This is a genomic window from Niallia taxi, assembly GCF_004005475.1.
Classification (GTDB): domain Bacteria; phylum Bacillota; class Bacilli; order Bacillales; family Cytobacillaceae; genus Niallia; species Niallia taxi.
Map to the genome: position 1 here is coordinate 57,672 of NZ_RZTZ01000002.1, position 57,671 is coordinate 115,342.

52 protein-coding genes and 1 other annotated feature (2 of these 53 cut by a window edge) are annotated in these 57,671 nt (G+C 38.7%); of the genes, 42 read left to right on the forward strand and 10 right to left on the reverse strand.

The window, feature by feature from the left end:
• Together pulA and EM808_RS05195 are read left to right on the forward strand one after the other, a co-directional pair.
• Positions 1 to 1,686, forward strand: the 3' portion of a protein-coding gene (gene pulA, locus EM808_RS05190) for a type I pullulanase (RefSeq protein WP_127736929.1). 468 nt of this gene lie to the left of the window's left edge; only the last 1,686 of its 2,154 coding nucleotides appear in the window; its start codon lies beyond the left edge, outside the window; it ends in the stop codon at positions 1,684 to 1,686.
• A 384-nt stretch (positions 1,687 to 2,070) separates the two neighbouring features.
• Positions 2,071 to 2,844: a phosphotransferase family protein gene (locus EM808_RS05195; protein ID WP_127737889.1), complete on the forward strand. Its 774-nt coding sequence runs from the start codon at positions 2,071 to 2,073 to the stop codon at positions 2,842 to 2,844.
• A 4-nt stretch (positions 2,845 to 2,848) separates the two neighbouring features.
• Here EM808_RS05195 and EM808_RS05200 read toward each other — a convergent pair whose 3' ends face one another.
• The gene (locus EM808_RS05200) at positions 2,849 to 3,130 is read right to left on the reverse strand and encodes a YtzH-like family protein (RefSeq protein ID WP_127736932.1); all 282 of its coding nucleotides are present in this window, start codon (positions 3,128 to 3,130) and stop codon (positions 2,849 to 2,851) included.
• Positions 3,131 to 3,382: 252 nt separating this feature from the next.
• Here EM808_RS05200 and trmB point away from each other — a divergent pair, with 252 nt between their 5' ends.
• Both trmB and EM808_RS05210 read left to right on the forward strand, forming a co-directional pair.
• Positions 3,383 to 4,024 (forward strand): tRNA (guanosine(46)-N7)-methyltransferase TrmB, encoded by a 642-nt coding sequence (trmB, locus tag EM808_RS05205; protein WP_127736935.1) that lies wholly within the window; start codon positions 3,383 to 3,385, stop codon positions 4,022 to 4,024.
• 114 nt (positions 4,025 to 4,138) lie between these two features.
• On the forward strand, positions 4,139 to 4,975 hold the full coding sequence (locus EM808_RS05210; protein ID WP_127736938.1) for a YtnP family quorum-quenching lactonase: 837 nt from the start codon (positions 4,139 to 4,141) through the stop codon (positions 4,973 to 4,975).
• A 41-nt stretch (positions 4,976 to 5,016) separates the two neighbouring features.
• Here the strand turns inward: EM808_RS05210 and EM808_RS05215 are convergent, their stop codons facing one another.
• On the reverse strand, positions 5,017 to 5,328 hold the full coding sequence (locus EM808_RS05215; protein ID WP_127736941.1) for a PepSY domain-containing protein: 312 nt from the start codon (positions 5,326 to 5,328) through the stop codon (positions 5,017 to 5,019).
• 198 nt (positions 5,329 to 5,526) lie between these two features.
• Between EM808_RS05215 and EM808_RS05220 the strand changes: the two genes are divergently transcribed.
• The 6 genes from EM808_RS05220 (at position 5,527) to murC (ending at position 14,608) form a co-directional block, all read left to right on the forward strand.
• Positions 5,527 to 6,600, forward strand: coding sequence for a M42 family metallopeptidase (locus EM808_RS05220; protein ID WP_127736944.1), 1,074 nt, complete (start codon positions 5,527 to 5,529; stop codon positions 6,598 to 6,600).
• Positions 6,601 to 6,683: 83 nt separating this feature from the next.
• Complete coding sequence (locus EM808_RS05225; protein ID WP_127736947.1) at positions 6,684 to 7,205, forward strand: DUF84 family protein; 522 nt, start codon at positions 6,684 to 6,686, stop codon at positions 7,203 to 7,205.
• 83 nt (positions 7,206 to 7,288) lie between these two features.
• Positions 7,289 to 7,603, forward strand: a complete 315-nt coding sequence (locus EM808_RS05230; protein ID WP_127736950.1) for a thioredoxin family protein — start codon at positions 7,289 to 7,291, stop codon at positions 7,601 to 7,603.
• A 158-nt stretch (positions 7,604 to 7,761) separates the two neighbouring features.
• Positions 7,762 to 8,562 (forward strand): DUF1444 domain-containing protein, encoded by an 801-nt coding sequence (locus tag EM808_RS05235; protein WP_127737890.1) that lies wholly within the window; start codon positions 7,762 to 7,764, stop codon positions 8,560 to 8,562.
• 322 nt (positions 8,563 to 8,884) lie between these two features.
• Complete coding sequence (locus EM808_RS29630) at positions 8,885 to 13,027, forward strand: DNA translocase FtsK (protein ID WP_328590368.1); 4,143 nt, start codon at positions 8,885 to 8,887, stop codon at positions 13,025 to 13,027.
• A gap of 282 nt (positions 13,028 to 13,309) precedes the next feature.
• Positions 13,310 to 14,608 carry a UDP-N-acetylmuramate--L-alanine ligase gene (murC, locus tag EM808_RS05245; protein ID WP_127736953.1) on the forward strand — a complete coding sequence of 433 codons (1,299 nt, stop codon included), beginning with the start codon at positions 13,310 to 13,312 and terminating at the stop codon, positions 14,606 to 14,608.
• Between the two features lie 43 nt (positions 14,609 to 14,651).
• Here the strand turns inward: murC and EM808_RS05250 are convergent, their stop codons facing one another.
• Positions 14,652 to 15,767: an aminopeptidase gene (locus tag EM808_RS05250; RefSeq protein WP_127736956.1), complete on the reverse strand. Its 1,116-nt coding sequence runs from the start codon at positions 15,765 to 15,767 to the stop codon at positions 14,652 to 14,654.
• Positions 15,768 to 16,049: 282 nt separating this feature from the next.
• On the opposite strand from EM808_RS05250, the gene EM808_RS05255 reads away from it, so the two are divergent.
• From EM808_RS05255 to ytxJ, 3 genes are all read left to right on the forward strand, one after another.
• Entirely contained in the window at positions 16,050 to 16,499 is a 450-nt protein-coding gene (locus EM808_RS05255; protein WP_127736959.1) for a DUF948 domain-containing protein, read from the forward strand.
• Positions 16,500 to 16,516: 17 nt separating this feature from the next.
• On the forward strand, positions 16,517 to 16,975 hold the full coding sequence (locus EM808_RS05260; protein WP_235856570.1) for a YtxH domain-containing protein: 459 nt from the start codon (positions 16,517 to 16,519) through the stop codon (positions 16,973 to 16,975).
• Positions 16,976 to 17,036: 61 nt separating this feature from the next.
• Positions 17,037 to 17,363, forward strand: coding sequence for a bacillithiol system redox-active protein YtxJ (gene ytxJ, locus EM808_RS05265; RefSeq protein WP_127736962.1), 327 nt, complete (start codon positions 17,037 to 17,039; stop codon positions 17,361 to 17,363).
• A gap of 44 nt (positions 17,364 to 17,407) precedes the next feature.
• Here the strand turns inward: ytxJ and pilM are convergent, their stop codons facing one another.
• Positions 17,408 to 19,564 (reverse strand): cell division protein FtsA, encoded by a 2,157-nt coding sequence (gene pilM, locus EM808_RS05270; RefSeq protein WP_127736965.1) that lies wholly within the window; start codon positions 19,562 to 19,564, stop codon positions 17,408 to 17,410.
• 262 nt (positions 19,565 to 19,826) lie between these two features.
• Here pilM and EM808_RS05275 point away from each other — a divergent pair, with 262 nt between their 5' ends.
• The 3 genes from EM808_RS05275 to EM808_RS05285 all read left to right on the forward strand — a co-directional run bounded on the left by EM808_RS05275 (position 19,827) and on the right by EM808_RS05285 (position 24,406).
• Positions 19,827 to 20,903 carry a bifunctional 3-deoxy-7-phosphoheptulonate synthase/chorismate mutase gene (locus tag EM808_RS05275; protein WP_127736968.1) on the forward strand — a complete coding sequence of 359 codons (1,077 nt, stop codon included), beginning with the start codon at positions 19,827 to 19,829 and terminating at the stop codon, positions 20,901 to 20,903.
• A 363-nt stretch (positions 20,904 to 21,266) separates the two neighbouring features.
• Entirely contained in the window at positions 21,267 to 22,265 is a 999-nt protein-coding gene (gene ccpA, locus EM808_RS05280) for a catabolite control protein A (protein ID WP_127736971.1), read from the forward strand.
• A gap of 167 nt (positions 22,266 to 22,432) precedes the next feature.
• Positions 22,433 to 24,406, forward strand: coding sequence for a SpoIID/LytB domain-containing protein (locus EM808_RS05285; RefSeq protein WP_164849581.1), 1,974 nt, complete (start codon positions 22,433 to 22,435; stop codon positions 24,404 to 24,406).
• A 43-nt stretch (positions 24,407 to 24,449) separates the two neighbouring features.
• Here EM808_RS05285 and EM808_RS05290 read toward each other — a convergent pair whose 3' ends face one another.
• Positions 24,450 to 27,353: a transglycosylase domain-containing protein gene (locus tag EM808_RS05290; RefSeq protein ID WP_127736977.1), complete on the reverse strand. Its 2,904-nt coding sequence runs from the start codon at positions 27,351 to 27,353 to the stop codon at positions 24,450 to 24,452.
• Positions 27,354 to 27,502: 149 nt separating this feature from the next.
• Positions 27,503 to 27,725: a binding site (T-box leader), on the forward strand.
• 91 nt (positions 27,726 to 27,816) lie between these two features.
• Here EM808_RS05290 and tyrS point away from each other — a divergent pair.
• From tyrS to EM808_RS05315, 5 genes are all read left to right on the forward strand, one after another.
• Entirely contained in the window at positions 27,817 to 29,073 is a 1,257-nt protein-coding gene (tyrS, locus tag EM808_RS05295; protein ID WP_127737893.1) for a tyrosine--tRNA ligase, read from the forward strand.
• Positions 29,074 to 29,218: 145 nt separating this feature from the next.
• A complete protein-coding gene (locus tag EM808_RS05300; protein ID WP_127736979.1) occupies positions 29,219 to 29,848 on the forward strand; it encodes a LysE family transporter in 630 nt (209 codons plus the stop codon).
• A gap of 114 nt (positions 29,849 to 29,962) precedes the next feature.
• Complete coding sequence (locus EM808_RS05305) at positions 29,963 to 30,139, forward strand: YozQ family protein (protein ID WP_127736981.1); 177 nt, start codon at positions 29,963 to 29,965, stop codon at positions 30,137 to 30,139.
• Positions 30,140 to 30,417: 278 nt separating this feature from the next.
• Positions 30,418 to 30,597: an aspartyl-phosphate phosphatase Spo0E family protein gene (locus EM808_RS05310; RefSeq protein WP_127736983.1), complete on the forward strand. Its 180-nt coding sequence runs from the start codon at positions 30,418 to 30,420 to the stop codon at positions 30,595 to 30,597.
• Positions 30,598 to 30,623: 26 nt separating this feature from the next.
• Positions 30,624 to 30,902, forward strand: a complete 279-nt coding sequence (locus EM808_RS05315; protein WP_127736985.1) for a hypothetical protein — start codon at positions 30,624 to 30,626, stop codon at positions 30,900 to 30,902.
• Positions 30,903 to 31,615: 713 nt separating this feature from the next.
• Here the strand turns inward: EM808_RS05315 and rpsD are convergent.
• Positions 31,616 to 32,218 carry a 30S ribosomal protein S4 gene (rpsD, locus tag EM808_RS05320; RefSeq protein ID WP_127736987.1) on the reverse strand — a complete coding sequence of 201 codons (603 nt, stop codon included), beginning with the start codon at positions 32,216 to 32,218 and terminating at the stop codon, positions 31,616 to 31,618.
• 539 nt (positions 32,219 to 32,757) lie between these two features.
• Between rpsD and EM808_RS05325 the strand changes: the two genes are divergently transcribed.
• On the forward strand, positions 32,758 to 34,638 hold the full coding sequence (locus EM808_RS05325) for a sensor domain-containing diguanylate cyclase (protein WP_127736989.1): 1,881 nt from the start codon (positions 32,758 to 32,760) through the stop codon (positions 34,636 to 34,638).
• 67 nt (positions 34,639 to 34,705) lie between these two features.
• On the opposite strand, the gene EM808_RS05330 is transcribed toward EM808_RS05325, so the two are convergent.
• Complete coding sequence (locus tag EM808_RS05330; RefSeq protein ID WP_127736991.1) at positions 34,706 to 35,191, reverse strand: GAF domain-containing protein; 486 nt, start codon at positions 35,189 to 35,191, stop codon at positions 34,706 to 34,708.
• 214 nt (positions 35,192 to 35,405) lie between these two features.
• On the opposite strand from EM808_RS05330, the gene refZ reads away from it, so the two are divergent.
• Positions 35,406 to 36,029 carry a forespore capture DNA-binding protein RefZ gene (refZ, locus tag EM808_RS05335; protein WP_127736993.1) on the forward strand — a complete coding sequence of 208 codons (624 nt, stop codon included), beginning with the start codon at positions 35,406 to 35,408 and terminating at the stop codon, positions 36,027 to 36,029.
• On the opposite strand, the gene hisJ is transcribed toward refZ, so the two are convergent.
• Positions 36,012 to 36,815 (reverse strand): histidinol-phosphatase HisJ, encoded by an 804-nt coding sequence (hisJ, locus tag EM808_RS05340; protein WP_127736995.1) that lies wholly within the window; start codon positions 36,813 to 36,815, stop codon positions 36,012 to 36,014. The two genes, refZ and hisJ, sit on opposite strands and share 18 nt — an antisense overlap.
• 334 nt (positions 36,816 to 37,149) lie before the next feature.
• Between hisJ and ezrA the strand changes: the two genes are divergently transcribed.
• From ezrA to argH, 18 genes are all read left to right on the forward strand, one after another.
• Positions 37,150 to 38,856 carry a septation ring formation regulator EzrA gene (ezrA, locus tag EM808_RS05345; RefSeq protein WP_127736997.1) on the forward strand — a complete coding sequence of 569 codons (1,707 nt, stop codon included), beginning with the start codon at positions 37,150 to 37,152 and terminating at the stop codon, positions 38,854 to 38,856.
• Between the two features lie 141 nt (positions 38,857 to 38,997).
• Positions 38,998 to 40,140 (forward strand): cysteine desulfurase family protein, encoded by a 1,143-nt coding sequence (locus EM808_RS05350; protein WP_127736999.1) that lies wholly within the window; start codon positions 38,998 to 39,000, stop codon positions 40,138 to 40,140.
• Complete coding sequence (thiI, locus tag EM808_RS05355) at positions 40,137 to 41,342, forward strand: tRNA uracil 4-sulfurtransferase ThiI (protein ID WP_127737001.1); 1,206 nt, start codon at positions 40,137 to 40,139, stop codon at positions 41,340 to 41,342. Before EM808_RS05350 ends, thiI begins: the two co-directional genes overlap by 4 nt.
• 114 nt (positions 41,343 to 41,456) lie before the next feature.
• Positions 41,457 to 41,660, forward strand: a complete 204-nt coding sequence (locus EM808_RS05360) for an alpha/beta-type small acid-soluble spore protein (protein WP_127737003.1) — start codon at positions 41,457 to 41,459, stop codon at positions 41,658 to 41,660.
• 147 nt (positions 41,661 to 41,807) lie between these two features.
• Positions 41,808 to 43,385 carry an acyl-CoA synthetase MbcS gene (mbcS, locus tag EM808_RS05365; RefSeq protein WP_127737005.1) on the forward strand — a complete coding sequence of 526 codons (1,578 nt, stop codon included), beginning with the start codon at positions 41,808 to 41,810 and terminating at the stop codon, positions 43,383 to 43,385.
• A 134-nt stretch (positions 43,386 to 43,519) separates the two neighbouring features.
• Complete coding sequence (locus EM808_RS05370) at positions 43,520 to 45,121, forward strand: amidohydrolase (RefSeq protein ID WP_127737007.1); 1,602 nt, start codon at positions 43,520 to 43,522, stop codon at positions 45,119 to 45,121.
• Positions 45,122 to 45,242: 121 nt separating this feature from the next.
• Complete coding sequence (rarD, locus tag EM808_RS05375; RefSeq protein WP_127737894.1) at positions 45,243 to 46,172, forward strand: EamA family transporter RarD; 930 nt, start codon at positions 45,243 to 45,245, stop codon at positions 46,170 to 46,172.
• 110 nt (positions 46,173 to 46,282) lie between these two features.
• The gene (sppA, locus tag EM808_RS05380; protein ID WP_127737009.1) at positions 46,283 to 47,296 is read left to right on the forward strand and encodes a signal peptide peptidase SppA; all 1,014 of its coding nucleotides are present in this window, start codon (positions 46,283 to 46,285) and stop codon (positions 47,294 to 47,296) included.
• An 18-nt stretch (positions 47,297 to 47,314) separates the two neighbouring features.
• Entirely contained in the window at positions 47,315 to 47,806 is a 492-nt protein-coding gene (locus EM808_RS05385) for an RDD family protein (protein WP_127737895.1), read from the forward strand.
• A 90-nt stretch (positions 47,807 to 47,896) separates the two neighbouring features.
• Entirely contained in the window at positions 47,897 to 48,592 is a 696-nt protein-coding gene (locus tag EM808_RS05390) for a DUF2953 domain-containing protein (protein ID WP_235856584.1), read from the forward strand.
• Positions 48,593 to 48,621: 29 nt separating this feature from the next.
• Positions 48,622 to 49,080, forward strand: coding sequence for a GerW family sporulation protein (gene ytfJ, locus EM808_RS05395; protein ID WP_127737011.1), 459 nt, complete (start codon positions 48,622 to 48,624; stop codon positions 49,078 to 49,080).
• A 155-nt stretch (positions 49,081 to 49,235) separates the two neighbouring features.
• Complete coding sequence (gene tpx / locus EM808_RS05400) at positions 49,236 to 49,736, forward strand: thiol peroxidase (protein WP_127737013.1); 501 nt, start codon at positions 49,236 to 49,238, stop codon at positions 49,734 to 49,736.
• Positions 49,737 to 49,845: 109 nt separating this feature from the next.
• Positions 49,846 to 50,832: a class I SAM-dependent methyltransferase gene (locus tag EM808_RS05405; RefSeq protein WP_127737015.1), complete on the forward strand. Its 987-nt coding sequence runs from the start codon at positions 49,846 to 49,848 to the stop codon at positions 50,830 to 50,832.
• A 307-nt stretch (positions 50,833 to 51,139) separates the two neighbouring features.
• Entirely contained in the window at positions 51,140 to 52,330 is a 1,191-nt protein-coding gene (locus EM808_RS05410) for an acetate kinase (protein WP_127737017.1), read from the forward strand.
• A 130-nt stretch (positions 52,331 to 52,460) separates the two neighbouring features.
• Positions 52,461 to 53,300, forward strand: coding sequence for an EcsC family protein (locus EM808_RS05415; protein ID WP_127737019.1), 840 nt, complete (start codon positions 52,461 to 52,463; stop codon positions 53,298 to 53,300).
• Positions 53,301 to 53,314: 14 nt separating this feature from the next.
• On the forward strand, positions 53,315 to 53,812 hold the full coding sequence (locus EM808_RS05420; RefSeq protein WP_127737021.1) for a MogA/MoaB family molybdenum cofactor biosynthesis protein: 498 nt from the start codon (positions 53,315 to 53,317) through the stop codon (positions 53,810 to 53,812).
• 294 nt (positions 53,813 to 54,106) lie between these two features.
• Complete coding sequence (locus tag EM808_RS05425; protein ID WP_127737023.1) at positions 54,107 to 55,315, forward strand: argininosuccinate synthase; 1,209 nt, start codon at positions 54,107 to 54,109, stop codon at positions 55,313 to 55,315.
• The gene (argH, locus tag EM808_RS05430) at positions 55,312 to 56,700 is read left to right on the forward strand and encodes an argininosuccinate lyase (protein WP_127737025.1); all 1,389 of its coding nucleotides are present in this window, start codon (positions 55,312 to 55,314) and stop codon (positions 56,698 to 56,700) included. Before EM808_RS05425 ends, argH begins: the two co-directional genes overlap by 4 nt.
• Before the next feature lie 35 nt (positions 56,701 to 56,735).
• Here the strand turns inward: argH and EM808_RS05435 are convergent, their stop codons facing one another.
• Positions 56,736 to 57,179: a universal stress protein gene (locus tag EM808_RS05435; protein WP_127737027.1), complete on the reverse strand. Its 444-nt coding sequence runs from the start codon at positions 57,177 to 57,179 to the stop codon at positions 56,736 to 56,738.
• A gap of 113 nt (positions 57,180 to 57,292) precedes the next feature.
• On the opposite strand from EM808_RS05435, the gene EM808_RS29470 reads away from it, so the two are divergent.
• Complete coding sequence (locus tag EM808_RS29470; RefSeq protein ID WP_259347124.1) at positions 57,293 to 57,427, forward strand: hypothetical protein; 135 nt, start codon at positions 57,293 to 57,295, stop codon at positions 57,425 to 57,427.
• Positions 57,428 to 57,483: 56 nt separating this feature from the next.
• Here the strand turns inward: EM808_RS29470 and EM808_RS05440 are convergent, their stop codons facing one another.
• Positions 57,484 to 57,671: the final stretch of a M24 family metallopeptidase gene (locus EM808_RS05440; RefSeq protein ID WP_127737028.1), read on the reverse strand. It continues 910 nt past the right edge of the window; the window shows 188 of its 1,098 coding nt (coding positions 911-1,098); its start codon lies off the right edge, out of view; it ends in the stop codon at positions 57,484 to 57,486.

Here is a 57,671-nt window from a genome sequence, read left to right on the forward strand (position 1 = left end):
GAACAAAATGTAGATGGTTTTCACTACACATATTTAGTTCTTATTAATTTGGAATGGAGAGAGGCGGTTGACCCATATGCGGTTGCTGTGAGCGTCAACGGTGAAAAAGGCGTCATTGTTGATTTAGGGAAGACAAAAACAGTGAAGCCCATCCTTCCTGACCTGCCTTCTCCTGTTGATAGCATCATTTATGAAACACATATCCGCGACTTTACGATACATCCAAACAGCGGTGCTGATAAGAAGGGAACATATCAAGGGGCTGCTCAGCTTGGTACGAAAACAAGCACAGGTGAAAGTACAGGGCTTTCCTATGTGAAGGAGCTGGGAGTAACACATCTCGAGTTATTACCTGTCCATGACTTTGAGGAAGTTGACGAGCTAAACGTCTTTAAAAGATATAACTGGGGGTATAATCCTTCCCATTTCAATGTGCCAGAAGGCAGCTATTCAACTGATCCGACAAATCCATATGCGAGGATTATGGAATTGAAGCAGCTTATCCATGCTGTCCAAGAGCAAGGGATAAGAGTTATTATGGATGTCGTCTACAATCATGTGTACAAAAAAGAAGATTCTCCATTTGAGAAAATCCTCCCAGGATACTTTTTTCGCTATGATGGCAACGGGATGCCTGCCAATGGCACAGGTGTTGGCAATGATATTGCGTCAGAACGCTTAATGGTTCGGAGATATATTCATGATTCGGTTCGGTTTTGGCTAGACGAATATCAGGTGGATGGATTCCGCTTCGATTTAATGGGAATATTGGATGTTGTGACAATGCGAGGTGTTCGTGAAATTTGCGATAATACGGACAAAGATATCCTTGTATTTGGAGAGGGATGGAATTTACAAACGCCGCTTCCAGATGAAGAAAAGGCGATTATTAGCAACCAAGAAAAGCTGCCGCGGATTGGGCAATTCAATGATCAGTTTCGTGACCAAATGAAAGGAAGCACATTTGACTTGAAAAACAGTGGATTTGCTTTAGGGAATGGTAGCATGCCAAATGTGCAAGATCTGTTAACAGGCAGCATTGGCTTAACGGATGATAAGGCTGGAATGTTTATGGAGCCAATTCAGACGATAAATTATGTGGAATCACATGATAACTATACACTCTGGGATAAAATCGAAGCGTGCTTTCCAGATATAGAGGATGCTCATAAACGTAAAAAGCATGTGCTTGCTACTGCACTTGTTTTACTCAGTCAGGGGGTTCCATTCCTGCATAGCGGTCAGGAGTTCTTCCGAACGAAATATGGTGTGGAAAATAGCTACAAATCACCTGATGAAATTAACAGGCTTGATTGGGACAGAAGAGATGCATTCCTTGACAATGTCCAATTTATAAAAGATTTAATTCAACTGCGAAAATCTTTGGCTGCACTCCGTTTGCAAAGTGCAGACCTAATAAGAAAACATGCAAGCATTAAGTTTCATTCTCCTTTATTTGTTGAATATACTTTAAGTGAAGTCGGCAGTTATGGAGACTGGGAAACTTTGCACATCCTCATTAATGCAGACATTGAGCATCAGAAAATAGATCTTCCAGAAGGTGAATGGAAGCTGCTCTTAATGAAAGATAAAGTATATCTGCATGATTTTCCAGATGTAGAAGAAAATGTAGATATTTATCACACTAGCATAACAATTATTGGTAAGAAAAAAGCTGCAGGCTGAACAGCCTGCAAGTAAATTTTTGAAAAATAATATTATATTGCAGATACACTTGACTAAAAAACCAAATAAGAGATAATATTTAATGTGATAGCTATTGTTGTCAGTTCCTGATTGTAATAGCTCTCTTTTTTTATAACAAAACATTATTTAAGATACATTGTTTTTTTATAAGCATAGTATTATTTTTGTACTATGTCCTTTTCTGTTTATTATGGCAATTTATATGATGATTAATATTCCATTTATCGCGTAAAAACGCTAAGAATAATAGTTAGAACGAATCAATCTGTTTGTTCATCCTACAAAAAATAGGGATACAAAAAGTTCAAACAAGAATGACTCATCCTAAAATCATGGAGCAATATATATAGTAGGTGAACAATGTTGGAACATTTATTAGGACAAGATTGGGAAATAACCCCTGCAGGCGGGGAAACAGGAGAAGCTTTTTTCGCTCAAAACAATGGCCAGAAGCTATTTTTGAAGAGAAACTCTTCTCCGTTTTTAGCCGTTTTGTCTGCAGAAGGAATTGTCCCAAAACTTGTTTGGACAAAAAGATTTGAGAATGGGGATGTATTTACTGCACAGCAGTGGCTTATCGGCAGAGAGTTCAGCCAATCTGATATGACAGATGACAGGGTTGTTATGCTGCTGAAAAAGATTCATACATCTAAACCATTATTGGAAATGCTGAAAAGGCTTGGGAAAACAACACTGATGCCGAATATGATTCTTGCAGTCATTAAAGCAGAATTGGATGAAGAGCTGACTAGTAACGAAACAATTACGAAGTCTATTGCCTTTTTAGAAGAAAATATTCCATTTATAAAGAGCGAAGAAGAAGTTGTGTGTCACTGTGATGTTAATCATAACAACTGGCTGCTTTCAGAAGACAACCAGTTGTATTTAATCGATTGGGATGGTGCGATGATTGCAGATCCAGCAATCGATTTAGGAATGCTTCTTCACTGGTATATCCCAAAATCAGAATGGACAGAATGGCTTGAAAAGTATGGGTTTGAACTGACAGACAGCCTCATGCTTCGCATGAAGTGGTATGTGGTTGCCCAAACCCTTAATTCTATCCAATGGTATAAAAAGAAATCCCGTTATCATGAGATGGAAAAGTGGATACAGTTCCTAAATGACTTGGATTAATTATTTAGCCTGAAAAGCCATTAATGCCGTCAACCCATTGGGACAGCTGCTCTTGAGAGGACTCAATGTGATTGTTTAAATTGCTTGTGTGAATCCCTCTCTGGCTGTACTGGCTTATTTCCTCCAGAATAGGAAGAATATTTTGGTCAATATTGCCGTTGACCTTTAAGGAAGTCACAAGACGTTCAAGTTGTTCACATTCAGACACAGAACCACAGCAGTCTTCTTGATGGTTGCTTAAAATGTCCGTTAATAAACCTAATTGGTGTTCATGTGTAAGTGGCATCTAGTTGCACCCTTTCTTTTAGGTTTCTTTAAAAATAAGATTTTTGGGTCAAATACCAGTAAAGGAATTCACTAATAGGTTGTGAATTCTTTTTTTTCTTTATACTTTATTTGCATTTGAAAAATTACCCTGTCTAATTTGTTATAATTGGGGCAAGTTTGCAAAAAGAAAAGAGTATTGCATGATAGCCTTAAGAATGTTATTGTTTGATGGATATATGTAAAGGATATATGTTAAGAAGGAGTGTCACCAATGCGATTAAGACATAAACCATGGGCGAAGGACAAGCTGCTAGCATATCCTCAATATGCTGTCCAGCATCCTGAAGAGTGGAAAGGAAAATGGGATCAAGCGTTCAGCGGTAAAGGACCCATTCATATAGAAGTAGGTACAGGTAAAGGCAGATTTATTACAGAAATGGCGAAAGCAAATCCGCATATTAACTACATCGGAATTGAATTGCAAGAAAGTGTTATTGTTGCAGCATTAGACAGGGTAATTGAAGCAGAAGTCCCAAATTTAAAGCTAATGAATTTGGATGCATCAAAGCTGACTGACTATTTCCTAAAAGGGGAAGTTGAGCGCGTCTATTTGAATTTTTCTGATCCATGGCCAAAAACAAGACATGAAAAGAGAAGGCTTACGTTCAAGACCTTCCTAAAATCCTATGAGGAAGTGCTTATCCCAAATGGTGAAATTCACTTCAAAACAGATAATCAAGGCTTGTTTGAATACTCGCTGCGAAGCTTTTCTGAGTATGGAATGCTGCTGAAATTTGTCAGCCTTGACCTTCATAATAGTGATTATGAAGGAAATATTATGACAGAGTATGAAGAGAAGTTTTCCTCACGCGGAAGCAGAATTTTCCGTAGTGAAACACAATTTAAATCATGATTTAAAAGAGACTATGCCAAGGGCTAGTCTCTTTTTTTGATGCTATATTCTTATACTTCTTAGTAAAATCGAATATAATTTTAATTAACGACAATTCTTAGGAGGTATGCTTGCATGAACAGTTTAAAAATAGGGGAAATTACGTTGACATGGTTAAATGGCGGCAATACTAAAATGGATGGCGGAGCCATATTTGGGGTTGTGCCAAAGCCGTTATGGTCAAAAAAATATGAGTCCAATGAGCTAAACCAAGTTAATCTGCCAAGTGACCCGATATTTTTTGAATATGCTGGAAAGCGAATTCTTGTTGATGCAGGAATCGGAAATGGCAAATTGACTGAAAAACAAAAGCGTAATTATGGTGTGGATGAAGAATCCTCACTAGAAGAAAATCTACGCAAACTCGGAGTTTCTCCTCAGGATATTGATTATGTGCTGATGACACATTTGCATTTCGATCATGCTAGCGGACTGTCCAAGCTAGAAGCTGGCGAGCTTGTATCCATATTCCCAAATGCAGAAATTATTACGTCAAATCAAGAATGGACAGAAATGAAGAATCCGAATATACGCTCGCGCAATACATATTGGGAACAAAACTGGAGACCAATTGAAAGCCAAGTGAAAACCTTTGAACAAAAGTGGAGTATGGGTCCAATTAAGCTTGTTCACACGGGAGGACATAGTAACGGACACTCTATTCTTATCATAGAAGATGGTGGAGATATTGCTATTCATCTGGCGGATTTGCTGCCAACTCATGCACATCATAATGTGCTGTGGGTGACAGCATACGATGATTACCCAATGACATCTATTGAAGAAAAACAGAAATGGATTAACTGGGGGATTGAAAACGATGCTTGGTTCACATTTTATCATGATGCAGTCTATCGTGGTGTAAAATGGAACGCTAAAGGCGAAATAAAGGAAGCAGTGAAACGGGATTAAAATATCCATTGCTAGTATCTTTAGCAATGGACTATGTATAATTAGATTTCATAAATATCGAGCAGATCACCTGTCTTGCTATCTGCCAGAAATTCATAGGATTGATTTATTCCCTCATTCAGTCTTGTGATGCCCCCGCGATAAATCAGGTGTGTGGAATTTGCTGTTTCATATGGTTCCTTTTGCATATTAATCCAGCTGCCCGAAATTGGTCCTTGCTCTTTAAATGCAGCTTTAACCAATTTAAGAACACGGTCACTGGAGATGGAATAGTTTCTTGAAATTATTTCCTTTGTTGCATAGCTTGTTGCAAAACCTACTGCCGCTCCTGCCAATAACGTTTTCCAGTTCATATCTTTGCTCCTTTCTAATCTGTTTATTATTATAGCCAAAATAGCAGAGATAAGTGAAATAAAACAAAAAAACGCCATAATTTCACGATTGAACAATAAAGAAGAATATTGCAATTGTTATGTATATTGGTAGCGATAATATTAATATTTCGATAAAATAAATAAATACATAATTTTTAAAAAAAGAGGAGCATTACAATGAACGAGCAAACAATGGATTTATTCCGTACATTGACAGAATTACGAGGTATTGCAGGAAATGAGCATGAAGTAAGAAACTTTATGCGCACAGAGCTTGAAAAATACAGTGATGAAATAGTCCAAGACAATCTTGGCAGTATTTTTGGTGTGAAAAAGGGTACAGGAGAAGGGCCAAAGGTAATGGTTGCTGGACATATGGACGAAGTTGGTTTTATGGTAACTTCTATTACAGAAAACGGGATGATTCGTTTTCAGCCAATTGGAGGCTGGTGGAGTCAAGTGCTGCTTGCCCAACGAGTGCAAGTGATGACAGATAATGGTCCGATAATCGGGGTAATTGCTTCCATTCCTCCACATTTGCTTGATGACGCACAACGTAGCAAACCGATGGATATCAAAAACATGCTTATTGATATTGGTGCTGATGATAAAGCAGATGCTGTGTCAATCGGCATCAAGCCAGGACAGCCAATTGTTCCGATTTGCCCATTTACTCCAATGGCAAATAAAAAGAAGATTATGGCGAAGGCGTGGGATAACCGCTATGGATGTGGGCTTGCTATTGAGCTGCTGAAGGAGCTTCAAGGGGAACAGCTGCCTAATACCTTATATTCTGGTGCGACAGTACAAGAAGAGGTTGGACTGCGCGGAGCACAAACGGCAGCCAATATGATTCAGCCTGACATATTTTATGCATTGGACGCAAGCCCTGCTAATGATACTTCTGGTGACAAAAATCAATTTGGCCAATTAGGAAAAGGTGCTTTGCTTCGTATATATGATCGTACAATGGTGACACATAGAGGAATGAGAGAATTTATCCTTGATACGGCGGAGAGCAATAATATTGCTTATCAGTACTTCATCTCACCAGGCGGAACAGATGCAGGGCGAGTGCATACTTCAAACGAGGGTGTGCCAAGTGCTGTCATCGGTATTTGCTCCAGATATATTCATACTAGCGCATCTATCATTCATGTAGATGACTATGCAGCAGCAAAAGAGCTTGTTGTGAAGCTTGTGAAAGCAACAGATAAAACGATGGTGGATTCCATTAAAGCAAATGTGTAATAGATAACCAAAGAGACAGATTTCACTGTCTCTTTTTCCATTGGAAAATGGGAAGAAAAGGGAAGCAGATAGGAGTGTCTAACATGATTATATGTATTGGAACAAAAAATCCGGCAAAGGCAGGAGCGGTAAAGGAAGGCTTCAGCTCAATGCCGGATGTGGAATTTTTGGAGCTTGATGTTTCATCAGGTGTAAGTGCTCAGCCATTTTCTGATGAAGAAACGATAACTGGTGCAATTAACCGCGCCAAAAATGCTTTAGCTGCAGGAAAAGGAGATATCGGTATCGGTCTTGAAGGTGGCGTAAAGCAAACGGAGCATGGCCTGCTTATTTGTAACTGGGGAGCTCTTGTCCTTAGGTGTGGACGTACATATATTGGCGCAGGCGCAAGCATTCCTTTACCTGCAGATGTGGCTGATGCACTGCTTGCTGGAGAAGAGCTAGGTCCTGTTATGGATCGTTATGCAAACAAAAAGAATGTCCGTCATAATGAGGGGGCGATAGGCGTTTTCACAAATGGCAAAATAACGAGGCAAAAAATGTTCGCACATGTCATGGAGTCGTTAGTTGGCCAATATGAATATGAATTAAAGACAAGTCAATAATAAGAAGCGAGCATAAAAGTAGTGATACTGCAGATATTTTGTTAGTATCAAATAATAAATGTAAGCGATTGGGGGATTTAACAATGAGAGATTTACAGTCACAAGAGGAGTTTAACGAGTTAAAAAATAGCAGTAATAAGCATGTGTTTTTATTTTCTGCTAATTGGTGCGGAGATTGCCGGTTTATAGAGCCGTTTATGCCAGAAGTAGAACAGAAATACAGCGAGTATACTTTTATCCACATTGATCGTGATAAATTCATTGATACATGCATCGAATTAGATGTGTTTGGTATTCCAAGCTTTGTTGCCTTTGAAGGTGGTAAGGAACTTGGCCGCTTTGTCAGCAAAGACCGTAAAACACAAGAAGAAATCGAGAACTTTATTGAATCATTGTGATGGAAGAAGAAAATGCATGAAGCAGCGTGTCTCTGTTGAACGCTGCTTTTTTTTGTAGGCAGAATTCCAGATTCTTTGAAAAGACAGTCAACTGCTATTATAATAGGAAAAGCAATTATTATTACCCACTCTAAAAGGGGGAAACAGCGTTAATGAAGATGGACAGCAAAAAAATGAAGAACCTCTTACAGGACAGGCTTAAAGCTGAGGGAAGAGTGTTTACGTTTGATTCTAAAAAGGATCAACTTCGTATAGAAAGCAAGGATACTGGCAAAGGGGTGACAATTTCCTTACCAGGAATTATCGCGAAATGGGAGCTAGAAAAGGAAAAAGCTGTAGATGAAGTCGTTTATTACATTGAGAATGGCTTAACTGCATTGGTAGAAGACCCAGCCCTTGAAGGGAAAGAAAAAAATATTTATCCTGTTATTCGCTCTACCTCATTTCCGTTGCAAACTAATGAAGAAATACCATTTGTAGTGGATGAACATACAGCAGAAACAAGAATTTATTATGCATTAGATATGGGAAATACTTACCGTCTCATAGATGAAAAAATCATGCAAAAGGAAAACTGGGAGCATAGCCGAATTAAGGAAGTGGCTCTCTTTAATGCTCGTTCTTTACAGACGAGTCTTAAAACAGATCAGGTTGCAGGCAACACATTTTATTTCTTGAATACGAATGACGGATATGATGCAAGCCGTATTCTTAACGATTCCTTCCTGAAGGAAATGAGTGAGACAGTTAAGGGGACTATGGCTGTTGCTGTACCGCATCAAGATGTGTTAATTATTGCTGATATAGAAAATGAGACAGGCTATGACGTTTTGGCGCAAATGACAATGAGCTTCTTTGCGAGCGGCAGGGTTCCAATTACCGCACTGTCCTTCCTTTATGAAGATGGCAGTCTAGAACCTGTGTTTATTTTAGGGAAAAACAAGAAAAAAGAGCAGTAAATTCTTCATGCTTGTTTGCAAAACTTAATATGTTTGAATCGAGATTATTGTCTGAATGAAAACAGGATGTAATATTCGTTATTTAAAATAAGGGTAGTGTACGAGAATCAGTATAGACAAATGGTCCTGCTGATTCGGCGTCTGCCCTTTTTCGTATGGTAGTATATTGGGGAATGTTAGCTTTTTTAGCAGGTTTTGCCTCCTTGCAATTGAAAAATAGTAAAATATAATAGAATAGTACAGGGAATATATCGATTTTTATCTCGATTTTATCAATAAACTGTTAAAATAATAGAGAGAAAGATGGAAAGAGTGATTTACAGTGAGTTGGTTCAAAAAAGTAATAAAGCAGTTTATTAAAGAGGACCACGAAGAGATGGAGCCATTTGAAGCTGCAGAAAAACAAGAAGATCCACTTATTCGAAATGATTGGAATAATGAGTGGAGAAAAGAAGAAGATTCAAAAATCATTTACAAATATCCTAAAGGGAAATTTCGTTTTCCCGTCATTTCAGACGAAGAAATAGGCATTCCTGGCAGACAAAGCAGACAGGACCATCAAGCTGAACGATGGCAGAATGCTCAAGCAACGGAAAGACAAGAGCCTGCTCAAGCAGGAAGGCAAAGTGGACAGGGCTATACAGAACAACAAGTACATACTGTTGAAAAAAGGCAAAATGCGGCTACCTTTACTGGGAGGCAAGAGCAGTCTCTAAACAGTAAGCAACCCGCGCCGACTAATACAGGCAGACAAGAGCGTCCGAATGAAAGAAGACAGAATGTGTCAGTAAATAAAGGCATGCAGGAGGTTCCATCAGATAGAAGGAACAGGCAGGAGATTTCTAACAACAGAAGAACAAGCTCTCAAGCCATACATAGCAGGCTGAAGCCGCGGGAACTACCTGAAGAAAGCACTCCAAATCCGAAGAGCTACCAGTCAAAAATGCCTTTTAAACCGACAGAAATCCCGTCTCCTATTTATGGATATAATAATAGGCCGAAAGTCGAAGAAAAACCAAAAGTGGAAGTAGAACGCACGAAAATTGACAGCAGTGATTTCCTTACTTCTGTCATGAGAAGGAAAGAAGCAGCAGAACAAGCTGAACAAGCCGCTTTATGGGCAGAGCTGCAGAAGGAAGAGTCAAAAGCAAGCAATTCCTCTGAAAAAAGCGGTGCCGCAGAAATCAAACTGGAGCCCAATATTTCTAATGCAAGGGATATAGAGCAAACACCTAAAGAAATAGCCATAAATACAGAAGCTTCACAACTAAACAAAGCAACAGTTCAAAATTCAATTCCGGCAGTACATTCAAGTGAGGAAGAACTGCAGCCGGCTTTCATAATGGAAGAAACGGAAGAGTTGAATTCTTTAATTCAAAATGAACCAATTGCTAGCTTAATAGTAGAAGAAATAAAACAGCCAAAAGAGGCAGAAGAAGTAATGAACGCTGCATCGACGGTCGTTTATGAACTGGAGAAGGAACCGCTTCTTCAAGAAGAGGAACGAACCACAGCGAAAGTAGATGTGATTCTGCCACAGGAAGAGAAGCTGTATGTCGAGCCAGCAGAGGTAGTGGAGCTGGAGAAGGAACCGCTTCTTCAAGAAGAGGAACGAACCACAGCGAAAGTAGATATGATTCTGCCACAGGAAGAGAAGCTGTATGTCGAGCCAGCAGAGTTAGTGGAGCTGGAGGAGGAATCGCTTCTTCAAGAAGAGGAACAGACCACAGCGAAAGTAGATGTGATTCTGCCACAGAAAGAGAAGCTGTATATCGAGCCAGCAGAGTTAGTGGCGCTGGAGGAGGAACCGCTTCTTCAAGAAGAGGAACAGACCACAGCGAAAGTAGATGTGATTTTACCACAGGAAGAGAAGCAGTATAACGAGGCAGCAGAGGCTGTGGAGCTGGAGGAGCGTTATTCAACTAAAGCAGAGAGCAGCCTGCAGTTTGAAGAGCTTCCACTTATCGATGAGTCTGCAGTAATGCTTAAATTGGAAGAAACAGCAAATAGTATAGATGAGAAGGTAGATTTTGCTGGGAATGAAAATATACAAATGGAAGTGGAACAGTCAAGCCATTCGGAAGTATCATCTGAATGGACAGAGGAGCAACCTTCTATTGAAAAAACAGAAGTAACGGCAATGGACACGTCCGTTGTAAAACAGGAGCAAAAGGATGTGGAAGAAATTAAGGAACCACAGAATGCTCCTGTAAAGAAAAGAGCTTTACCTTTTAATGTGTTAATGTTAAATACGGATAGGAAATTCCTGGAAACGAAAAGAAAAGAACAGCAAATAAAGAAACAAGAGCAAGCTGTTCAATCAATAACTGAAAGTGCAGCAGCGTCTGAAGCAGTTTACCGAGTACAAGAGGAACAAGTAGCCGTTTCAGAGCCAGTTGTTCAAGTGCAAAAGGAACAAGCAGTGGTGACAGAGCCAGTCGTCCGAGTACAAGAGGAACAGGCAGTGGTGACAGAGCCAGTCGTTCGAGTACAAGAGGAACAGGCAGTGGTGACAGAGCCAGTCGTTCGAGTACAAGAGGAACAGGCAGTGATGTCAGAGCCAGTCGTTCGAGTGCAAGAGGAACAGGCAGTGGTGTCAGAGCCAGTTGTCCGAGTACAAGAGGAACAGGCAGTGGTGACAGAGCCAGTCGTTCGAGTACAAGAGGAACAGGCAGTGGTGACAGAGCCAGTCGTTCGAGTGCAAGAGGAACGGGCAGCAGTGACAGAGCCAGTCGTTCGAGTGCAAGAGGAACAGGCAGTGATGTCAGAGCCAGTCGTTCGAGTGCAAGAGGAACAGGCAGTGATGTCAGAGCCAGTCGTTCGAGTGCAAGAGGAACAGGCAGTGGTGTCAGAGCCAGTCGTTCGAGTGCAAGAGGAACAGGCAGTGATGACAGAGCCAGTCGTTCGAGTGCAAGAGGAACAGGCAGTGATGTCAGAGCCAGTTGTCCGAGTACAAGAGGAACAGGCAGTGATGTCAGAGCCAGTCGTTCGAATGCAAGAGGAACAGGCAGTGGTGTCAGAACCAGTTGTCGAAGAGCTGCCGTATTATGTTTTCCCGGAGGATGAACTTTTGAGCCCGCCGATTTATAATACAGAGCATGATGGCTGGATAGAAGAACAGACGGAGCTTTTGAACCATACTTTTAAAAACTTCAATGTTCATGCAAAAGTGGTGAATGTTACGCAAGGGCCATCTGTTACAAGGTATGAAGTACAGCCTGAGCCTGGTGTTAAGGTCAGCAAAATCACTAATCTATCCGATGATTTGAAATTGAGCCTAGCTGCTAAAGACATTCGGATTGAGGCGCCAATTCCTGGGAAGCATACAATCGGAATCGAGGTTCCTAATCGTACGAGCAGACCTGTTTTGCTGAGTGAAATCCTTAATAGTGAAGAATTTAAAGATTCTGCTTCCCCATTGACGGTTGCTTTAGGACTTGATATTTCCGGCAAGCCGATTGTCACTGATTTGCGCAAAATGCCGCATGGGCTAATTGCAGGAGCAACAGGATCTGGTAAAAGTGTTTGTATCAATACGATGCTTGTAAGTCTTCTGTATAAGGCAAAGCCAGAAGACCTGAAGCTGTTACTCATTGATCCAAAAATGGTAGAGCTTGCGCCATATAATTATATTCCTCATTTGGCTAGTCCTGTTATTACAGATGTGAAAACAGCTACAGCTGCATTAAAATGGGCTGTTGAGGAGATGGAGCGGCGTTATGAACTGCTTGCACATGCAGGTGTAAGGGATATAACGAAATTTAATCAGCTTGCTGAACAAAACCAGCAATACGCACAAAAGCTGCCGTATATTGTTATTATTATTGATGAGCTTGCCGATTTAATGATGATGGCCCCTGCAGATGTAGAGGAAGCCATCAGCAGGATTGCTCAAAAGGCAAGGGCTTGCGGCATTCATTTGCTTATTGCCACACAGAGACCGTCTGTAGACGTTATTACAGGGCTTATAAAAGCAAATGTACCGACACGGATAGCATTTTCTGTATCATCTCAAATTGACTCAAGAACAGTTATTGATATAAGTGGTGCAGAAAAGCTCCTTGGAAAAGGGGATATGCTTTTCTTAGAGAATGGGACATCAAAGCCAGTTCGTCTACAAGGAACATTTGTTTCAGATGAAGAAATTGACCAAGTCGTTGCACATGTAAGAAGAGAAAGAAAGCCAGATTATTTATTTGAACAAGAAGAGCTATTGAAAAAGGTGCAAATGTCAGAAGATGAAGATGAGCTTTTCTATGAAGCGTGCGAGTTTATCATTGAACAAGGCGGCGCATCTACATCAAGTCTTCAAAGAAACTTTAAAATCGGCTATAATCGAGCAGCACGACTAATTGACATGATGGAAAAGCAGGGGTATATTTCAGAGGCAAAAGGCACAAAGCCTAGGGATGTACTTATAACAGAAGTGGAGTTTTTACAGCTCCATGACACAGAGCAGCATTAATTTTTGGGAAACTGCATGTATCACTAATATAATTCCTTTCCATAGGGAATATGATTGATACATAGTTTTTCTTATTAAAAGATGGTATAATGAATAAATGCGAGTAAAAAAGGAAAAAAAAGTTAAATCTACCCCGTTTGGATATTTTCCTCTTCTAAAAGGTCTTTAGGAGAAAAATATTTATAAACGGGGTCCATAGTGGAGAAATTTATGCTATGAGCAAATTATAGGTTCATTTCATATACTGTGTAAAAGATATACGATAGTTGGAGGTTCTTTTATATGACTATTTACCACTTCGTAGGTATTAAAGGGTCAGGGATGAGTGCACTTGCACAAATCCTGCATGATATGGGTTTACAAGTTCAAGGATCGGATGTAGAAAAGAGATTTTTTACACAGGTGGCTTTAGAACAGTCAGGAATTAAAATTCTTCCTTTCTCAAAGGAAAACATTCAGCCTGGGATGAATATTATTGTGGGAAATGCTTTCCCTGATACGCATGAAGAGGTTGTGGAAGCTAATGCATTAGGTCTTCCAGTTGTCCGCTACCACCGTTTTTTAGGCGATTTTATGAAGCAGTTCACAAGCGTTGCAGTAACAGGTGCACACGGAAAAACATCAACAACAGGCTTGCTTGCGCATGTTATGAAAGGTGCAAAGCCGACAGCCTATTTAATCGGAGATGGAACAGGAAGAGGAACAGAAAATGCAGAGTACTTTGCATTTGAAGCATGTGAGTACAGACGACATTTCTTATCGTACTTCCCTGATTATGCGATCATGACAAACATTGATTTTGATCATCCTGATTATTTTGCTAATGTCGATGATGTCTTTTCTGCATTCCAAGAAATGGCTTGGCAAGTAAACAAAGGAATCTTTGCTTGTGGTGATGATGAACAGCTCCAGAAAATTCAAGCAAAAGTGCCTGTAGTTTTTTATGGTTTTGATGATGAAAATGACTTCCAGGCAAGAAATGTTGTGAAGACTACAGAAGGTACAACGTTTGAAGTATATGTAAGAAATACTTACTACAATACATTCTCGATTCCGACTTTCGGAAACCATAATATCTTAAATGCATTATCTGTCATTGCCCTAAGTCATTATGAAGATTTAGATGCAAGTATTGTGCAAGAAAGACTTATGTCATTTGAGGGTGTTAAGCGCAGATTCTCTGAGAAGCGCATTGGTGAGCAAGTAATCATTGATGACTATGCGCATCATCCAACAGAGATTAAGGCGACAATTGAAGCTGCAAGACAGAAGTATCCAGACAGAGAAGTAGTGGCTGTTTTCCAACCGCATACCTTCTCTAGAACACAAACCTTCTTGAATGAATTTGCAGACAGTTTAAACCTTGCAGATTCTGCTTATCTTTGTGAAATTTTCGGTTCAGCTCGTGAGAACCATGGCAAGCTGAGCATTGAAGATTTGGCAGAAAAGGTACCAGGCAGCAAAATCATTTCAGAAGAAAGTATTGAAGCATTAAAAGCTCATGAAAAGGCAGTTATCCTGTTTATGGGCGCTGGCGATGTTCAGAAGTTCCAGGATGCTTATGAAAAATCATTAGTATAAAGTAAAAAAGATGCTGAGTAAATCAGCATCTTTTTTTTATCTATTATTTTAGATTTTCAGGATTCAGTGCTTCCAACTCAGGTATCACAAATCTTCCGTCTTTTCTAATTAGTACACCGTCAAAGGAAATTTCTCCTCCGCCGTAATCAGGTCTTTGGATGTTGACCATATCCCAATGGATATTGGAATGGTTGTCATTAAATGCATCATCATAGCATTGTCCTGGAGTGAAATGGAAGCTTCCGTCAATTTTTTCATCAAACAAAATATCCTGCATTGGGTGAAGGATATATGGATTTACACCAATGGCAAATTCGCCGATAAATCTTGCTCCATCATCCGTATCAAGAATTGCGTTCAAGCGTTCTGTATCATTGGAAGTAGCTTCAATAATTTTTCCATCCTTGAATGTCAGCTTAACCTGCTCAAATGTAAAGCCTTGGTATGGAGATGGTGTATTATAAGTAAGTGTTCCATTAACAGAATTGCGCACGGGAGCTGTATAAACTTCTCCATCAGGAATGTTCATTTGTCCTGAGCATTTTATTGCAGGTATATCCTTTATAGAGAAAGTTAGATCTGTTCCAGGACCAGTGATTTTAACTTCGTCTGTTTTATTCATCAAGTCAACGAGATTGTCCATCGCTTTATCCATTTTGCCATAATCAAGGTTGCATACATTAAAGTAAAAGTCCTCAAATCCGTCTGTGCTCATTTTAGCAAGCTGTGCCATTGATGGGCTTGGGTAGCGAAGCACAACCCATCTAGTTTTTGGAACGCGGATCTCACGATGAACTTTTTTGCCGACAGTAGCACCCTCAATTTTCATTTTTTCTGCAGGCACATCAGCATGCTCATTAATATTATCTCCCGCACGAAGCCCGATATAAGCATCCATCTGGCTCATCACATTTGCTTCAAAGCTAGCCAGCATCTCATATTGCTCCTCTTGTGCGCCTAAAAGCAATGCTCTGTTTACATCATTATCCTTTAAGGACACAAAAGGGTATCCGCCTACTGCATATGCTTCTTTTACAAGTGCTTTGACAAGCTCCTTTTGCAAACCAAAGTTTTCAATTAGGACTTTTTCACCCTTTTGCAATCTGATCGAATAATTAATTAAATTTTTAGCTAACAGCTCTATACGTGGGTCTTTCATATAATGCCTCCTGTATTTTTAAAAGATTTTGACACTTCGCCATATGTAGAAATTGTTGAATTGTCTTGTATGGTCAACCATTTTATTGTACCCCAAAAAATATTTTTCTTAAATAATATTGTGTAAATTTAACCAAACTATTGATGCGTTTTGACACGAAAGTTATAGGATGAATTTACCTGTTTTATTTGTTTCTGGATGTTTTTCCAACTATAATAGAAGAAAGGTTTAGGCATTAGCCAAATTGGGAAAAACAATGAAAAAGCGGAGGTGTAGCTGTAAATGATTATCATTTTATATTGTAGTGTTGCATTAATTGCCATTGCTTTCACTATTTTGGTTGTGTATGTTGCCAGAACATTGAAATCGTTACATATCACTCTTGATAGTGTCTCAAAGACATTAGTTGGTCTTGAAAGACAGCTTGATGGGGTTACAAAGGAAACGACTATCTTGCTGCATAAAACAAATGAGCTTGCTGAGGATATTCAGCAAAAATCAGAAAGCCTTAATGGTGTGGTTGATGCAGTGAAGGGCATTGGCACTTCAGTAAGAGGATTCAATGATTCTATTCAAAACATCAATCAAAATGTGGAGCAAAAGCTTGTGCACAATCAGGACAAGATTGCCCAAGTGCTTCAGTACAGCAAGATGTTCTTTAATATTAGAGATCAATGGAAAGCTAGAAGAGCAGCAGAGAACGGCATAAAGGTAAAAGTAAAAGCACATTAAACTTTTTAGGAGGGATAATGATGACAAGAGAATACGAAACAACAGTCGTTGAAAATGAAAGTTCAGGTGGAAAAGACTTTTTAATTGGTGCAATTGTAGGAGGAATTGTTGGAGCTGCAACAGCCCTTTTCCTCGCTCCAAAGCCTGGTAAAGAACTGATTCAGGATCTTAATCAGCAAGCCGGTATCCTGAAGGAAAAAGGAATTGAGCTTTCTGGAACAGTGAAGGACAAAGGCACAGAATATATCAGCATTGCTAAAGATAAGACTGGCAGCATAGGCAGCACTGTTTCCAAGCATTCAAACGATTTAATGGGCAAGGTGAAAGGCTTAGGTAAGGATGAACAGCAAACAGAAAATGCTGTTGCCGCTGGAGCTGAAAATGATCCTTTTCAACATGAGTACGATGAGATTCAAAGAAAGCTGGAAGAAACGAAAAAAGCTTTTGATGAAACAGAAAGCAAATATAACCAATAATAATAGGACGCCCCAATTATGGGGCTGCCTTTTTATGTGATGATAAAACCGGAGGGATATTATGAAAAAGATTGAAACAGTTGAGCAGTTTGAAGAAATTTTGAGCAACAATAAAACAGCATTCATCGTAAAGCATAGCCTGACATGTCCGATAAGTGCAGCAGCATTTGACGAATACAAGCAATATGCGGATTCAAATTCAGAAGTGGATACTTATTATTTGGCTGTTCAAGATGCACGACCACTTTCTAACTATATCGCGGAAACATTTAATATAAGACATGAGTCGCCGCAAGCACTGCTGTTTTCTGATCGTTCTGTCGTGTGGAATGCATCACATGGTGGAATTACCGTTAATTCCCTTAAAGAAGCAAGCATTAAAGCATAAGAAAAAGGATGGCATATTGGTTTTCTCCAATATGCCATCCTTTTTTATGTTGCAGGAACCTTCCATTCAATGGAAAGCTCATCCCCTTTGTTAATAGGAGTTAAAAAGGTTGCAGCTTCTCCATTTTTCAAAAGCTCAAAGCTGCCTTGCTTATCCTTTGGAATGTCAATTTGCACATAAGCAAATAAATCCTGGAACAGAAATCCTTCAAATGGTTTTTGCTCAATTTGAATTTTTTCATATGGTGGAACCTTGTCATCCAGTTTTAAAGCATGCCCATTTCTTGTCACCTGGGCAAGCTGTTTAGTAAGTGTGAGCTTTTTGCCGTTAAAGGTGACAGGGAGGACTTGGTATAATAGCATCTGTCTTCTTTCCGCCAGCTCGGTCACTGTTGGAATTACTCTTTTTTCGATGAGAATTTCATCGGCGCTTTCAAAGCTGTGAGTTAATCTAGAAGGAAGTCCATTACGAAAAATCTTTCCAGAAAAAGCAGGTATGATTGTATCCTTATCGTTTATTTTAATTTGATATGGGCGCAGCTCCTCCAAATAGTCGTTTAACTCCAGCGTTTCAAGGAGCTCCTGAAGTGTTTTGACAGTCAAGACATTGATTTCATCGCGATCCTCAATCCAGGCTTCATGTGAAGCTGCTTTGCCATTACATAATAGTTTAGGCTGAATGGTGTATTCCTTTCCATTAATACGAACAACTCTTCCATTGTCTAAATCTATTAAGCTTTTTATTTGAACTTGTGTTGGCTCTCCATCCTTCCCTTTAAAGACTTGCAGGCTTTGTCCGTTTTCGACAAGATCATCTAATGAGCAGATTTTGCCTTCCCGTTTTATCACAGGACCTTCCCCATGTGAACCAGGAATGGTTATTTTCTGTCCATTTAATGAAATGATTTTTGCCATCCCTGGCTTGCCGTATAATTTGGAAAGGGATAAGCCTGAGGCAAGCAGACAGTCGCCAATTGTCAGTTTATTGACCTCAAATAGTCTGATAGGCTGTTCGTTTACATATACAGTCTTATACTGCACAGGAGATTTCTCGGCTGCAATAGCTATTCCTGCTGGTGTAACAAGCTCTGGCCCTTTAATGGAAGGGTCCTTAAAGGTAATATTGCTAATGGCATCAATTCCTCTGATTGCAACACGGTTTGCAGGCAAGTTCAGCATGTCTGCGATTTTTTGTTGAAGGGCAGGTGTTTGGCTGCCTCCGCCTACAAGCATGACAGCCTTCGGTGACTGGTGGTTATTTAACAATAAAATCTCCCTGCAAATAGCATCTGCCAGTTTATCAAGGGCAGGTGAAATTTGTTCAACAACTTCTGCCCTGCTTAACTCTGTTGAAAAGCCAAGAATATCAGTAACTGTTATTTGCTCCAGCTCTGACAGTTGTTTTTTTGCTTCCTCTGCGAGCGGGAAATCTAATAAATATTGGTCACTGATTGCTTCCGTAATTTCATCCCCAGCAACAGGTACCATTCCATATGCAATAACGGTTCCCTGATCTGTGATGGCAATATCAGATGTGCCTGCTCCAATATCGACAAGAGCGACATTCAATCTTCTCATAGATGGGGGAATTAATACGTTGATGGCAGCAATCGGCTCGAGTGTCAATGCTTCCATTTCCAAGTCCGCCCTATGCAAAGCGGCAATCAATGATTCAACAACAACCTTTGGCAGAAAAGTAGCGATTATTTCAACTTTAGCGATACTGCCTTGCTGGTCAATTAAGCTTCCCATTTCTTGCTCATCAAGTGTATAACGAAGGACAGAATAACCAACACAGTAATAAAATTGACTGTTTTCCCGGCTGTTTTTCTCCGCTACAATACTTTGGGCTTGTTGCACAGCAGCAAGCTCCATATGTAAAATATCCTGATTTGTCATCATCGGCTTGCCCTCTATCTCAACAGCGTAAGCAGCCTTTTCCGTTTTTAATGCTCTGCCTGCAGCAGCAACACTTACTTTTCGAAGAGGACCATGCCTTTCTTCCATTTTTGATTTTATTTCTTGAATGATTTTGGCTACTGCAAGCACATCATGAATTTGTCCATCAAGCATGGCTCTTTCTTTATGCTCAATGGAAAGAATGTCTGCAACATGATAATTATTATCTAGCACTTCCATAATGATGCCCACTACAGAACGAGTACCAATATCTAATGCAAATAATTTATCTTTATTTTGCAAAAAATACACCTTCTTTTGTTTAAATAGTAATGATTTACTAGAAATTTCATAAAAATAAAGAATAAAACACTTTAGTGCTTAAAAGCGTTTAATTAATAAAGAAAACTCGTGACATTGGAATAAAGTTGTTTTATAATTAACCCAATTAAGAGAAATGTAACATATTTTTAAGTTGGTATAAAGACTAATACACAATTGACCAAACAGGCTTTTAGTAAAGTGAAAATAGTTTGGTTTGTTGATTGAAGGGATGATGGAGAAAGTGAGCAATAAAGAATTAGAAATGCTTCGTGACAGAATTGACGAGTTAAACTTAGAAATCTTAGAAAAGATTAATGAAAGAGCTAATCTTGTTCAAAAAATAGCACAAACAAAGGTTACGCATGGAGCACATCGCTATGACCCGGTAAGGGAGCGTAAAATGCTTGATGACATTTTAGCAAAAAACGATGGGCCATTTGATAATGCAACAATTGCTCATTTATTCAAGCAAATTTTCAAAGCAGGCTTGCAGCTGCAGCAGGAAGATGACAGTAAAGCACTTCTTGTTTCCCGCAAGAAGAAACCGGAAGATACAATTGTTGATATTAGAGGCACAAAAATCGGTGATGGTGCTCCTAAATTTGTTTTCGGTCCATGTTCAGTGGAATCATATGAACAGGTTGCAAAGGTTGCTGAGAGCGTAAAGGCAAAAGGTTTAACATTGCTTCGCGGAGGAGCATTCAAACCAAGAACTTCTCCATACGATTTCCAAGGGCTTGGTGTGGAAGGGCTAAAAATACTTAAGCGAGTTGCAGATGAGTACGATCTTCGTGTAATCAGTGAAATCGTTAGCCCACAGCATATTGAAGAGGCGTTGGATTACATTGACGTTATTCAGATTGGCGCAAGAAACATGCAAAACTTTGAACTGCTGAAAGCAGCAGGAAGTGTGAAAAAGCCAATATTGCTAAAAAGAGGCTTAGCAGCAACAATTGAAGAATTTATTAATGCAGCAGAATATATTATTTCCCAAGGTAATGACCAAATCATACTTTGTGAGCGCGGTATCCGCACATACGAACGTGCGACAAGAAATACCCTTGATATTTCTGCAGTCCCAATTTTAAAACAAGAAACTCATCTTCCTGTATTTGTTGATGTAACGCATTCAACAGGCAGAAAAGACTTGCTGCTGCCTTGTGCAAAAGCAGCACTTGCAATTGGGGCAGACGGTGTTATGGCAGAAGTACATCCAGATCCTGCTGTAGCATTATCAGATTCAGCACAGCAAATGGATATCCCTCAATTCGATGAGTTTTATAAATCAATTCTTGAATCACCATATGTAAGAGCATAACAGGAAACAGATGGAATTATTCCATCTGTTTTTTTGTTTAAATGCTATTATGTATATGATTAAGCAAATATGTCCATAAAAAGAGTAGTATCGTGTATCCAGGTTATTACGGGTAATTTGCATCACGATATGTTAGAATATTTAGAAATGAAAACGCTCTGTTTGTAGAGCAATGCTTAAGTAATTAAAAAAAACGGTTTTTTTGAAAAAAAATGAAAGCTTGTCATTGCGGCATTTGCAACGTTATCGTATGATTAAATACATAATTAGACAAGATTAGCTAAAATGAAACAAAAATGTTTAGGTTCTAGCTACTTGCCGTAAAATAAATATAGAGAATGTACGTTAGAAGGAGTGTAAAACATGAATATTACAATATATGATGTCGCAAGGGAAGCCAGTGTATCCATGGCAACTGTTTCCCGTGTGGTGAACGGAAACCCGAATGTGAAACCTGCAACAAGGAAAAAAGTACTTGAGGTAATTGATCGCTTAGGATACAGACCTAATGCAGTAGCCCGCGGTTTGGCCAGCAAAAAGACAACAACAGTTGGTGTTGTTATTCCTGATATTTCAAGCACTTTTTATGCAGAGCTTGCAAGAGGAATTGAAGATATTGCTACAATGTACAAATATAACATTATCTTGAGCAATTCGGATCAAAATAAAGATAAAGAGCTTCACCTGCTTAATACAATGCTTGGAAAACAAGTGGATGGTATTGTATTCATGGGCGGCAACATTACAGAAGAGCATGTTCAGGAATTTGAAAAATCTCCTGTGCCAATCGTTCTGGCTGCAAGCGTTGAATCAAGCAAAAAAATATCTTCTGTAAACATTGATTATGCACAAGCAACATATGATGCTGTAAAATCTTTTGTAGAAAAGGGTCATAAAGTCATTGCGCTTGTACTTGGATCATTAGAAGAGCCTATTAACAGCGATCATAAGCTTGAAGGCTATAAGCGAGCATTGGCAGATTCTGGAATTACTTTCAAGGAAGAGCTTGTTATTGAAGGTGACTACACGTATGAGTCTGGAATGGAATCTTTTGACAAGCTGATGGAATTAGATGAAAAGCCGACAGCTATCTTTGTAGGTTCAGATGAAATGGCAATTGGTGTCATTCACAGTGCAGAGGATAAAGGCTTTAAAGTTCCTGAGGACTTTGAAATCATCAGTTCAGACAACACAAAACTAACATTGATGGTAAGACCACAGCTGACAACAATTGTACAGCCTCTTTACGATATCGGTGCTGTAGCAATGAGATTGCTGACAAAATACATGAACAAAGAAACAGTGGAAGACGGAATTGTAGTATTGCCACATCGAATTGAAGCAAGACAATCAACAAAATAACAACAAAGATGGCTTAATAACAGCCATCTTTTTTTTGTTTTTTTTTCAGCGTTTTTTCCCATTAAATTACACCTAGTATTTAAGTCTATTGGTCTATAAAATAAATTAGTATGACAGTTGTATTACAAATTTTATAGATAAATAGAATGACTTCTAGGGGGAAACATATGATAAAACTGGTGTCAATTATGCTCATTTTTGTAGTTATTCTTTGTGCAATTCCTCAGCAAATGAAGGCTGATTCCATTCCAATGATAGAAGTGAAGCTTGTCAATTATCTTGGCAATAAGTCTTCTATTACGGTTGTATTTAATGGAGATTACACCCTTACAAATGGTACTAAGGTTAGCAAAGGTACTGAGGCTGTAATGAGCATAGTTAACAGTAGATTAAAGCTGGCAACAAAAAGTGGACAGGTTTTAATGGAAAACGAAACTAGTATAAATGCAACACCAGCACACACAGATGGAAATCTTGCCATTAATGACCGTGGTTATTATGGTTCTTTTCAATTTGTAATGGAAAAAGATACAAAAACAAATAATATATATATTCGTCCAATCAATAAAGTGGATGTGGAAACATATTTAAGAGGAGTTGTTCCTCAAGAAATGCCGGCACTATGGAGCATGGAGGCACTTAAAGCACAAACAGTTGCCGCAAGAACATATGCGTTAAAGCATAAAAATGATGCCAATATGGTTGATACAATTGCGAAACAAGTATATGGCGGGATTATCGGAATTCATCCACGCAGTGATAACGCCATACAGGAAACGGCAGGAATGGTTCTGAAATATAATAATAGCTTAATAGATGCAGTGTTTTCTGCAAGCAATGGAGGCAAGACAGAAGTTAACAGCAGTGTTTGGGGAGGAACAGCCTTGCCTTATTTTGCCGTTGTGGAGGATGCCTTTGATTTTAATCCTGCGACTAAGGATAAATTTCCTTGGGCTATTCAGCTGAAACAGCAGCAGCTTCCAGAAACGCTTGATTTAAATGACGCGAGTACATGGTGGGTTACTCAGAAGGAAGCAGATGCAAATAATCAAGTGTTAAAAAATATGAAAACATGGTTGAAAAATGAAGGCTATATTGACGATGTTAACACAGTGAAAATTATAAGAATCTCTAAGCTTGAGCTGAACGTATCTGCTTTAACCTCGGGAGGAAGAGTTTCAAAAGGAACTGTGAATATAGACTATCTAGTGAAGACAAATGAAAAGGCTGTTGAAAAGAAAACACTTGTGCTTAATGACACGGCGGCATCAAGAATTCGAGCAATGGTCGGCATTGATAAAATGCCAAGCTATTTAGTGGATGTTTCTAAAGTAGAAAATGGAAGCATCTATATACAAGGAAGAGGAAACGGGCACGGTGTAGGTCTTAGCCAGTACGGTGCTAGAAACAGAGCAGATGCTGGACAGAGCTATCAACAAATTTTACAATTCTATTTTCCAAAAGCCGCTCTTATAAAGGAATATAGTGGGATAGTAAGCTCTTCACAAGAAAATACAACTGTGAAAAAGGACACAGAAGCATCTGTTACTCCTTCTCAGGACAAAAAGGACACAGAAGCACCTGTTACTCCTACGCAGGAAAAAAAAGACACAGAAGCACCTGTTAAAATCGCTATACCTGCCAAAAAAGATACAGCTGCTCCTGTTATCTCAGCCTTTAAAGCAAGCTCAGATTATAAGAAAAATAGGAGTAAGCTATCAATGAAAATTAATAAATCTGGAAAAATGACAATTGCCATTAAAGATTCAAAAGGGAAGATTATTTCAACACTGGCAAAAAATAAAGCAGTAAAATCCGGTGTGCTTAACTTTGACTGGAATATAAGCAAGGTGGCAAACGGCACATATACAGCTGAAATGACAGCTGAAAATTTAGATGGATATAAGAAGACGATTAAACAAAAGGTTTCGATTCAAAAGCCTGCTAAAGAGAAAAAGGGCAGTGTTAAAGCAACAGTGCTTAATATGAGAGAAAAGGCAACAACAGCATCAAAGGTTATCACAAGACTAAAGAAAAAGCAGACAGTTGTCATTGTTGCACAGCAAGGCTCATGGTATAAGGTGAAATATGGTTCGAAGACAGGATATGTATCTACGAAGTATATCACCGTATTAAAATAAAAAAGACGTTCCGTTTTAACGGAACGTCTTTTTGTGCTGTGCATCAAGTATTATCGGTTTTTTCTTCTTTATTATCTGCACTAGAGTCTTCTTTTTTATTATCTGAATCATTGTTCTCTTGCTTTTTTTCCTTGGATGCTTCCGCTTTATTGTCTTCCTCTGTTTTTTTAGCAGTTGCTTTGTTCGCTTTTTTATCGTCCTCTTTTGCCTTGCTGCTTTGTTTGCTAGCTACTTCAATCTTATTGGAGTTGGAGGATTCTTTTCCGGCGATATCTACTGCTTTGACGACATAGGATCCGCTGCCTGCTTTAAAGGAGAGAGTGTCACTCGCCTTAATGCTTGCAACCTTTTTACCGTTTTGATAGACACGGTAGCCGATAACATCTTTTTCCCCTGATTTAGACCAAGCGATGGTGCTTCCGCTATTGCTGACTTTAGGAGCATTTGGTGCCTTGCCGTTATCCGTTATTTTATTGGACGGAACAACGACATTTTTTAATGCTGTATTATTACGGATTAAGTCACTTGGATCAGATACTTTAATACCAAACAGCTTTTCAATATAATCAGGATTTAATATGACTCCTGTTTCAGAAAATTCGCTTGGAGTGGAGTCTAATGCCATGTACTTTGTGTTGCCAATTTGCACATATTTTCCTGTAACGATGCTGTCATCTGTCTTATTAGGTACAGAGCTTGATTTAAATAAATCTGTTGTCACAAGTCCTGCTTTTGAACAGCCTTCAGAGGCAAGCAATCCGGAAAGCGAGCAAACAGACCTTCTTACAATCCCACCTGGCATTGTAAAGCTTTCAGACGGGTCAACAAGCTTCGAATCGACATCGTAGGCAGCATTCATTAAATCTGCCCATAAATAGTTGTTACGCATGCTGTAGCTCATTGTACCAGAGCTTACGAGTGATTTAGGTGTATCATAGCCAGTCCAAACTCCAAAGGAGACATTCGGATTTGTCGCAACAAACCAAGAGTCTTTAAAGTCCTGTGTCGTACCGGTTTTTCCAGCCCAGTCAGAGCTGAACTTCAAACGGCTTTTAACGGCTGTTGCTGTTCCTTGATTAATAACATCCCGCATCATATCAATAGTCAAATAAGATGTTTGCGGGCTGAATACCTTCACTTTTTCTGTTTTATGCTTGTAGATGACTTTGCCGTCTTTATCGACAATTTTATCAATCATATAGGCATCAACAAAGTTTCCGCCATTTGCAAAAGTAGCAAATGCGTTTGTATTTTCCTCAACTGAAACTCCGTTTGTCAGTCCACCGATAGATGTTGATCTGTTTGCATAATCACCTTCTGTTAACGTGGTGAAGCCCATTTTTTCGAGGTAATTAGCAGGCTTTTGCGGCAGAATCTGCGCATAAGCTTTTACCGCAGGAACGTTATATGATTTAGCCATAGCAACCCTTGCTGTTACAAGACCGTGAAACTGGAAGTCGTAGTTATTAGGCCAAACAGTACCAGGTCTTGCAGGGTCAAGTGCAAGCGGAACATCTGGGAGGACTGTTCCGGGAGATAGTGTTCCCAATTCAATGGCAGGACCATAAACTAACAGCGGCTTCATTGTTGAGCCGTTCGGTCTAGGGCTTGTACTATGGTTTGTTGCTTCTCTGCCATAGTCTCTTCCGCCGACAAAGCTGATAATAGCACCAGATTTATTGTCAATCAGGATTGCACCTGTTTCTACAGGCTCCATAATGGTTTTCTTTTCACCGGTTTCACTGTCTGTGACAGTTTGCGGTTTATCAGGACCAAAATACGGGTATTTATCTACTACTTCTGTAAATTTATCATAAATCTTTTTATTAATGGTGCTGTGAATTTCATAGCCGTTTTGATGGATTTGGCGATCTGCAAGTTCTGTGTACTGATCATAAAGAACCTCATCCTCTTCTAAATCCTTCGCATTATAGCCATCTTCTTTTGCAAGCATTTCAGCAATAATTTGTGTCGCTCTATTTTCTATTTCATAGGTAACCCAAGGGTATTTTTCAATTGGGCTTACAACAGGGCTCGCAAAATCCTTTGTTATATCATATGCTGCTGCTTTGTCATAATCTTCTTTTGAGATTTTGTGCTGATTGTACATTCTAGCAAGAACAGTTTTCATTCTTTCCAAGCCAGGCTCCAGATTTTCTTTGACCGTGCCATCCTGTGTGAATGGAGTATAGCCAAACGGACTTTGTGGCAGACCAGCAATAAAGGCTGATTGTGGCAATGTAAGATCCTTCGCCTCCACGCCAAAAATTCCTTGTGCAGCTGCTTGAACACCGGCAATATTTCTTCCAGATGAGTTTCTGCCAAATGTCGACACATTTAAATATGCTTCCAGAATCTCTTCTTTTGAGAAGAATTTTTCAAGCCTTAATGCAAGCAGAATTTCCTTTGCTTTTCTTTCAAAGGACACTTCATTCGTCAAAATCTGGTTTTTAATTAACTGCTGTGTTAAGGTGCTTCCCCCAGACTGTGTGGAGCTGTTGGAAACCTCCTGGAATAATGCTCTCATAATCGCTTTAGGAACTACACCATCATGTTTATAGAAGTTCTCATCCTCTGTCGAAACAATCGCATCTACTAAATGTGGCGAGACATCCTTGATTTTTACTTCTTCTCTTTCTAAATCTGTCGGCAGTTTTCCTAAATACACATTATCGGCAAAATACAGCTCGGACGTTTCTTCATAATTGTAGATGTCCTTTTGCATTGTCTTGTATGATCTTATTGGTTCTTCCTTTACAAGGGATGCAAAATAGCCTGCGCCGATTCCTCCAGCAAAAGCACCGCCGACAATTAATAAGATAATGAATATCAGAATAATATTCCAAGAGACTTCGTAAGTGATTCGAGCTCTTTTGACGGTTTTTTTATTGGTAAAGAAGCTTAGGAAACCATGGAGATAGTTTTTCCACTTCGGCCTTTCATTCATATGGTATCATTCCCCCTAAAATCACATACATTATAGCATAAAGCTATGGGCTATATGAGCAATGTTCGATAATTTCCAACCTTTTTCGCAAAAGCATTTGACATGCTTAGCTCTTTTATGGTAAAAATAACTCAAACTAATATTGATTCGTTATTGCGTTGAAGGGAATAAGTAGTTCTTTTATCACTATATTAAGAGAGCCATTGGCTGGTGTGAAATGGCATAAATAAAAGAATGAATTACCTCCTGAAGCTTCTGTTGGGAAAGCCATAAATGGCAAGTAGCAGCAGACGGTTGTTAACCGTTATCTTTTTTAAGTGGAGAGCTTTGTCTCTCAATTAGGGTGGTACCGCGCTTATTTGCGTCCCTGCATGTATATGCAGGGGCTTTTTTATTGCTTAAAAAAGATTGAAGCTAGCAAGAAAGAATCAGTTGCAAAGGAATTACGAATGGAGGAATTATGGTGAATTTATTAGAAGATTTACATTGGAGAGGTATTGTTTACCAGCAGACAGATGAAGAAGGCCTACAGGACGTCTTAGCAAATACGAAAATCAGCTTATACTGTGGTGTGGACCCGACTGCAGACAGCATGCATATTGGTCATTTACTGCCGTTCTTAACATTAAGACGTTTTCAAAATGCTGGACATACACCAATCGTGCTTGTCGGTGGAGCAACTGGTTTGATTGGAGATCCTAGCGGAAAAAGCGAAGAAAGAAATCTGCAAACATTAGATGCAATCGGACATAATGTCAAATGCTTGCAAAAGCAGCTAGAGAAAATCTTTGATTTCGACGGTGAAAATGGTGCAGAAATGGTTAATAACTATGACTGGGCTGGAAAGATGGATATCGTTACATTTCTACGAGATTACGGCAAGCATATCGGCATCAATTATATGCTGGCTAAAGATACAATCTCTTCACGATTAGAAACAGGTATTTCATTCACAGAATTTACGTATACAATTCTTCAGGCACTGGACTTCTTGCATCTATACGATAACCATAACTGTAAGCTGCAAATCGGCGGAAGTGACCAATGGGGAAATATTACAACAGGTCTAGAGCTTATCCGTAAAAACAGTGCAGAAGGCGCAAAAGCATATGGACTGACAATTCCACTTGTTACAAAAGCAGATGGAACAAAGTTCGGTAAAACAGAAAGCGGCGCGATTTGGCTTGACCCAGAAAAAACAACACCATATGAATTCTACCAGTTCTGGATTAACACTGCAGATGCGGATGTAATCAAATACTTAAAATTCTTTACGTTCTTATCAAAAGAAACAATTGAAGCATTAGAAGCATCTATGCAAGAAGAGGCTCATCTACGAAAAGCGCAAAAAGCCCTTGGGGAAGAGATGACAAAAATGATTCACGGGGAAGCAGCATTAGAACAGGCTTTGAAAATAACAGAAGCACTTTTCAGCGGAGAAATTAAAAATCTGACTGCCTCTGAGATTAAGCAAGGCTTCAAGGATGTTCCGACATACAAGCATGAAGAGGGTGACGCTGTACTAGTTGATCTGTTAGTAGCAGCAAACATTGTCTCATCTAAAAGACAGGCTCGCGAGGACATTACTAATGGTGCTGTGTACATTAATGGTGAACGTAAGCAAGAGCTGGATTATGTTCTTGGAGAAGAGGACCGCATTGAAAACCAGTTTACTGTTATAAGAAGAGGAAAGAAAAAGTATTTCTTAATTCAATACTAATAGCTACAACAAGGCTTCTTGGACTTTTTGTCCAAGAAGCCTTGTTTTTTGGAAAAGATGGATTATCTTTAAGGATTAAATTTTTGTCGTACAAGTCCCCTCCGCTGAATAGACTAGAAGCAAACATACATATGCGGAGGGATTTATGGTTACTTTTATTCCATATATATTATTGGGTGTTTCGTTAGCTGCACCTGTTGGTCCTGTTAATGCAGCACAATTGGACAAGGGGATTAGGAACGGCTTCTTTCATGCGTGGATTTTTGGAATTGGAGCATTGATTGCAGATGTTATATATATGATGATGGTGTACTTTGGAATCAGCCATTTCATTAATACACCATTCATGAAAACCTTTTTGTATTTGTTCGGTTTTTTCGTACTTACCTATACGGGGATTGAAAGCTTAATTAATTCGGCAAAAATTAATGTTTTAGAACGGAAAAAACAGGACAATTCACTGTTTAAGTCCTTTTTCTCTGGCTTTTTAATGTCGATATCTAATCCATTAACGATACTGTTCTGGCTTGGTATTTATGGTTCTGTCATGGCAAAATCGGCTGAAAGCTTTTCTAATAAAACCTTTGTTTTATGCAGCCTAGCTATTATCTCAGGGATATTATTATGGGATTTTACAATGGCACTTATTTCAGGAATTGCGAGAAGACTACTTCATTCTAATATGCTTTATATTATTTCCATTTTATCATCAATCTCCATGATTGGCTTTGGACTCTATTTTGCTTTCCAGGCATATAAAGCCTTATTTTTGTAATCGATGGTAATTTTTTGTAACAGGATAATTTCCTGCATGTATTTGTCAAATCCATGCAAAATATGTGTTGTATGATAAAATACATGCCGAAAGCGGCTTTAGGAGGAAAAAGGAATGGCAAAAACAAACGGTACTCCAATCGCAGGAAAAATCTATAATTCAGATGATTATAAAAGTACAGAGAGTGTTTCAAAAGGACTCGCCGAAACACATGAACAAACATCTGATACTTATATGGAAGGCACGGTTGATGGTTTGACGGAGAATGCTGCAGACAAAGAAAAACACTGATAAGAAAAAGCATTAATACAAAAAGAAGGCTTGAGAAGTATGAATTCAAGCCTTTTTTTGTATGTTAAAAACACTGAATATAGTATTAAAGAACTAAAAATAGCTATTGTTCATGGTTCTTTACTACTAATTATGCAGAATTAACTAAACTTAAGGAAGAAATTTTAGTAAAATTTGTAGTATGGTGTCGATAAATGAAGAAATCTTAGTCTATGTTGTATCCGTTTACCCTTGGTAAAATATATATCTGTGAAAATTACTAAAGGGGCAAACTACATATGAACATTCATTTGAATGAACAAATCGAAAAACTCAGGAAAAATATGATTTCAACAGGAATGATGAAAGGCTTCACTTCTGAAGAAACCATTTTGCTTAGTAAAAGATTGGATCACTTAATGAATATACAATTGTTGTTCCAAAATGAAACAATGCACCATAGAAATCGGCAATACTGAAAATAAAAATAGAAGGAAGATGGACATTGCAAGCACTTATTAGAAATAACAGCGATAAATTAATGACATTATATGATTTAGACAAGGATTATGTAAGAAATACTTTAAGATGGGAAAGTGATTTTAAAGTGCCTGCTAAAGGTGGAGCTATGAGAATAAAAAGTACAGAGCTCATTGAGCGACTAATAGAAGATCAGTCAAAGGATGAGATAAGGAAGCTTGTAACGATGATGAAAGCCATCAAAAAAAGAGATGCTTCTGTAAGGACATTAATAGAGACTATTGCGATAGGCTTAATAAAATAGAAATGCAGAAGACCTGAGGGGGGTCTTTTTTTTATGGAAGCGGAGCAAAGGAAAACGGTGAGAAGTCGGGAATCGCTAAAACACCTTTGCTCCATATAAGACTTATAGCCAGATTCACGAGGAATAAACTTGTATTTTTACAAACGAATTATAAATGTTTATATTATCACTGTCATGATGCTGTTTTGTTCAGCTTGTCTTTTTTTATGAGGTTAGAGGGAATATGTTGAAGGAGTCCTTGTGTCAAAGGTCTTCCTTGATTCTTTGGTAGAATCACTACTGTGTATTACTAAGTATACATTATTGCACAAACCGAACCCTGTAATCAGTTTCCGCTGACTACATTTAAATTGTATCATGGCTGCTTTTATATAATAAAGTTAGGCTATTTTAACACAAATAATCAGTTCCTCTTCACACAACTATACCAAAAATTTAGTTTCCGCGTTTTGACTACATTACAATAGTTGGGTGTTTAAAAATAATAAGTGTTCACTTACATTGTTTAGTTGGGATGGGATTTCTGTGTCAAGCACTGAAGAAAAGTAATTATTGGCATAAAAAGCGATATTTCTCCCACGTATGATAGATATCAGTCTTAAATAAATACTGGATAATAAGTTGTTTTACAAAGCAAACTAAATAAAAAAACCCCAGAAGGCGTTGATACAACGCGGTTTCTAGGGTTTGGTAATGCTGTATTAACAAATCTATTAACGAGAGTAGAACTCAACGATAAGAGCTTCGTTAATTTCAGCTGGCAATTCAGAACGTTCTGGTAAACGAGTGAATGTACCTTCTAATTTATCAGCATCGAAAGTCAAGAAATCAGGTACGAAGTTGTTCACTTCAACTGCTTCTTTAACAATATCAAGGTTACGTGATTTTTCACGCAATGTGATTGTTTGACCTGCTTTTAGACGGTATGATGGGATATCTACGCGTCCACCATCAACGATAACGTGACCGTGGTTAACAAGCTGACGTGCTTGACGACGTGTGCGAGCAAGACCTAAACGATAAACAACGTTATCAAGGCGAGATTCTAGAAGCGCCATGAAGTTTTCACCGTGTTTACCTTTCATTTTGCCAGCAATATCGAATAAATTACGGAATTGACGCTCATTTACACCATACATATGACGTAATTTTTGCTTTTCCTGTAATTGTAAACCGTATTCTGATAATTTTTTGCGTTGGTTTGGACCATGTTGTCCTGGAGCGTAAGGGCGTTTATCTAACTCTTTGCCAGTACCGCTTAAAGAAATCCCAAGACGACGAGAAAGTTTCCAACTTGGACCTGTATAACGAGCCATTGATGACTCCTCCTTCATGTTTTTATTTTGGTAAAATAAAAACAGATGCAACTAGCCTTTATGTTTATTTTGTCTTCATGTACCTTCGCCCTAGCAGCTAAGGGTTACACAATACACCATCAAAACGTGTTTTGAGGAACAAACTAAAACAAGAAAGTGATTTGCATATGCTGCAATATTTTACACAAAGAGTATTATATGATTTTACCAATGAAAAAGCAAGTAAAGATTACGAAATTCTATCCTAGTAGAAATTTACCTGTTCGTAATAAGGAAAATTTTTAACTGCTGTATTCTTATTCCAGCGCCATGTGATATAATTGTTTTAATTTACTATAATAATTGTCAGATAATTCATGCGTAAAAAATCCTACTTTCGACTTAGGTGAAAGTATCTGTTTTTTATATTACGTGTTGCGAAAGACATGAGTCTTTTCTCCTTATCACGTTTGTAAGATGGCTTTTCAAGGTATATAAGCAATATCTTAATGATAACATGGGAAAATAGAATGAATAGTTAGATGAATAGGTGATAATAGATGGATAAGCTCGACCACCAATCAATAGTAAATCTAAAAAGTCGGTTCTTCGATCTCTTTGATATAGATAGCAAAAGTTTTAATTATGAGTTAATTTTGCGGGAAATGCTGTATATTATTAAAAACTTCTTGCATGCCTCTGAGGTTACCTATTACAGTGCAAATGAGTGGAACGATGAATGGGCTGCAGAAGCATCAACAAATCCTTTTTCGACAGCAGCTATTCTTCCTTATACAGCGGAAATGAAAAATAAGCTGTTAAGTAAGGAAGTTTCTAGAAAGCCAATCGGCATTCATACATTAGAACATTATGATTTGCTGATCCCATTGAAAAACAAAGATGGTTTTTATAATTTTTTTGTTGTCCAATTAGATGGATCTGTGCAAGAAAGTAATCAAATCGGCACTGATTGCCTATATAAGCTTATCAGTGAGGAGTTTAGCTTTTATTTAATTAAGGTCCAGGATTTGCTCGAAATTGTTGCGGAAGAGAAAAGATATAAAAAGCTCTTTAAAGTTACCGAAAAATTCCACTCTTCTATGGATACAGAAGGAGTATTGCGGGCAATTATCAATACATTAAAGGATATTTATCCATCTCTCGGCTATTATCTTTTGTTGTCCCATGATAATAACACGCATGGTGATTTGCCAATCAAGGATTTAGAATACGACAGTGAAAACCTTGCTGCAATGGAAGCCTATGTAACGGGAGAAATACAGTTTGAGTATGTGAAGGAAAGTAGAAATTCCATCTTGTATGCTCCTTTAAAAGGAAAGCAAGGTGTTTATGGTGTATTGCAAGTTATCGCTGAGAATTCGGTTAAATTTCCAAAAAAAGAAGTGGAATTCATTACCCTGCTGGCAAATACAGCTGGGGGTGCTTTGGAAAATGCCCAGCTTTATCAGCAATCAAAAAAGCTAGTGTCTGATTTACAGCTCATTAATGAGGCTTCCCATCGATTAAACTCGAATTTAAGGCTTACGGAAATGATGACATATATGTCAAACCGCATTTCGATTAGCTTTGAGGCAGAGGAGGTCGGCTTCATTCTATTTTCCTCTGAGACAAACTCATTGACTGTATTAAATGGCAGCACTGATTTCTTTCGTACAAAAGCTGCTGAGACGTATATCCATTATTTTAAAGAAAAAATCAAACAAGAAAAGGATTCGTTGTTTTTAGGCGATTTCAGTATGCCTTCTGAGGAGGATGCTGTTTACAAATCGATCATGGCTGTCCCGATGATGCAGACGGGTGTTTTGAAAGGTTTTGCGATTGTCATGCATCAATTGCCGTATCATTTTTCTTTTGATACCTTTAAATTGCTGCAATCTCTTATTCATCACTCTACATTGGCCCTGACAAATTCCATGCTAAGAGAGGAATTAGAGAAGATGGTGGTTACAGACCATCTGACAAAACTCTATTCGAGAAGCTTCCTAGATGAAAAGCTGGTAAGATCGCTTGTGGAGGATGCAGAGGGCACCTTTATCTTAATTGATATTGATAATTTCAAGGCAGTGAATGATACGTATGGACATCAAGTCGGTGACGAGATTATCATTCAGGTAGCCAATATTATTATGGAAAACATAAGAGCGACAGATATAGGCGCAAGATGGGGTGGTGAGGAGCTTGCAATCTATTTGCCAAGAGTTCCTCTCCAAGTCGGTGTTTTCATTGCTGAAAGGCTTGTTGAAAAAGTTCGGGAAAGCTCTGCACCACCTGTAACCATTTCCTGTGGTGTGTCTTACTGGATGAGAAATAATGAAGAAAATTACCATTCCATCTTTAAGCGGGCAGACAAAGCATTGTATATTGCGAAAGAGACTGGAAAGGATCGAGTTGTTGTGCAAGATGCCTTTCGGACTAGCTGAAAGCTTTATATTTGAAATGAATAAAAACACCTCGAAATATTTCGAGGTGTTTTTGTATGTTCTAGGATTATTTTACATATTCCATCAATGCGGAAACAAAGATTTCTAGATATTTCCTATCTGTTTCATCAAAGCGTGCTTTTTCAGGTGAATCAATATCAAGAACACCTAGTAATGTGCCGTCTTCCTTTACTAATGGCACAACTATTTCTGATTGTGAGGCTGCATCACATGCGATATGACCTGGGAATTGATGAACATCCTCTACTAATACTGTCTCTTTGTTTTTTGCAGATGTACCGCAAACTCCTCTTCCGAAAGGAATGCGCACACATGCTGGCAAACCTTGGAACGGACCAAGAACTAGCTCAGTTCCTTCTGTCAAATAAAAACCTACCCAATTCACACGGTCCAAAAATTGATTTAAAAGAGCCGCTGCATTTGATAAGTTTGCTATTGTATTTGATTCGCCTTCAAGAAGAGCCTTCAACTGTTTAACCACCAATTCATATTGCTGTTCCCGATTGCCGTTGTAAGTTTCGACGTTAAACAAGCAAATCACCTAACTTCCTTCAATTATTGTCATTATTTTAGCAGTTTAAGAGCGAACCTATGAAAGTTTTGTCGACTTTCTTTTAAAGGATTGGCCAATATTATCAAGAAAAGTATATAGAGTCTTTTCTTTCATCGTTTTATGCTGCACAAAAATAATTATTATTCAAACATATTTTATCATGAATAGCAAGAGAAACGAGGCGATTCTTAAGATGAAAAGAAATTCAAAGGAAGCAATTGTCGAATCCGCAATTACGTTATTTAACAGGAATGGTTATGATGGGACTTCCATTAGGGATATTGCCGGACATGCAAAAGTTAATATAGCTAATATCTCTTATTATTTTAATGGCAAGCATGGTTTGCTGGAGCACTGCTTTACTACTTATTTCGAAAATTATATGGAGGTATTGGAGGCAGCTAGCCATCGTGATTTTAACAGCATGTCGGAAAAACTGAAGCATGTTGTGAGAGAAATTATTGAATTTCAGTGGCAGAACCTGCAACTGACAAGATTTGTGCTTCGAGAAGTTTCCATCGATTCCCAGGTTGTGAGAGAAATCATGTCTACTTACTATGTAAAGGAGCGATATTATCTTTTAAGCATCTTGGAAGAAGGCATAGAAAAGAAGGAATTTGCCAAACAATCTGTCCAGTACAGTATGATTCAATTAAAAAGCTTTCTAACTATGCCTTTTCTCAATGCTTCTTATATCCAAGAGGTACTCCATATTTATTTAAATGAAGCATACTTTATAAAAAAATATTTAATAGAAATAAATAGATGGATTGATGAAGTGCTTTGCAGTTCATACAGCTTAACGGTTTCTAACTAGTACATGCAGCCCTTGCCCCATATCCTTAGCTTGATGGGCATCTGAACCATATACAAGTGGAATTTGTAAGCTCAATGCTTCCTCCACAGCCCACTGTGGTGGATATGTTTCCACACATAAAGGCTTATATAATCCAGCTGCATTATAATCCAGCTCATACCCTGCATTTTTGACTTGGTGAAGTAACTCCCGGATTTTATTAGAAAAATCCAGAGTAGGCTGATATTGTTTTTGGAACTTATGAACGAGTGTCATATGACCGATTCTTGTCGGTTTGTATGGTCCTAAATCGGCAGAAATTGATTTTGAAACTGTTTGAAAATAGCATTCATAAATGCGGTCAACATTTCCATAGAGACTGACCATTTCTCCGAATAAATCTGAGCTATAGTCAAGGCAATCATACTTTTCTAAAGGGTTTTTTAAAAAATGCACACTCAAAACACTATCATCCAAGAGATGTCCCCACTTTTGTAAAAACTCTTTTGTTCCATCTTCATAACCCTCAATATAATCAATCTCAAGACCGAGGTTGATTTTCAGTTCGCTTTGAAAAAGATCCTTTACCGCTTGGACCTCATCAAAATAGGATAACAGCTGTTCTGTAGTCATACTGCTGTCCTTTGTAGGAGCAGTATCTTCAAACCCTTGCGGTAATGGTGCATGCTCTGTGAAGGTTATTTCCCCAAATCCTAAGTCTATTGCCCTTTTTATATATTCCTTTAATCCATCTTTTGTACCATGTGGACAAAAGGGAGTATGTATATGACCATCTCTTTTATACATGAGTTTCCTCCTTCATTATGCTTTTAACTCATTATACATTTTCTCGTTTAAATTACGGACATCCTTTTTGTATGTATAGATATAATTACCGCAACAATTAGCTTTGAAAGAGGGTAATATTGTCTAAATAGGTTTGCCAGAAGCAATAATGTTTGTCTTACGTACATTCACGTAAGAAAACAGTGGATAGGATAATAACAATTTTTCTTAAAAAAAAATAAAATATTAGTCAAAAATTGTCGTTTACATGGTATCATAAATACAAATATATAACCTTTACATATTGTATGTATGTTGAAATAAATTTGGTCGGTGTAGGAACAGGGGGCTTCAAATGAATTACATAATCGGATTAGTAGGCATTTTGATCTGCCTATTTGCAGCAGGATATTTTATTAGAAGAAAATATTACGGGATTGTAGATGAGCTTGAAAGCTGGAAAATCGATATTATGAATCGGCCGGTATTAACTGAGCTTTCTAAGGTAAAGAAGCTTAACATGATTGGGCAAACGGAAGAGCTTTTTGAAAAATGGCGTGCTGATTGGGATGGAATTGTGGCAGATCAACTGCCTGAGCTTGAAGAGCTTTTGTTTGATACGGAAGAATCTATAGATAAATATAAGTTTGGAAAAGCAAAAGAACTGCAAAAAGGTATTCGCGTTAAATTGGAATCAATGGAGCGCAGCATTGAGACAATGCTTGAGGAGCTTAACAATTTAATCGGCAGTGAGGAAAAAAACAGAACTGAAATAGATGCTTTGAAAGAATCTTATCGGGAAAGCAAAAAAACATTGCTCGCTCACAGACATACTTTCGGGGATACAGAAAGTAAAATTGAAGAGATGCTGCAGGAAACTGCTGTTAAGTTAAAAGAATACGAGGAAAAAACAGATAACGGTGATTATCTGGAAGCTAGAGAAATTATTCATGCGATTGAAAAGCTTACAGAAAATATCCGCTATTTAATTGAGCATATTCCTCCATTGCTGATTGAGTGTCAAACGAAGCTTCCTGAACAGCTTAACAATCTGAAGGAAGGCTATGCAGATATGCTCGAACAAGGATTTATTCTTGAACATATTCAGCTTGAAGCAGAAGTGGCTGAAATTGAAGAAGAGCTAGAACAAAGCAAGGAGTTGCTTAATGATGGCAAGATAGAGCAAGTTCAGGCTATCATAGCAGAAATACAGGAGAAATTGGATCTTTTATATGACTTGCTTGAAAAAGAAGTAATGGCAAGGAACTATTGGAATAAGAATTTAGATCCTGTAAAAGCAATTTTGGATGAAATTAAGGCTGGAAATACTCGTCTTCAAGAGGAGGTTTCCTTGCTGCAACGAAGCTATAATTTGAATGATGAGGATCTGGAGCTGCAATTTAAGCTCGATAAACGTTTGAAGCTGTTATATAAGCAATATGAAGTGCTTGAGCATAAGCTTTTAACAGAGTCTGCTGCACATACTATTTTGAGTGAAGAACTAAAAAGTCTCAAACAACAGCTGGAGAGTGCATCACAGGAACAAGAAGAGCTGTTTGATAAGCTCCATGCTTTACGAAAAGATGAAGTTATTGCACAAGAAAAGATGACAGAACTCTCCAAACAAATGGCAAATGCGATGAGAATGGTTGCTAACAGTAACTTGCCAGGTGTTACTTCTGAATATAACGAACTGGCAGAAGAGACACAGGCAGCAATCGCGAAATTAAAGGTCGTACTGCAGGAAGCACCGCTAGACATGCCGACAGTTCAGCATTTGGCTGATCATGCAGAGCAAGTAACAATAGCGCTTGTGCATGCTACAGAGGAGCTAGTTGAAACAGTGCTGCTGGCAGAAAAGGTTATTCAATACGGAAACAGATACCGTCGCAAATACCCGCAAGTGGAAAATTCTCTTGCAGAAGCAGAAATGCTATTCCGTAAATACAGATATAAAGAAGCATTAGAGCATGCGGCAGCAGCTGTGGAAGAAATCGAACCTGGCAGCATCCAAAGGATGGAAGCATGGGTTGCTGATTTGAGAGAAAAGGAATTGAAGTAATGAAAAGATAGCCTTGCAAGGCTATCTTTTTTTTGCAGATTGCTCAAACCAATTTTAAGTAGAGGCATAGCTCAACTATATTTTCAAATAATGCTTACTATGATACCATAAAGTGCTGGAGTTCTTATTTAGGAGGGGCTTATGATATATTTAGATAATAGTGCTACAACAAAGCCGTTTCCAGAAGTGATTGAATCATATACAGCAGTTGCAGCAAACTACTTTGGTAATCCCTCTTCCATCCATCGGTTGGGGATGGAGGCAGAAAAGCTTTTAATGCAAGCAAGGGCACAGATTGCCGCACTCTTAGAGGTTAAACCGAGTGAAATATACTTCACTTCTGGCGGGACAGAAGGAAACAATATGGCTTTAAAAGGAGTTTCAAGCCTTTATAAGACAAGAGGAAAACATATTATCACGACAAGGATTGAGCATGATTCAATAAAAAGGGTGATGGAGCAGCTTGAGCAGGATGGTTTCACTATTACCTATCTTCCAGTTGATGAACAAGGCTTTGTAGCTGTCGATGATATAAAAAAACATATACAAAATGATACTATCCTAGTATCGATCATGCATGTCAATAATGAAACAGGAGCAATCCAGAACATTGCCGAAATTGGGGAGCTTTTAAACCATTATCCAAAGATTCTTTTTCATGTCGACGGTGTACAAGCTATTGGGAAAACTCCACTTTCATTTAAGGATCATCATATAGATTTATATACAATGTCTGCCCATAAATTTCATGGCTTAAAGGGTAATGGCATTTTGTATGCAAAAGAAGGCCTGCTCTTATCACCCTTGCTTGCTGGAGGAGGACAAGAGCGTAATATGCGCAGCGGGACTGAAAATGTGGCAGGAGCTGTGTCTACAGCTAAAGCTTTAAGAATGCAAATGGAAAACTACAAAATGCATTTTAGTAAAATACAGGAGCTTAATAAGTTTATCCGTAAACAATTGGAAGGCATGGACGGAACAATGGTCCATTCTCCGGTTCACAGTGTACCGCATATTATTAACTTTTCGGCAGAAGGGATTAAGGCTGAGGTACTTATTCATGCACTTGAAGAAAAAGGTATCTTTATTTCGACAACAAGTGCGTGTTCATCTAAGACAAACACAGTAAGTAAAACATTATTGGCAATGGGTGTGCCTGAGCATATTGCAGAAAGCTCTTTTCGAATTAGTTTAGCTTATGAAAATAATAAAAAAGAGCTGGAAGAAGCAATGACTGTATTAAAGGAAACTATCCATTGGCTAAGAGGGGTTATGAATAAATGAAGTATGATCGTATATTAATACGTTATGGTGAGCTTTCTACTAAAGGAAAAAATAGAAAGAAATTCGTTGATAAATTAAGAAATTCTATTGCAGATGCATTAAGCAGCTTTTCAGGAATCAAAATAGACGGACAGCGGGATCGTATGTATGTTGTTCTAAATGGGAATGAAGCAGATGCTGTCGTTCATTCTTTGAAAAACATTTTTGGAATTCAGTCCTTTAGTCCTGCTATTAAGGTGGAAAGAGATTTAGAAGTACTGAAAGATGCAGCATTAGAGCTTGTCACTTCTATCTATAAGGATGGAAATACGTTTAAAGTGAGTGCCCGCAGATCGGACAAAACGTTTTCTCTTGATACAAATGAACTGAATCACTTTTTTGGTTCTCATATTCTAAAGAATATCCCTGGTATTAAGGTAGATGTCAAAAATCCAGATATTACACTGCAGGTTGAAGTAAGAAGTGAAGCTGTTTATCTATCGAGCGAAAACTTTGCTGGTGCAGGCGGATTGCCGACAGGTGCAAGCGGGAAAGCGGTACTTATGCTGTCAGGCGGGCTGGACAGTCCTGTAGCAGGTTACTTGTCCATGAAGAGGGGGCTTGAATTGGAGGGAGTACACTTCTTCAGTCCTCCATTTACTAGTGAAAGAGCAAAGCAAAAGGTAGTGGACATCGGTAATGTTCTGGCCTCTATGAATGGCCGGTTTGTTCTGCACATCGTGCCCTTTACAGAAATTCAGCAGTTAATTCATAAACAGATTCCAGAAAATTATACGATGACTGCAACAAGGAGATTAATGCTGCGCATAACGGATGAAATCAGAAGAAGACAAGAAGCACTAGCAATCATTACAGGGGAAAGTGTCGGTCAGGTTGCAAGCCAGACTCTTGAAAGCATGTACGCAATTAATGCTGTCACAAGTACACCTATTATTCGCCCGTTAGTTACATCTGACAAGGGAGATATTGTAGATATTGCGAAGCAAATTGGAACATATGATATTTCCATTAGACCGTATGAAGATTGCTGTACAGTATTTGTACCTGCTTCTCCAAAAACAAAACCGAAGAAAGAAAAGGTTGAGTTTTACGAGAGCTTTGTTGATTTTGAGCCAATGATTAAAGAGGCTGTCGATAAAGTAGAAACAATCATATTAACTGGTAAACAAGAAAACAACAGCTTAATGGACAGTTTATTTTAATAATAGGATTTAAAATAAAGTGTTTATGAATTTATTGTGAACAATTACCAAAAATTAAAGTGAATGAAGTCCATGTGTATTACACATTCTATTATCAACAAGGAGGTGATACACATGGCAAACAACAACAGCAGCAACAACTTAGTAGTACCAGGAGCTGAACAAGCTCTTGAACAAATGAAATACGAAATCGCTTCAGAATTTGGCGTTAACTTAGGTGCAGAAACAACTGCTCGCGCTAACGGTTCTGTTGGTGGTGAAATCACAAAACGTCTAGTTCAAATGGCTGAACAGCAATTTGGCGGATACCAAAAATAATAAATAATATGGCTAAGAGATGAGGCGATTGCCTCATCTCTTTTTTTTGCGCAATTAGCTTTGAAAATGAAATATTTTAAAAATCAGAGAGTTAGTAGTATAATGACATAAGAATTTTTTATAGCCTAATTACTAGGGGGAAATGACATGAGTCGAGAAGAATTATTGGCTCCGGAAATATACAACTTTGTTTCCGAGATCGAGAAGTTTGCGCAAAACAAAGATAGACTTGCATTGCGCTGGGAAAATGAAAATGGAGATAAGCAGGAAATTACATACAGCCACCTTTTGCAGCAAGCAAATAAAGTGGGAAATGTCTTTAAAGCTGCAGGTCTTAAAAAAGGAGATGTTGTTTTAGTCATTGTACCAAGGCTAATTGAAGCATACCAAGTATACATAGCTGCACTAAAATTAGGCTTGACGATTTTGCCGAGCTCTGAAATGCTGCGAGCAAAGGATTTGCAGTATAGGATTACACACGGTGAGGTAAAGGGTGTTATCAGCTATTATCCATATTTGGACGAGCTTAACAAGGTGGAAGAGGTAAGTAATCTGAAAAGATTCGTTATTGGTAAGGAGGCTGATGGCTGGGAGTATTTAGATAAAGCAGCAGACCATTCCTCAGATGAACTGGAATTGACACAAACAAACAAGTCAGATACAGCCTTTATCTCGTATACTTCAGGCACAACTGGAAACCCAAAAGGTGTTGTACATACACATGCATGGGCATATGCACATCTTAGAACTGCTGCACCAAACTGGCTTTGTATTGAAGAAGGAGACTTAGTGTGGGCAACTGCAGGACCTGGGTGGCAGAAATGGGTATGGAGCCCGCTTCTTTCTGTACTTGGTTCTGGAGCAGTAGGCTTTGTTTATCATGGCAGGTTCGACGCTCACAAATACTTGCAGCTGCTTGAAAACTATGAAATCAATGTGTTGTGCTGTACTCCTACAGAATATCGCCTAATGGCAAAAGTAGAGGATATAGGTAATTTCAAGCTTCCAAGCTTAAGAAGTGCTGTGTCAGCAGGAGAACCGCTTAACAGGGAAGTAATTGACGTATTCAAGGAGCATTTCAATTTGGATGTTCGAGATGGGTATGGACAAACAGAAAATACGTTGCTGCTTGGTATTACAAAAGGAGTGTCGCTCAGACCTGGATCAATGGGCAAGCCGACACCAGGCAATATTGTCGAAATAGTCGATGAGGATGGAAATCCTTGTGCAGTAGGAGAAGTCGGAGATATCGCTGTGCATAAAGACACACCGGCCCTTTTCAAGGAATACTTTAAAGAGCCTGAACGAACTAAACAGCAGTTCAGAGGTGACTACTACGTTACAGGTGACAGAGCGAAAAAGGATGAAGACGGCTATTTCTGGTTTGAAGGCAGAAGTGATGATATTATTATCAGCTCTGGCTATACAATCGGCCCGTTTGAGGTAGAAGATGCTCTTGTTAAGCATCCGTCCGTTAAGGAATGTGCTGTTGTCGCAAGTCCTGATCCTATCAGAGGAAATGTAGTTAAAGCATTTATCGTGCTGCGTGACGGAGTGGAAGGGACAGAAGGCTTAGTCAAAGAATTGCAAACACATGTCAAAAATTCAACTGCTCCGTATAAGTACCCGCGTAAAATTGAATTTATTAATGAGCTTCCTAAAACAGCTTCAGGAAAAACAAGAAGAGTGGAGCTTAGAGATAATGAGCTGAAAAACAAAGGTTAACTTGTTCTAACTATGGATAAACTGGATTATTATCATCTATCGGTTTTTGAACAATTACCTATATAAAGTTGGAAGGAATAAGCAGCATGTATGCGAAATATATACATTGCTGCTTATTTATTTAGGAGGGAAAAATGGGAACGTTATTTTATGGTGGAACGATATACACAATGAGACAAGAGGGAGACACGGTTGAAGCTGTTTATACAAATGGCTCATACATCATTGATTACGGAAGTGTAAAGGAACTGGAAATGAAATATGGACAGGAGCTGACTGACCGTGTTCATTTAAAGGGCGGAGTTATGCTGCCAGGCTTTGTTGACAGCCATATGCACTTAATCGGTCATGGAGAAAGACTGATTCGGTTAGATCTGTCTGCATGCACCTCCAAGCAAGAAGCGTTATCTCTTATTAAGAAGTCTGCAGGAAAAACAGCAAAAGGGGAATGGATTTTTGGCGGAGGCTGGAATGAAAATCTTTGGGACGATAAAACACCATTTACAAAAGAAGAATTGGATAACGCAGTACCACATAATCCAATTATTTTGGACAGAATCTGCAAGCATGCCATTGCAGTTAATACAAAGGCTTTAGAGCAGGCAAACGTAACAAGCGATACAGAAGAGCCGTTTGGCGGCGTGATTGAAAAAGACGATACGGGAGCACTTACAGGTGTGTTAAAGGACAAGGCACAAGAGCTTATTACAAATGCCATCCCAGAAAAAAGCGATGAATATGTAAAAAATGCTTTGCGAAAAGGCATAAAGGATGCCTACAGGCTTGGTTTAACTGGTGCCCATACTGAGGATTTGTTTTATTATCACGGCTATGAAGGAACACATCGGGCCTTCAAGCAGGTAATTGAAGAGGAAGGTCTAATGTTTCGGGCACATCTGCTAATTCATCACAGAGTATTTGCTGAAACTATAGCAGCAGCACCTCAAACTGCCTACCTATCAGGGGGAGATTGGGTGGAGCTTGGTGCTATGAAAATATTTGCGGATGGAGCCTTTGGCGGACGTACAGCACTATTAAGCAGACCATATGCCGATGATCCATCAACACACGGTGTCTGCATCTTTACACAAACCCAGTTGGATGAGCTTGTGAAGCAGGCAAGAGACAACAACATGCCTGTAGCGGTGCATGCTATTGGTGATGAGGCCTTTGACATGGTTCTTAAGGCAATTGAAAAGCATCCATTAAAGGGATATGGCAGAGACAGGCTCATCCATGCAACAATGCTCCGGAAAGACCTGATAGAGCGCTTAAAGGGGCTTCCTCTCATACTAGATATTCAACCAAGCTTTGTTACTTCTGATTTTCCATGGGTGTATGATCGACTTGGAAAGGATAATATGCAATATTGCTATGCATGGAAAACATTACTTGCAGAAGGGCTTCATTGCGCCGGTGGTTCAGATGCACCGATTGAGTCTGCAGATCCTCTTGCAGGCATCTATTCAGCCGTATTAAGAACAAATCATGAGGATATAAGCGGCGATGGATATATGCCAGAGCAAGCTTTATCTGTATATGAGGCAGTGAGCTTATATACAAAAGGGAGTGCCTATGCTATATGTCATGAAAAGGACAGGGGCATCATAGAAAAAGGATATCTCGCTGACTTTACTGTGCTTGATCAAGACCTGTTTGCGATAAATCATCGTGATATTCAGAACGTAAAAGTATCAAAAACAATTATTGCAAGTGAAGTCGTTTATGAAAAATAAAGAAAATTAGAGATTAGGGAACAGCCTAATCTCTTTCTTTTTTTAAAAAGTTCGGGTTGTGAAATATCACGAATAGAATTATAATATGAAATATTTCGAAAATAGAAAGAAGAGATAAATGATGAAGGATAATCAAACGAAAACAGGAATACTGTATGCAGCATTTGCATACTTGATTTGGGGATTGTTTCCTATCTATTGGAAGAATCTACAAGGTGTTGGTGCCGATGAAATTCTGGCAAATCGCGTGCTTTGGTCTTTTGTATTTATGCTTTTACTTGTGACTATAACGAGAAAGTGGAAGAAGCTGGGGGAAGTGCTGTACAGCTTTAAAAAAAATAAAAAACAAGGTTTTATGCTGTTTATTGCCTCTGTACTAGTCAGCTGCAACTGGTTTATTTATATTTGGGCAGTGAATGCCAATCAAATTATTGAAACAAGTCTAGGCTATTATATTAATCCATTGGTCAGCGTTATGCTCGGTATGTTTGTATTAAAGGAAAAGTTAACGAAAGCTCAGTATGTCTCAGTCGGATTAGCAGCTATCGGCGTACTAATATTGACGATTTCCCATGGAAGCTTTCCATGGATCGCATTATCTTTAGCATTTACCTTTGGTTTGTATGGTTTGGCGAAAAAACTGATTTCCATCGATTCCGAAATAGGACTCACATTAGAAACAATGTTCATCACACCAATCGCCCTCCTTTACATGGTTTATTTATTTGTAAAGGGAGATCATGCATTTCTAGCAGGATCTTCGGGAATGGATGTGCTGCTGATGATATCTGGTGTGTTGACAGCAGTACCGCTCCTCTTTTTCGCTAAAGGAGCCCAAAGGATACCGCTGTCGATGCTTGGCTTCATTCAGTATATGACACCTACCTTAACATTAATTTTAGGTGTATTTGTTTATGATGAGCCATTCACCACGACACATCTATTATCCTTCGTATTCATTTGGAGTGCATTAACACTTTATTCATTGTCAAAAACAAAGCTGTTTTCACCATCTAATCATGCAAAACGAAAAGGTAGTGCTGAGGCCTAATTGCAAGGATACACAAATGAATCTTAGTAGATGATAAAAAAGGAAAAAGATGAAACATTTAGAAGTTTTATACGTAAAAAAGAGAGGATTAAAGGAGGGATACATAAAAAATGAATAAAAAAAGATGGGCCGCCCTTGGAATAGCCGCATTTATATTTGCGTTTTCCGTTGCTACAAGTCTAGTGTCAACAGCATTAACGACTGATTTCAACAGTCTCTTTTCCGACTTAATGGCAAGCGGCAATGAAGAGTTTACAGAGGATACGCTGGAGGACGGGAATGAGTTTAATAAAATAGCCGTTCTTGAAGTGGATGGAACAATTCAGGATACTGGTGACACACAATCGATTCTTTCCTCAGCAGGATACAATCATAAGGCATTTATGAAAAAACTGGATAAAGTGAAAAACGATTCAAGCGTCAAGGGAATTATTCTTAAAGTGAACAGTCCTGGCGGCGGGGTTGTGGAAAGTGCGGAAATACATGATAAAATAGTCGAAATTCAAGAAGAGGCGAAAAAGCCTGTGTACGTGTCAATGGGATCAATGGCAGCTTCTGGAGGCTATTATATTTCAGCACCTGCTGATAAAATCTTTGCGAGTCCTGAAACATTAACAGGTTCATTGGGAGTTATCATGTCCGGCTATAATTTTGAGGGGCTAGCAGAAAAGTACGGTGTTGAATTTGTAACAATTAAAAGCGGCCCATACAAGGATATTATGAGCTCCACAAGGGAAATGACAGATGAAGAAAGGGATATTCTGCAGACGATGATTGACAATTCCTATGATGGCTTTGTGAAGGTAATAGCTGACGGAAGAGGCCTGAAGGAAAACGAAGTTCGAAAAATCGCAGATGGCAGAATATATGATGGCAGACAAGCAAAGGCTTTAAACTTGATTGATGATTTCGGTTACCTTGATGATGTTATTAACTCAATGAAAACAGATAATAACTGGAAGGATGCTATGGTTGTAAGCTATAGTGATTCTGGAGGATTTGCTTCCATGTTTGGAATGACCGCAAAAAGTCTGCTGAGCGGAGAAGAAAAAGAAATGGCCAATATACTAAAGATAGCAACAAATGCAAATTCGCCTCGGCTTATGTATTTGTATGCAGAATAGGAGGCCGGAATTATGAGTATGGATATCACAAACACAGAAGTCGATTCCCTTCATCAACATAGTGATGAATCGCCTAAAGCTTGTGATTTTAACCATTATGCTGGTTTTTGGATGAGATTTTGGGCATATATAGTCGATATTATTATTATTACAAGCATACATCGTATTATTATTTATCCAGTATTTCGTTTGTTCGATCTTCCCACTGAAAACACGGGCTTGTTCTCGATGATTAACATACTTACAGCCATTGTTTTTTACTTGTACTTTGTTTTAATGACAAAATACTTTAAACAGACGTTAGGGAAAATGATTTTTGGATTAAAGGTAATACCCTTGAAAAATGAGAAATTGACGTGGGATACTGTTATTTTTCGAGAGTGGATCGGCAGGTTCATATCTGCAAGCATTTGGATTCTTTATGCTGTCGTAGCCTTTCAGCCGAAAAAGCAAGGCTTGCATGACTTGTTCGCAGATACGGCTGTTGTACATGAAAAACGAAGAAGATAATCTTATGAAAAACCTGTCAGGATGGCAGGTTTATTTTTTTTGTCTTTAACCAATAATAGTAAGGTTTGAAAGGATGTGCACATTTTGAGAGTGTTATTCATTATCGGCATCATTGCTTTATGCCTGCTGCTTTTGCTATTACTGCTTTTATTCATGAAAATCACCGTGAAAATACGATACTACCATGCAAAAGATAATGATGATCTTTCTATTGAAATTAGACTATTGTTTGGCCTTATAAGAATAAAGAAGAAATTCCCGCTGATTAAAGTGGATGATAATTCACCTTCACTTGTCGTGAAGGAAGAAACGAAGGTTAAGGTTGGCGAGGATGGGCCAAAACAAAAAGGTGATAAGAAGACAAAGCAATTTACGGCACAGGAATTATTAAATACCTTATCCAATACAAAAGAAATGCTGCATCATATTGTTGGCTTTCATCGGATTATTCGTTATCTACTCTCGAAATTTCAAATAAAAGACATTGAATGGAGTTCCATTGTCGGTCTTGGAGATGCAGCACATACAGGTGCTATCGCAGGGGCAGTCTGGGCAGTTAAAGGGGCCATTATCGGCATCGTAAGTAATTATATGAAAATGCAAAACATGCCTCATATACATATCTATCCACAATTTCAGCGCAATGTCTCAGAAACTTTATTTAAGTGTATGATTCGTTTTCGCCTAGGGCATGCTATGATTGCAGGAATTAAACTGGTTAAATATTGGAAAGGCGGTCTGCCTCATTTAAAAACAAATAATGAAGCGTCTGCCATCCAAAAATAATAATGCATAATGCAAATGGAGGAATAAACATGTCAGATCATCCAATACAAGGCTTAATGACAACTGCAATGGAAAACTTAAAGGAAATGATCGATGTCAATACGATTATCGGTGATCCTGTTGAAACTCCGGATGGCAGTGTTATATTGACTGTTTCCAAGGTAGGCTTCGGTTTCGCTGCAGGTGGAAGTGAATTCACACTGGAAGATCACTCTTTGGGTGATAATAGTGTTAGTAAGCATCCATTTGGTGGCGGTAGCGGTGGCGGTGTTTCCATTACACCAATTGCTTTCCTAATTGTTAACGGACAAGGTGTCAAAATGGTTCATCTTGATGAAAGCACGCACTTATATGAAAAGCTTTTGGATTTTGCTCCACAAGCTGTAGACAAAATCCAGCAAATGTTCTCTAAAAACGGAGACAGCCAGCAGCAGCAATCTTCAAGTCAACAACAGCAATCCAGCAAAAAGGAAGATATTGAATTTTAATAAATATAAATAGAGTCTGAAACACAGCTAGGCGGTTCGTCAGGCTAGTGTTTCAGACTATTATTTTTTTAACAGACATTTTCTTTGCAAATAGGACCATATATCCGATATGATAAACAATATACATATTTATAAAACGGGAAGGATTGAGCGTAATGCCTGCAATAACATTTAAAAACAAGCCGGTCACTTTACTTGGCAATGAAGTAAAGGTAGGAGACAAGGCTCCTGAATTCCATGTGCTTGCAAATGACATGTCTGAGATCACGTTAGACAGCTCTAAAGGAAAGGTGCGCTTGTTCAGTGTCATCCCATCCATTGATACAGGTGTTTGCGATGCGCAAACAAGACGCTTTAATGAAGAAGCAGCAAAACTGGAAAATGTGGAAGTAATCACAGTAAGTGCAGACCTTCCTTTTGCTCAAAGAAGATGGTGCGCTAGTGCCGGAATAGACAATGTAATTACTGTCTCAGACCATAAGGATCTTTCTTTTGGCAAAGCATATGGTGTTGCAATGGAAGAGCTACGTTTGCTTGCGAGAGCTACGTTTGTCGTGGATTCAAGTGATACTGTTACATATGTAGAGTATGTGGCAGAGGCAAGCAGTCATCCAAATTATGAAGCAGCTATCGAAGCGGCAAAAGCGGCAAAATAAGGAAAAAAAGTCATCGGGAAATTACATAGAAAGTCTCGAAAAGGTTTCGAGGCTTTTTCTGTGCGAATTATAAAGATATTGAAATTTACTGGAAAGACAGGTGAGGGACATGACAATTAGTCCTGTTGAACAATTATTTACCGTATTTAATGAAACAGCATCTCTGCTGCAAGAGGAATTGCAATGCACCTATTTAGAGGCATTAGCAGAAACAGGAGAAAATATATTCCAGGAAGCAATTCTGCAGGATGAATTGAGTGAACTTACAAAGAAAAGGCTGATGAAAAGCTATGAATCGGTTTCTTTAGATAAATTTAGCAAAGAAAATATTCGCAAAGGTTTTCAATTGTCTATTCTAAAGGGTATGAAGGAAAATACACAGCCAAACCATCAAATGACTCCAGACTCAATCGGAATGTTTATTGGTTATCTTGTTCAGAAATTTTATACAAAAAAAGAAATGCGTTTATTAGACCTTGCTGTAGGTACAGGAAATCTTTTGACTTCTGTGATCAACCAGCAGGGAGAAAAAAAAGCGGAAGCAATTGGAGTCGATATCGATGATTTGCTTCTCCAGCTTGCCTTTATTAATGCTAATCTTCAGGAGCAGCCAATTGAATTCTTCAACCAAGACAGTCTTGACAAGCTGTTTATTGACCCAGTGGATATTGTTATCAGTGATTTACCTGTCGGTTATTATCCAAATGATGTTGGTGCAAGTGAATATGAGCTTAAGGCAGAAACTGGTCATTCCTATGCACATCATCTTTTTATTGAACAATCCATAAATCATTTAAAACCAGGCGGATTTGGGTTCTTTATGGTTCCAAATGGCTTGTTTGAAAGTGAACAGGCTCCGAAACTTCACGCTTATTTGAAAGAAGCAGTCCATATTCAAGCAATCATGCAGCTGCCATTGACATTATTTAAAAATAAACAGGCAGGAAAAAGCATTTTGATATTGCAGAAAAAAGGGGATACTATAAAAGCACCGAAGCAGGTGCTCCTTGCCAGCATTCCAAGTTTCTCGAATATGCAGGCGATGGAAAAAATTCTTGGTCAAGTTGACCAATGGCTACAGGAAAACAAGCAGTAAATGTATGGAACAAAAAAGTGACGCCAAAAGTACATCAATACCTGTTCTACTAAAAACAGCATTTGTACTAACACAGTCTGACGCTATTATATAAAAGCTTTTTCTTGTTTTTGTGGCGAAATCATGAAAAAAACAAAAAAACAAGAAAAAAACGAAGAACTGTATCAATATAACTTGAAATGTTCCTGATACAATGTTTAAATGAGAAATTGAGAGATATTTGTCCAGTATAGTTTATATATAAAGCTGTTCAATGTCAGATTAGCACAATAAAATGTTGTTATATAAAAGGGGAGTAAAATACTTTATGGCAAAAATTATTGCGATCAATGCAGGTAGTTCTTCACTAAAGTTCCAACTTTTTGAAATGCCAAGTGAAGAAGTAATCACTAAAGGTCTTGTTGAACGTATCGGATTAAATGAAGCTGTCTTCAATATTTCATTTAATGGTGAAAAAATCAAAGAAGTAACAGAAATTCCTGATCACGAAGTAGCAGTAACAATCCTATTGAATAAGTTAACTGAGCTTGGAATCATCAAGTCATTAGACGAAATTCAAGGTATTGGTCACCGCGTTGTTCACGGTGGAGAAGAGTTTGCTGACTCAGCATTAATTACAGATGAAGTATTAGAGAAAATTGACAATTTGTCAGAGTTAGCACCACTTCACAACCCTGCTAACTTAACAGGAATTCGTGCATTCCAAAACGTTCTTCCTGAAGTGCCAGCTGTTGCTGTTTTTGATACTGCTTTCCATCAAACAATGCCTGAAAGCTCATATCTATACAGCCTTCCGTATGAGTATTATGAAAAATACGGCATTCGTAAATACGGTTTCCATGGAACAAGTCATAAATATGTTTCACAACGTGCTGCAGAAATGCTTGGTCGTCCAATTGACCAGCTTCGCCTGATTTCTTGTCACTTAGGAAATGGTGCAAGTATCGCTGCAATTGAAGGCGGTAAATCAATCGATACTTCAATGGGCTTCACACCACTTGCTGGTGTAACAATGGGTACACGTTCAGGAAACATTGACCCTGCCTTAATTCCATATATTATGGAAAAAACAGATCAATCTGCAGATGAAGTATTGCAAGTATTGAACAAAAAGAGCGGATTGCTTGGTATTTCAGGATTCTCAAGTGACCTTCGCGATATTACAGAACAAGCTCAAGCTGGCAACGAGCGTGCAGAATTGGCGTTAACTGTTTTTGCTGAGCATATTCATAAGTATATCGGTTCATACGCTTCTGGAATGAACGGTGTAGATGCAATCATCTTCACAGCTGGTATCGGAGAAAACAGTGAAGTGGTTCGTGCAAGAGTACTTCAAGGACTTGAGTTCATGGGAGTATATTGGGATCAGTCACTTAATAAGATCTCTGGTGAAGAATCATTCATCAACTACCCTCATTCTCCAGTAAAAGTTATGGTCATTCCGACTAACGAAGAAGTAATGATTGCACGCGACGTAACAAGAATCGCAAGCGTGTAACCACTACTAATAAAAAGACAATTCTTTGCAATGCAAAGGATTGTCTTTTTTTAGTTTAGGCTAATTCAAATGGTATACTAAACAGTGAGAATACATTTAATAGGGCTTGTACATAGAAAGGAGTCAATTTATGCTGACTTATAGGGAAGAAGAAGTGCTTAAGGAATTGTCCGAGTGGGAGAGAGTACTTTTTTCGTATGATAAGACCGATTTGGAAAGCTTATATGAGAAGTATGTGAGAAAAAGCATGTCATTTTTAGAAGAAAGTAAGTGGGATGAACTTTATTCCATCGTCGATAGTTCCTTGTTTCATGCATATACAATGCTTCTAAGCTCCAGCCTACATGAATACTCCAATGAACGAATGCTCTCAACAGCAAGAATATTTAATGAAAATATCACTGACATAACTGATATGAAAAAACTGACAATTGATCAGCTCCATTTTATTGGCCAGCAGCAAATGGCAAAAAATCGTCTTTATGCGTGTTTTCAAGGAGGTATTGCTGGAACAGGAGGTATCGCTGCAGCTGCAACTGACTTTTTGGCATTAATGGTAATTAATATACGTTTTTGTCAGCAAACCTCTGCCCTTTTTGGTTCACCAGGCAATACGCCGACAGAAATAATGACAGCATTAAAGGTGCTCCACGGCGCATGTCTGCCAAAAAGACTTCAAGGAAGGGCATGGGCAGAGCTGATGGAAGAAATGGAAAGGCCGAGTAATTACTTTTATGAGGGCATAGAAAATGTTGCCAGCAATGAGACGGTAGAGGTCATGCTGCAGCAGACAATGAAGATGTTTTTTATTTTTCTTTTTGGCAAAAAAACATACAAAAAAATGCCGTTTGTCAGTATGCTGATCGGTGCAGGAGCAAACTATCAATATACGAAAAAAATAACTGAATTTTCCTATAAGTATTATCAAAGACGTTACTTATATGAAAAGCTCCAGGGCAGGACCAATTAGGGAGGAAAAAGACTTTGAGCATTACCGAACATACGAACAAAAAATATACCCATATCGCATGTAAAGTGATTACTATAAGTGACACAAGAACAGAAGCAGATGACAAAAGCGGGAAAATGATAATCAATCTGCTTGAATCTGCAGGTCATCAGGTAGTGAATTATGTCATTATTAAGGATGAGAAAACAGAAATCCAACGAGAACTGACAGACGCAGCCTCAGTAGAAGCGATTATATTAAATGGCGGAACAGGTATTTCCGAAAGGGATGTTACAATTGAAGCAGTCAAACCATTATTAACGAAGGAAATTAGCGGGTTCGGAGAGCTGTTTAGAATGCTAAGCTACACAGAGGATATTGGCCCTGCAGCAATGCTGTCTAGAGCGATTGCTGGAACGCTTGGCGGGCGTGTTGTATTTGCCATGCCTGGTTCGACAGGTGCTGTAAAGCTAGGGATGAAAAAGCTGGTGCTCCCTGAGCTGACTCATATTGTGAGCGAGCTTCATAAGTAACCGGAACTTCTGAATAAGATTTTGCATAAAAGGGAGGGGAACCTCCTTTTTTTTGAGTCGTTTTTTATTAGGTTGAAAATTCTAACTCTTCTGAACTGAAAGCGGACGAAAGATAGGGCAACTGCTTATGTGGAACAGGTGTAAGGCTGATGTTATAAATATAAATTTTTTTGTATTTTTATAGAATTAATGCTTGATATTCTAAAAGAAAGTTGTTAAAGTGATTAATATAGTTTTTGAATAAAAATATAAATAAATGAATAAATATTCGTATATATAGGAGGAAAAACGCTCATGGCGAATCCAAAAATTGTTTTAGCATATTCAGGTGGTTTAGATACATCGGTAGCAATCAAATGGCTTCAGGATCAAGGGTATGATGTTGTTGCTTGCTGTCTTGACGTAGGGGAAGGCAAGGACTTGAAATTCGTTCAAGAAAAAGCTTTATCTGTTGGAGCGGTACAATCATATGTTATTGATGCGAAAGAAGAGTTTGCACAGGAGTTTGCTTTAGTGGCAATGCAGGCACACACTTTATATGAAGGTAAGTATCCTCTTGTGTCTGCTCTTTCAAGACCGTTGATTGCTAAAAAACTTGTAGAAGTAGCAGAAAAGGAAAATGCAGTTGCAGTAGCACACGGATGTACAGGGAAAGGAAATGACCAAGTACGTTTCGAGGTTTCTATCCAAGCCCTTAACCCGAACCTAAAAGTGTTGGCGCCAGTGCGTGAATGGGGCTGGTCTCGTGAGGAAGAGATTGAATATGCAAAAGAAAAAAATATTCCGATTCCGATCAACTTAGACAGCCCATTCTCTATTGACCAAAACTTATGGGGACGCAGCAATGAGTGCGGTATTTTGGAAGATCCATGGGCAGCACCACCAGAAGAAGCTTATGATTTAACAGTTAGCTTAGAGGATGCGCCAGATACACCGGATGTTATTGAAATTGACTTTAAAGAAGGTGTACCGGTAAGCATTGACGGTATTTCATACAAATTGTCTGATCTAATTCTTGAGTTGAATAAATTAGCAGGTAAACATGGTGTTGGACGTATTGACCATGTTGAAAACCGCCTTGTTGGTATTAAATCTCGTGAGGTTTACGAATGCCCTGGTGCAATTACATTAATTAAGGCTCATAAAGAGCTTGAGGATATTACACTTGTTAAAGAAGTGGCTCACTTCAAACCAGTTATTGAGAAGAAAATCACTGAGGTTATTTATGAAGGCCTATGGTTCTCTCCATTGACTAAAGCTCTGCAAGCATTCTTGCAAGAAACACAAAAGAACGTAACAGGAACTGTTCGTGTGAAGCTGTTTAAAGGTCACTCTATTGTAGAAGGAAGAAAATCTCCGAACTCCTTATACGATGAAAAGCTGGCAACATACACTTCTGATGATGAGTTCGATCATGCAGCTGCAGTTGGCTTCATTAAGCTTTGGGGTCTGCCAACAAAGGTGCAAAGCATTGTGGAAAACAACAAGAAGGTGACAGTGTGAAGAAATTATGGGGAGGCAGATTTACAAAATCTGCAGAAGAATGGGTAGACGAATTCGGTGCATCCATCTCCTTTGATCAAGAGCTTGTCCTTGAAGATATTGACGGAAGCATTGCCCATGTGGCAATGCTTTCTGAAACAGGAATCCTCACTTTAGAGGAAGCGGAAAAAATCAAGGCTGGATTGCTTATTTTGAAAGAAAAGGCAGAAAAGGAAGAGCTGGAATTCTCTGTGAAACTGGAGGATATTCATTTAAATCTTGAAAGTCAGCTTACGGAACTGATTGGTCCTGTTGGCGGGAAGCTTCACACAGGAAGAAGCCGTAACGACCAGGTTGCAACAGATATGCATTTATATTTGCGCAAGCAAGTGCAAAGCATTATTTCTTTGTTAGAGGAGCTTCAAGGAGCATTGCTTGAAAAGGCTGAAGCTAACATCGAGACAATCATGCCGGGATATACACATTTGCAAAGAGCGCAGCCAATTTCCTTCGCTCATCATTTAATGGCTTATTTCTGGATGTTTGAAAGAGACAAGGCTAGATATAAGGAAAACTTAAGCCGTGTTAATGTATCTCCACTTGGGGCAGGTGCTTTAGCTGGTACAACTTTTCCGATAGACCGTTACAAAACGGCAGAGCTGCTGGAATTTGGCAGTATCTATGAGAACAGTATGGATGCCGTTAGTGATCGTGATTTTATCTTGGAATTTTTATCAACAAGCAGCATCTTGATGATGCATCTTTCTAGATTCAGTGAAGAAATCATTCTTTGGTCAAGTCAGGAGTTCAAATTCATAGAATTGGATGACAGCTTCTCGACAGGCAGCAGCATTATGCCACAAAAGAAAAATCCTGATATGGCTGAGTTGATTAGGGGGAAAACAGGTAGAGTATACGGAAACCTTATGGGTCTGTTAACTGTATTAAAAGGACTTCCGCTTGCATACAACAAGGATATGCAGGAAGATAAAGAAGGTATGTTTGATACAGTAAAAACAGTTGTAGGTTCCTTAAAGATTTTTGCTGGCATGGTGCAAACAATGAAGGTGCAGACAGATACAATGGAGCAAGCAACAAAAAATGACTTTTCAAATGCAACAGAGCTTGCTGATTATTTATCAGATAAAGGCATGCCATTTAGAGAAGCACATGAGGTTGTTGGGAAATTAGTATTGCATTGTGTACAAAAACAGTGTTTCTTGGCTGATTTGCCGCTTGAAGAACTTCAAGCAGCAAGCACGCTGTTTGAAGGGGACATATATGAAGTACTAAATCCGCGAACTGCCGTTCAAAGAAGAAACAGTGCTGGTGGAACAGGATTCCTGCAAGTGGAACAAGCTATTCAAAAAGCAAAAAAATGCCTGGAACCGCTAGTAAAGGCATAACGAAAAGAGGCATCCAATTTGGAATGCCTCCTTTTTTATATTCCGTTCCTTACAATTAAGACATCACAAGGTGCATTACGGGCAATACCTTCGGAAACGCTTCCGATAATAAAACGTTCGACCGTATTTAATCCGGTAGCACCACAGATAATCAAGTCTGCATTATATTTTTCAGCGATTTCCCTTGGAATAACAGCTCTTGGTGAACCGAATTCAATAGCCTTTTCCACATCCGACAATCCGGCTCGCTCAGCCCTTCTTGTATACTTATCCATTAATTCCTTAGCAAACTCATCTGCCTTGGAAGCAACGGACTGATCAAATGCTGCAACTGTAGCGAAAGAACGAGTGTCAATAACATGTGCTAAAATAAGCTCAGCATCGTTTTCCACTGCAATAGAAACAGCCTTTTCAAATGCCTTTTCCCCTTGCTCTGAACCGTCGACGGCAACAATGATCTTCTTATACGCCAACCCCATATTAACAGCCTCCTTTTACTCTCTCTCTTAATTATATACCCACTGCCTGCATAACATTAACGTTAAAATGCAACAATAAAAAGGCATTTCAGGAACAGGAGGGGACAGCCATCATGAGGGACACAAAGGGAAACACAAACCTTGATTATGATGAAAACGGCCATTTGGAAGTAACGGCACAAGTGATGGAAGCTTATAATGACGGCGCCATTGACAACTTAATCATCCGCAGTCAAGAGGAAAAATAGACAAAAAAACTGACTCAAACTCCGTTTTCATACGGTCATTTGAGTCAGCCTCTCTATTATGAAATGACTTGAAGCTCCTTTGGAAACTTCGTCAAGATTTCAACACCATCTTCTGTAACATAAACATCATCTTCAATTCTTACTCCAGCAACATTTGGTACATAAATACCCGGCTCAATTGTGTAAACCATGCCAGTCTTAAGAACAAGCGGATTTGTTGAAGTTAGGGATGGATACTCATGAA

Coding starts and splice junctions, on each gene's coding strand:
- EM808_RS05200 (WP_127736932.1), bottom strand. CDS start 3,130: ATGCCACTTACACATGAACACCAATTAGGTTTATTAACGGACATTTTA.
- trmB (WP_127736935.1), top strand. CDS start 3,383: ATGCGATTAAGACATAAACCATGGGCGAAGGACAAGCTGCTAGCATAT.
- EM808_RS05210 (WP_127736938.1), top strand. CDS start 4,139: ATGAACAGTTTAAAAATAGGGGAAATTACGTTGACATGGTTAAATGGC.
- EM808_RS05215 (WP_127736941.1), bottom strand. CDS start 5,328: ATGAACTGGAAAACGTTATTGGCAGGAGCGGCAGTAGGTTTTGCAACA.
- EM808_RS05220 (WP_127736944.1), top strand. CDS start 5,527: ATGAACGAGCAAACAATGGATTTATTCCGTACATTGACAGAATTACGA.
- EM808_RS05225 (WP_127736947.1), top strand. CDS start 6,684: ATGATTATATGTATTGGAACAAAAAATCCGGCAAAGGCAGGAGCGGTA.
- EM808_RS05230 (WP_127736950.1), top strand. CDS start 7,289: ATGAGAGATTTACAGTCACAAGAGGAGTTTAACGAGTTAAAAAATAGC.
- EM808_RS05235 (WP_127737890.1), top strand. CDS start 7,762: ATGGACAGCAAAAAAATGAAGAACCTCTTACAGGACAGGCTTAAAGCT.
- murC (WP_127736953.1), top strand. CDS start 13,310: ATGACTATTTACCACTTCGTAGGTATTAAAGGGTCAGGGATGAGTGCA.
- EM808_RS05250 (WP_127736956.1), bottom strand. CDS start 15,767: ATGAAAGACCCACGTATAGAGCTGTTAGCTAAAAATTTAATTAATTAT.
- EM808_RS05255 (WP_127736959.1), top strand. CDS start 16,050: ATGATTATCATTTTATATTGTAGTGTTGCATTAATTGCCATTGCTTTC.
- EM808_RS05260 (WP_235856570.1), top strand. CDS start 16,517: ATGATGACAAGAGAATACGAAACAACAGTCGTTGAAAATGAAAGTTCA.
- ytxJ (WP_127736962.1), top strand. CDS start 17,037: ATGAAAAAGATTGAAACAGTTGAGCAGTTTGAAGAAATTTTGAGCAAC.
- ccpA (WP_127736971.1), top strand. CDS start 21,267: ATGAATATTACAATATATGATGTCGCAAGGGAAGCCAGTGTATCCATG.
- EM808_RS05285 (WP_164849581.1), top strand. CDS start 22,433: ATGATAAAACTGGTGTCAATTATGCTCATTTTTGTAGTTATTCTTTGT.
- EM808_RS05290 (WP_127736977.1), bottom strand. CDS start 27,353: ATGAATGAAAGGCCGAAGTGGAAAAACTATCTCCATGGTTTCCTAAGC.
- EM808_RS05300 (WP_127736979.1), top strand. CDS start 29,219: ATGGTTACTTTTATTCCATATATATTATTGGGTGTTTCGTTAGCTGCA.
- EM808_RS05305 (WP_127736981.1), top strand. CDS start 29,963: ATGGCAAAAACAAACGGTACTCCAATCGCAGGAAAAATCTATAATTCA.
- EM808_RS05310 (WP_127736983.1), top strand. CDS start 30,418: ATGAACATTCATTTGAATGAACAAATCGAAAAACTCAGGAAAAATATG.
- rpsD (WP_127736987.1), bottom strand. CDS start 32,218: ATGGCTCGTTATACAGGTCCAAGTTGGAAACTTTCTCGTCGTCTTGGG.
- EM808_RS05325 (WP_127736989.1), top strand. CDS start 32,758: ATGGATAAGCTCGACCACCAATCAATAGTAAATCTAAAAAGTCGGTTC.
- refZ (WP_127736993.1), top strand. CDS start 35,406: ATGAAAAGAAATTCAAAGGAAGCAATTGTCGAATCCGCAATTACGTTA.
- hisJ (WP_127736995.1), bottom strand. CDS start 36,815: ATGTATAAAAGAGATGGTCATATACATACTCCCTTTTGTCCACATGGT.
- ezrA (WP_127736997.1), top strand. CDS start 37,150: ATGAATTACATAATCGGATTAGTAGGCATTTTGATCTGCCTATTTGCA.
- EM808_RS05350 (WP_127736999.1), top strand. CDS start 38,998: ATGATATATTTAGATAATAGTGCTACAACAAAGCCGTTTCCAGAAGTG.
- thiI (WP_127737001.1), top strand. CDS start 40,137: ATGAAGTATGATCGTATATTAATACGTTATGGTGAGCTTTCTACTAAA.
- EM808_RS05360 (WP_127737003.1), top strand. CDS start 41,457: ATGGCAAACAACAACAGCAGCAACAACTTAGTAGTACCAGGAGCTGAA.
- mbcS (WP_127737005.1), top strand. CDS start 41,808: ATGAGTCGAGAAGAATTATTGGCTCCGGAAATATACAACTTTGTTTCC.
- EM808_RS05370 (WP_127737007.1), top strand. CDS start 43,520: ATGGGAACGTTATTTTATGGTGGAACGATATACACAATGAGACAAGAG.
- rarD (WP_127737894.1), top strand. CDS start 45,243: ATGAAGGATAATCAAACGAAAACAGGAATACTGTATGCAGCATTTGCA.
- sppA (WP_127737009.1), top strand. CDS start 46,283: ATGAATAAAAAAAGATGGGCCGCCCTTGGAATAGCCGCATTTATATTT.
- EM808_RS05385 (WP_127737895.1), top strand. CDS start 47,315: ATGGATATCACAAACACAGAAGTCGATTCCCTTCATCAACATAGTGAT.
- ytfJ (WP_127737011.1), top strand. CDS start 48,622: ATGTCAGATCATCCAATACAAGGCTTAATGACAACTGCAATGGAAAAC.
- tpx (WP_127737013.1), top strand. CDS start 49,236: ATGCCTGCAATAACATTTAAAAACAAGCCGGTCACTTTACTTGGCAAT.
- EM808_RS05405 (WP_127737015.1), top strand. CDS start 49,846: ATGACAATTAGTCCTGTTGAACAATTATTTACCGTATTTAATGAAACA.
- EM808_RS05410 (WP_127737017.1), top strand. CDS start 51,140: ATGGCAAAAATTATTGCGATCAATGCAGGTAGTTCTTCACTAAAGTTC.
- EM808_RS05415 (WP_127737019.1), top strand. CDS start 52,461: ATGCTGACTTATAGGGAAGAAGAAGTGCTTAAGGAATTGTCCGAGTGG.
- EM808_RS05425 (WP_127737023.1), top strand. CDS start 54,107: ATGGCGAATCCAAAAATTGTTTTAGCATATTCAGGTGGTTTAGATACA.
- EM808_RS05435 (WP_127737027.1), bottom strand. CDS start 57,179: ATGGGGTTGGCGTATAAGAAGATCATTGTTGCCGTCGACGGTTCAGAG.
- EM808_RS29470 (WP_259347124.1), top strand. CDS start 57,293: ATGAGGGACACAAAGGGAAACACAAACCTTGATTATGATGAAAACGGC.